This window comes from Paenibacillus sp. FSL R5-0623 (assembly GCF_037974265.1).
GTDB lineage: Bacteria > Bacillota > Bacilli > Paenibacillales > Paenibacillaceae > Paenibacillus.
In genome coordinates, this window is the sequence record NZ_CP150233.1 from 3,633,305 (window position 1) to 3,690,975 (window position 57,671).

45 protein-coding genes and 1 riboswitch (2 of these 46 running past the window's edge) are annotated in these 57,671 nt (G+C 43.3%); of the genes, 32 read left to right on the forward strand and 13 right to left on the reverse strand.

Annotation, left to right across the window (positions count from 1 at the left end; genetic code table 11):
- Window positions 1-188, reverse strand: the start of a protein-coding gene (locus MKY92_RS15865; RefSeq protein ID WP_237175237.1) for an AraC family transcriptional regulator. It extends 685 nt beyond the left edge of the window; only the first 188 of its 873 coding nucleotides appear in the window; it begins with the start codon at window positions 186-188; its stop codon lies off the left edge, out of view.
- Window positions 189-396: 208 nt separating this feature from the next.
- On the opposite strand from MKY92_RS15865, the gene MKY92_RS15870 reads away from it, so the two are divergent.
- The 8 genes from MKY92_RS15870 to MKY92_RS15905 all read left to right on the forward strand — a co-directional run bounded on the left by MKY92_RS15870 (window position 397) and on the right by MKY92_RS15905 (window position 17,414).
- Window positions 397-6,780: a GDSL-type esterase/lipase family protein gene (locus MKY92_RS15870; RefSeq protein WP_339296842.1), complete on the forward strand. Its 6,384-nt coding sequence runs from the start codon at window positions 397-399 to the stop codon at window positions 6,778-6,780.
- Window positions 6,781-7,055: 275 nt separating this feature from the next.
- Window positions 7,056-8,768 (forward strand): histidine kinase, encoded by a 1,713-nt coding sequence (locus tag MKY92_RS15875; RefSeq protein ID WP_339296843.1) that lies wholly within the window; start codon window positions 7,056-7,058, stop codon window positions 8,766-8,768.
- The gene (locus MKY92_RS15880) at window positions 8,765-10,171 is read left to right on the forward strand and encodes a response regulator (protein ID WP_339296844.1); all 1,407 of its coding nucleotides are present in this window, start codon (window positions 8,765-8,767) and stop codon (window positions 10,169-10,171) included. The genes MKY92_RS15875 and MKY92_RS15880 overlap by 4 nt, the downstream gene beginning before the upstream one ends.
- A gap of 252 nt (window positions 10,172-10,423) precedes the next feature.
- Window positions 10,424-12,160, forward strand: coding sequence for a sugar ABC transporter substrate-binding protein (locus MKY92_RS15885; RefSeq protein ID WP_339296845.1), 1,737 nt, complete (start codon window positions 10,424-10,426; stop codon window positions 12,158-12,160).
- A 61-nt stretch (window positions 12,161-12,221) separates the two neighbouring features.
- Window positions 12,222-13,136, forward strand: a complete 915-nt coding sequence (locus MKY92_RS15890) for an ABC transporter permease subunit (RefSeq protein WP_339296847.1) — start codon at window positions 12,222-12,224, stop codon at window positions 13,134-13,136.
- 13 nt (window positions 13,137-13,149) lie between these two features.
- Window positions 13,150-14,043 (forward strand): carbohydrate ABC transporter permease, encoded by an 894-nt coding sequence (locus MKY92_RS15895; RefSeq protein ID WP_339296848.1) that lies wholly within the window; start codon window positions 13,150-13,152, stop codon window positions 14,041-14,043.
- A 22-nt stretch (window positions 14,044-14,065) separates the two neighbouring features.
- Window positions 14,066-15,694 carry an alpha-glucosidase gene (locus MKY92_RS15900; RefSeq protein ID WP_339296849.1) on the forward strand — a complete coding sequence of 543 codons (1,629 nt, stop codon included), beginning with the start codon at window positions 14,066-14,068 and terminating at the stop codon, window positions 15,692-15,694.
- A gap of 52 nt (window positions 15,695-15,746) precedes the next feature.
- A complete protein-coding gene (locus MKY92_RS15905) occupies window positions 15,747-17,414 on the forward strand; it encodes an alpha-glucosidase (RefSeq protein ID WP_339296850.1) in 1,668 nt (555 codons plus the stop codon).
- Between the two features lie 104 nt (window positions 17,415-17,518).
- On the opposite strand, the gene MKY92_RS15910 is transcribed toward MKY92_RS15905, so the two are convergent.
- From MKY92_RS15910 to MKY92_RS15925, 4 genes are all read right to left on the reverse strand, one after another.
- Window positions 17,519-17,800: a GNAT family N-acetyltransferase gene (locus MKY92_RS15910; RefSeq protein WP_339296851.1), complete on the reverse strand. Its 282-nt coding sequence runs from the start codon at window positions 17,798-17,800 to the stop codon at window positions 17,519-17,521.
- The gene (locus tag MKY92_RS15915) at window positions 17,793-18,044 is read right to left on the reverse strand and encodes a (4Fe-4S)-binding protein (protein WP_339296852.1); all 252 of its coding nucleotides are present in this window, start codon (window positions 18,042-18,044) and stop codon (window positions 17,793-17,795) included. The genes MKY92_RS15910 and MKY92_RS15915 overlap by 8 nt, the downstream gene beginning before the upstream one ends.
- 268 nt (window positions 18,045-18,312) lie before the next feature.
- Entirely contained in the window at window positions 18,313-20,067 is a 1,755-nt protein-coding gene (locus MKY92_RS15920) for a methyl-accepting chemotaxis protein (RefSeq protein WP_339296853.1), read from the reverse strand.
- 468 nt (window positions 20,068-20,535) lie between these two features.
- Window positions 20,536-20,940, reverse strand: coding sequence for a VOC family protein (locus tag MKY92_RS15925; protein ID WP_339296854.1), 405 nt, complete (start codon window positions 20,938-20,940; stop codon window positions 20,536-20,538).
- Between the two features lie 171 nt (window positions 20,941-21,111).
- Here MKY92_RS15925 and MKY92_RS15930 point away from each other — a divergent pair, with 171 nt between their 5' ends.
- The 5 genes from MKY92_RS15930 to MKY92_RS15950 all read left to right on the forward strand — a co-directional run bounded on the left by MKY92_RS15930 (window position 21,112) and on the right by MKY92_RS15950 (window position 26,707).
- Window positions 21,112-21,330 carry a hypothetical protein gene (locus MKY92_RS15930; RefSeq protein ID WP_339296855.1) on the forward strand — a complete coding sequence of 73 codons (219 nt, stop codon included), beginning with the start codon at window positions 21,112-21,114 and terminating at the stop codon, window positions 21,328-21,330.
- A gap of 149 nt (window positions 21,331-21,479) precedes the next feature.
- The gene (locus tag MKY92_RS15935) at window positions 21,480-22,652 is read left to right on the forward strand and encodes a sensor histidine kinase (protein WP_339296856.1); all 1,173 of its coding nucleotides are present in this window, start codon (window positions 21,480-21,482) and stop codon (window positions 22,650-22,652) included.
- Window positions 22,639-23,283, forward strand: coding sequence for a response regulator transcription factor (locus tag MKY92_RS15940; RefSeq protein ID WP_339296857.1), 645 nt, complete (start codon window positions 22,639-22,641; stop codon window positions 23,281-23,283). Before MKY92_RS15935 ends, MKY92_RS15940 begins: the two co-directional genes overlap by 14 nt.
- A gap of 180 nt (window positions 23,284-23,463) precedes the next feature.
- The gene (locus MKY92_RS15945) at window positions 23,464-24,495 is read left to right on the forward strand and encodes an alpha/beta hydrolase (protein ID WP_339296858.1); all 1,032 of its coding nucleotides are present in this window, start codon (window positions 23,464-23,466) and stop codon (window positions 24,493-24,495) included.
- A gap of 472 nt (window positions 24,496-24,967) precedes the next feature.
- A complete protein-coding gene (locus MKY92_RS15950) occupies window positions 24,968-26,707 on the forward strand; it encodes an ATP-binding cassette domain-containing protein (RefSeq protein WP_339296859.1) in 1,740 nt (579 codons plus the stop codon).
- Between the two features lie 69 nt (window positions 26,708-26,776).
- Here MKY92_RS15950 and MKY92_RS15955 read toward each other — a convergent pair whose 3' ends face one another.
- The gene (locus MKY92_RS15955; RefSeq protein ID WP_339296860.1) at window positions 26,777-27,181 is read right to left on the reverse strand and encodes a collagen-like protein; all 405 of its coding nucleotides are present in this window, start codon (window positions 27,179-27,181) and stop codon (window positions 26,777-26,779) included.
- 240 nt (window positions 27,182-27,421) lie between these two features.
- Here MKY92_RS15955 and MKY92_RS15960 point away from each other — a divergent pair, with 240 nt between their 5' ends.
- From MKY92_RS15960 to MKY92_RS15985, 6 genes are all read left to right on the forward strand, one after another.
- Window positions 27,422-29,479, forward strand: a complete 2,058-nt coding sequence (locus MKY92_RS15960) for a beta-glucoside-specific PTS transporter subunit IIABC (RefSeq protein WP_339296861.1) — start codon at window positions 27,422-27,424, stop codon at window positions 29,477-29,479.
- Window positions 29,480-29,538: 59 nt separating this feature from the next.
- Window positions 29,539-30,981 carry a glycoside hydrolase family 1 protein gene (locus MKY92_RS15965; protein ID WP_339296862.1) on the forward strand — a complete coding sequence of 481 codons (1,443 nt, stop codon included), beginning with the start codon at window positions 29,539-29,541 and terminating at the stop codon, window positions 30,979-30,981.
- A gap of 17 nt (window positions 30,982-30,998) precedes the next feature.
- Window positions 30,999-31,850: a PRD domain-containing protein gene (locus tag MKY92_RS15970; protein WP_339296863.1), complete on the forward strand. Its 852-nt coding sequence runs from the start codon at window positions 30,999-31,001 to the stop codon at window positions 31,848-31,850.
- A 295-nt stretch (window positions 31,851-32,145) separates the two neighbouring features.
- Window positions 32,146-34,818, forward strand: coding sequence for an endo-1,4-beta-xylanase (locus MKY92_RS15975; RefSeq protein ID WP_339296864.1), 2,673 nt, complete (start codon window positions 32,146-32,148; stop codon window positions 34,816-34,818).
- A gap of 205 nt (window positions 34,819-35,023) precedes the next feature.
- Window positions 35,024-35,121, forward strand: a riboswitch (TPP riboswitch).
- A gap of 116 nt (window positions 35,122-35,237) precedes the next feature.
- Window positions 35,238-35,897: a thiaminase II gene (gene tenA / locus MKY92_RS15980; RefSeq protein ID WP_339296865.1), complete on the forward strand. Its 660-nt coding sequence runs from the start codon at window positions 35,238-35,240 to the stop codon at window positions 35,895-35,897.
- A 124-nt stretch (window positions 35,898-36,021) separates the two neighbouring features.
- Window positions 36,022-37,707 carry a CotH kinase family protein gene (locus MKY92_RS15985; protein ID WP_339296866.1) on the forward strand — a complete coding sequence of 562 codons (1,686 nt, stop codon included), beginning with the start codon at window positions 36,022-36,024 and terminating at the stop codon, window positions 37,705-37,707.
- Between the two features lie 215 nt (window positions 37,708-37,922).
- Here MKY92_RS15985 and MKY92_RS15990 read toward each other — a convergent pair whose 3' ends face one another.
- Genes MKY92_RS15990 through MKY92_RS16010 form a run of 5 tightly spaced genes read right to left on the reverse strand, consistent with a single transcriptional unit; the run spans window position 37,923 to window position 40,236 of the window.
- Window positions 37,923-38,219 carry a spore coat protein gene (locus MKY92_RS15990; RefSeq protein WP_339296867.1) on the reverse strand — a complete coding sequence of 99 codons (297 nt, stop codon included), beginning with the start codon at window positions 38,217-38,219 and terminating at the stop codon, window positions 37,923-37,925.
- Between the two features lie 11 nt (window positions 38,220-38,230).
- Window positions 38,231-38,431 (reverse strand): hypothetical protein, encoded by a 201-nt coding sequence (locus MKY92_RS15995; RefSeq protein ID WP_339296868.1) that lies wholly within the window; start codon window positions 38,429-38,431, stop codon window positions 38,231-38,233.
- A 31-nt stretch (window positions 38,432-38,462) separates the two neighbouring features.
- Window positions 38,463-39,599: a zinc-dependent alcohol dehydrogenase gene (locus tag MKY92_RS16000; protein WP_339296869.1), complete on the reverse strand. Its 1,137-nt coding sequence runs from the start codon at window positions 39,597-39,599 to the stop codon at window positions 38,463-38,465.
- Entirely contained in the window at window positions 39,596-39,982 is a 387-nt protein-coding gene (locus MKY92_RS16005) for a spore coat protein (RefSeq protein ID WP_339296870.1), read from the reverse strand. Before MKY92_RS16005 ends, MKY92_RS16000 begins: the two co-directional genes overlap by 4 nt.
- Window positions 39,983-39,993: 11 nt before the next feature.
- Entirely contained in the window at window positions 39,994-40,236 is a 243-nt protein-coding gene (locus tag MKY92_RS16010) for a spore gernimation protein GerQ (protein ID WP_339296871.1), read from the reverse strand.
- Between the two features lie 178 nt (window positions 40,237-40,414).
- On the opposite strand from MKY92_RS16010, the gene MKY92_RS16015 reads away from it, so the two are divergent.
- From MKY92_RS16015 to MKY92_RS16050, 8 genes are all read left to right on the forward strand, one after another.
- Complete coding sequence (locus tag MKY92_RS16015) at window positions 40,415-40,696, forward strand: hypothetical protein (RefSeq protein WP_339296872.1); 282 nt, start codon at window positions 40,415-40,417, stop codon at window positions 40,694-40,696.
- Window positions 40,697-40,955: 259 nt separating this feature from the next.
- The gene (locus MKY92_RS16020; RefSeq protein ID WP_339301808.1) at window positions 40,956-42,050 is read left to right on the forward strand and encodes an L-dopachrome tautomerase-related protein; all 1,095 of its coding nucleotides are present in this window, start codon (window positions 40,956-40,958) and stop codon (window positions 42,048-42,050) included.
- Window positions 42,051-42,329: 279 nt separating this feature from the next.
- Window positions 42,330-42,596, forward strand: a complete 267-nt coding sequence (locus tag MKY92_RS16025; protein WP_339296873.1) for a CD3324 family protein — start codon at window positions 42,330-42,332, stop codon at window positions 42,594-42,596.
- Window positions 42,597-42,751: 155 nt separating this feature from the next.
- Entirely contained in the window at window positions 42,752-43,834 is a 1,083-nt protein-coding gene (locus MKY92_RS16030; protein WP_339296874.1) for a nucleotidyltransferase domain-containing protein, read from the forward strand.
- A gap of 196 nt (window positions 43,835-44,030) precedes the next feature.
- Window positions 44,031-44,177, forward strand: coding sequence for a hypothetical protein (locus tag MKY92_RS16035; protein WP_339296875.1), 147 nt, complete (start codon window positions 44,031-44,033; stop codon window positions 44,175-44,177).
- 336 nt (window positions 44,178-44,513) lie between these two features.
- The gene (locus tag MKY92_RS16040; RefSeq protein ID WP_339296876.1) at window positions 44,514-45,974 is read left to right on the forward strand and encodes a spore germination protein; all 1,461 of its coding nucleotides are present in this window, start codon (window positions 44,514-44,516) and stop codon (window positions 45,972-45,974) included.
- The gene (locus tag MKY92_RS16045; protein WP_339296877.1) at window positions 45,947-47,092 is read left to right on the forward strand and encodes a GerAB/ArcD/ProY family transporter; all 1,146 of its coding nucleotides are present in this window, start codon (window positions 45,947-45,949) and stop codon (window positions 47,090-47,092) included. Before MKY92_RS16040 ends, MKY92_RS16045 begins: the two co-directional genes overlap by 28 nt.
- The gene (locus tag MKY92_RS16050) at window positions 47,089-48,177 is read left to right on the forward strand and encodes a Ger(x)C family spore germination C-terminal domain-containing protein (protein ID WP_339296878.1); all 1,089 of its coding nucleotides are present in this window, start codon (window positions 47,089-47,091) and stop codon (window positions 48,175-48,177) included. Before MKY92_RS16045 ends, MKY92_RS16050 begins: the two co-directional genes overlap by 4 nt.
- 163 nt (window positions 48,178-48,340) lie before the next feature.
- Here the strand turns inward: MKY92_RS16050 and MKY92_RS16055 are convergent, their stop codons facing one another.
- Window positions 48,341-48,682, reverse strand: a complete 342-nt coding sequence (locus tag MKY92_RS16055) for a nuclear transport factor 2 family protein (RefSeq protein ID WP_339296879.1) — start codon at window positions 48,680-48,682, stop codon at window positions 48,341-48,343.
- Between the two features lie 42 nt (window positions 48,683-48,724).
- On the reverse strand, window positions 48,725-49,519 hold the full coding sequence (locus MKY92_RS16060; RefSeq protein WP_339296880.1) for an SDR family oxidoreductase: 795 nt from the start codon (window positions 49,517-49,519) through the stop codon (window positions 48,725-48,727).
- A gap of 177 nt (window positions 49,520-49,696) precedes the next feature.
- Here MKY92_RS16060 and MKY92_RS16065 point away from each other — a divergent pair, with 177 nt between their 5' ends.
- From MKY92_RS16065 to MKY92_RS16085, 5 genes are all read left to right on the forward strand, one after another.
- Window positions 49,697-50,578, forward strand: coding sequence for a LysR family transcriptional regulator (locus MKY92_RS16065; protein WP_339296881.1), 882 nt, complete (start codon window positions 49,697-49,699; stop codon window positions 50,576-50,578).
- A 228-nt stretch (window positions 50,579-50,806) separates the two neighbouring features.
- Window positions 50,807-50,956 carry a hypothetical protein gene (locus MKY92_RS16070; RefSeq protein WP_339296882.1) on the forward strand — a complete coding sequence of 50 codons (150 nt, stop codon included), beginning with the start codon at window positions 50,807-50,809 and terminating at the stop codon, window positions 50,954-50,956.
- A gap of 396 nt (window positions 50,957-51,352) precedes the next feature.
- On the forward strand, window positions 51,353-52,945 hold the full coding sequence (locus MKY92_RS16075) for a glycoside hydrolase family 32 protein (RefSeq protein ID WP_339296883.1): 1,593 nt from the start codon (window positions 51,353-51,355) through the stop codon (window positions 52,943-52,945).
- 127 nt (window positions 52,946-53,072) lie between these two features.
- Window positions 53,073-56,876 (forward strand): GH32 C-terminal domain-containing protein, encoded by a 3,804-nt coding sequence (locus tag MKY92_RS16080; RefSeq protein ID WP_339296884.1) that lies wholly within the window; start codon window positions 53,073-53,075, stop codon window positions 56,874-56,876.
- A 666-nt stretch (window positions 56,877-57,542) separates the two neighbouring features.
- Window positions 57,543-57,671 carry the 5' portion of an MsnO8 family LLM class oxidoreductase gene (locus MKY92_RS16085; RefSeq protein ID WP_339296885.1) on the forward strand. The gene runs 831 nt beyond the window's last position, so only the first 129 of its 960 coding nucleotides appear in the window; its start codon is at window positions 57,543-57,545; the stop codon falls past the right edge of the window.

Sequence of the window (57,671 nt, forward strand, 5' to 3'; positions counted from 1 at the left end):
GTTTGATTTTCAATATCCAGATAACCCTGACCATTAAGCGTGTATTGAAAAACGACGTGTCCCGGGTCCGGTCTATCATCACTTGGACAACGATATTCCTCGCTAGAAACGATCTGCCATCCAATAGAGTCCAGTGTCATGATTGATGTATCGTCATTACGAAAAGCATAAGAGACCGTATGAACCATCGTTTCATCTCCTTCCTAAAAAAGTCAATTATCTTATATAATACGTCACATTTTTTAGATTGTCTGTCTTTTTTTAGACCTGTAAGATAAATGTAAGCGGTAACATATAAAGGAGGTGGCTATAAATTGTGTTCAAATGACAACAATCTGGGCAGGGTCGAACTGATGATTCTAAAAATGAATTTTTAGATAAGGGGGAGTTAATCGAATGATCCGAAGAACTGTTTCCATCCAGAAATCGATGTTTGTCTCTTTTTTAGCACTCCTTATGGTTATTTCACTGGCTGTTCCTCCGGCGCCGATACGTGCAGAGTCATCAAGCAGTCTGCCGGGTCGCCAAGGAGAGTATCTTAACCGGGGGTTGGTTGCGGTTCTTGTAGACAACGGCGTTTTTTTAAGCTGGAGGTATTTAAACAACGATCCAGATGATATCGCTTTCAACATATACAAAAACGGAACCAAAGTGAACGCATCGCCCATAAGTGATGTGACGAACTATGTAGACACCACTGGTTTCGACAGCTCGCAATATCAGATCTCCACCGTTATTGCAGGCAAAGAGCAGATGCAGCCGGAGGTTGTATCGGTCTGGCATAACGATTATCTCCCTATTCCGCTCGATAAACCGGCCGATGGCCGAACTAAGGACGGCGGAACATACTCCTATTATGCAGGAGATGCTTCCGTAGCTGACTTGGACGGGGATGGCGAGTATGAAATTGTCTTCCTGTGGAGTCCAAGCAATTCCAAGGACAATTCGCAGGCGGGTTATACGGGGAATGTCTATATCGATGCCATCAAACTGGATGGCACAAAGCTGTGGAGGATTGACCTGGGAGTCAACATCCGCGCCGGAGCGCACTATACGCAATTAATGGTGTATGATCTCGATGGCAATGGAAAGGCTGAGGTTGTTGTCAAGACGGCGGACGGCACAAAGGACGGCCAAGACACGGTCATTGGTGACGGCACGAAGGATTATCGCAACGACGGCGGATACATACTTTCAGGTCCAGAATATCTCACGCTGTTTAACGGTGAGACTGGCGCGGCTGTATCCACTGTGAATTATGATCCGCCAAGAGGCAACGTCAGTGACTGGGGTGACGGCTATGGCAACCGTGTAGACCGTTTCCTTGGCGGCATCGCTTATCTGGACGGTACGAAGCCAAGTGTCGTGATGAGCCGGGGTTATTATACCCGCACAGTGCTTGTTGCTTATGATTATGTTGGCGGGGAACTCGTCAAGCGCTGGACGTTCGACACGAATGAAGCAGGATCACAATATCAATCACAGGGCAACCACAATCTAAGTGTGCTGGATGTCGACAAGGACGGCAAGGACGAAATTATGTTTGGCGCCTTAGCCATTGACGATGACGGCAGCTTGATGTACAGCACCGGACTCGGCCACGGTGACGCCATGCACGCCGGCCAGCTCGATCCGAACCGGGAGGGCTATCAGGTCGTAAGTGTGCACGAGCATTCCGATGCGGCATACGGGCTGGAGATGCGCGATGCGGCAACAGGTGAAATCCTCTGGGGTGAGAAAACAGGTTTTGACACCGGTCGCGGGATGTCGGCGGACATTGATCCGAACTATCCGGGTTACGAATCATGGGCCACGACCGTTACCAATGGGCAAAGTGTACCTGTAACCAATACCTATTCAGCAGCCGGAGAGGCTATCTACACTGTGGACGAAGGGCCCAAAACCGCCAATTTCGCCATCTGGTGGGATGGAGATCTTCAGCGGGAGCTGTTGGACCATGAGTGGGATAATAGCACAGCCAAAGGAATTCCGCTCATCTATAAGTGGGATTACCAAAACAAAAAGCTGAATGAGATCTTCCGGGCAACCGGTACGTTAACGAACAACCATACCAAAGGCAATCCGGCACTCCAGGCGGACATTCTGGGCGACTGGCGTGAGGAGCTTCTGCTGCGGAGCGAAGATAGTTCGGAGTATCGTCTCTACACGACGACCATTCCTTCAGACTACCGCATCCCTACGCTGATGCAGGACCCTGTGTATCGACTTGGCGTAGCCTGGCAAAATGTATCCTACAACCAGCCGCCTCATACCGGCTTTTATCTTGGAGCGGAAGCTACATCATTCCCTAAAGCCGATCTGGCGCTGACTCGCGAAGCTGAAATGCTGGAGCCGGTCTACCGCTTTAATTTCGGTACAGAGACTGCGTCGGGAAGTACAAACATACAGGATACGCTCTACACACAAGATCCGGGATACGGCTTCAAGGATACAAGTGGTGTTACGGTAGGGGCAAACCAGGTTTCGGCCGCGGCAGGCACGACATTTGCCGTTGATCTGCCCAATGCGAACTATAAGGTGACGCTGCGATTGGGCAATGATGCGAATGACTCAAATGTTGGAGTCAAATCTGAATTCGTTCAGAAGCTCGCCGTAACCAATGTGACAGCAGGAGCACCGTTGGAGTATTCCTATGATGTTGCAATAGTGGATGGACAGCTCGATCTTCTCTTCACAGGGACAGCCATAGACATTCAAGATGTCATCATCGAGAAGTATGCAGAGAAAGCGGCTGGTGCGGCAACAACGATCTATATGGCTGGTGATTCAACCATGCAATCGTACAGTGAAATGCAGGCTCCTCAAGAGGGATGGGGCCAGCAGTTCGGACGTTATTTCTCCAATGGGGCAGTCATTGTGAACGATGCGATCGGCGGCCGAAGCAGCAAATCGTTTATGGTAGACGGTCGTCTGGATACCATCCTGCAGCGAATTAAGCCGGGGGACTTCTTCTTCATTTCCTTTGGTCATAACGACGCCAGTGCAGGGATACCGGACCGTTACGCGTCACCGGAGGACTATAAGATCTACTTAGCTCGTTATGTAAACGGTGCCAAACAGCGGGGCGCTACACCGGTATTGCTCACTCCGGTTGGGCGCAGAGATTTTAATACGGTGACTCAGGAATTCAATGTCAGCTTCCCGGCATACGTGCAGTCTGCCAAAGAAGTGGCGGAGGAGCTAGATGTGCCACTTATTGATCTCAGCAAATTAAGCATTGCGTACTACGACAAAATTGGTAATACAGCTACGGAGAAAGTGTTCCTCTATGCTAATCCGGGTGAATATCCAAAATACCCGAATGGGATCAACGATAATACGCATTTCAGCAGCTATGGTGCACAGAAAATTGCCGGACTCGTTGCTGGTGCGGTCAAAGACATGGAGCTGAGCATTTCGTCGCTGGTCATCGACCCGGATATTTCCGAACCCGAGCCAGAGCCGGAAATCCAACTATATGAGGAGGATTTTGAAGGCGACGCTGCCGGTTACCAGTATGCGATGGTCAATGCCACGGGTATTGGAGGAACCATGACGGGGACCGTTGTTGAACAGTCCGGAAATAAGGTCCTGTCCGTCGCGGGGTCAGGTTCAGGCAATCGGGCCAAAGTATTCCGTCTGTTTGATGCCGTAAACGGCGATCAGGTGAACGTGAACTTTGACTGGCAATCCGGTAATGTGAGTGCCTATCCATCAGAAGGTCATCTCACGATTCAGGATTCGAACGAAAATGCCCTGTTCACGCTGTATACCAAAACCGGAAGCACCAAAATTCATTATTTTGTCGGTGCATATAATCCGGACTATGGCACAGGGGATACAGCCATACCCGAAGGGGGAACGGCTACAGATATTACCAAGAACCAGTGGGTCAATGTGGATGCAACCGTTAATTTTGCCGAGAAAACATTGGATCTGACATTAACGAACCTGGCCGATCCGACAGTTACCCAAACGATTGCAGATATCTCGCTGAGTTCCAGCGCATATGCGGACAACGTCAGATCCATGCGATTCCTGGGAACGAGAAAAGGCGGTGGAGGTACGCTGAACTGGACTACCCAGATCGACAACGTGCGAATTGAAGGCACACAGCTCACTTCGGAGGGCGGCGATCAGACGGCCTTAATCGCTCTGTACGATGAGATCAAAGCACTGAATCTGTCGGATTATACAGATGCATCGAAGGCCGTGGTGAACCGGGCTTTGGCAGCTGCGGAAGCTATATTCAATACGGAAGCCACGCAGGCTCAAGTTGACCATGCGTTTAACATGTTAACTGTTGCGAAGGAGTCATTAACAAGTGAACCGAGCGAAGAGATAAGCGAATACAAATTTGACTTTGGTGCCGGCAGCGCAGCCGACGGATACATCAAGGTAGATGCCAAAAGAGCGTACATTGAAGGCAACGGATACGGTTTTGCCGATACTGCACTCACCAAAGATGAGAACCGGGAAACCGGAGATTTGCTCAAGGAAGATTTCACACGAGTAAACGGTACCTCTTTCCTGGCGGAGATGGAACCGGCCAATTACCGGGTAACGATGACCATCGGGGATGCGGAGGAATTGACCAGCGCAAATGTCGTTGCAGAACAGATGACAAAGCTGCCGCTTACAAGCATTGCCAAGGGCGAATTCAAAGAAATCACGTATGACATTGCCCTGATCGATGGGGTCTTTAACTTCAATTTCACCGGAAATGCACCGAAGATCAATGCGCTGAAGCTGGAGCGTCTGCCAGATCACAGTGCAAGCAATAAACCTGTTATTTATTTGGCCAGCGATTCCACTGTGGCCAATTACGCGGAGAACTACCGTCCGCAAGCGGGCTGGGGAGAAACGTTAGGTGGATTTTTTGATCCAAATGAAGTCAGTATTGATAACCGGGCAGTTGGAGGTTTGAGCAGCAAAACCTTCCTGGTCGGTGGATATCTCAACGATATTTTACTCGACATTCAAGAAGGCGATTATCTGTTCATGCAGTGGTCTCATAATGATTCCACGCCGTCCCGTCCAGAGCGTTATCTCACGCCCGAGCAGTTCAAGGTATATTTGAAAGAATACATTAACGGCGCTCTGCAGAGAGGTGCGATTCCAGTTCTGGTCACGCCAGTGAATCGTCGTGATTTTACCGGAGAAGTGCTGAACAAAAGCTTCCCGGAATACGTACAGGCGATGAAAGAAACGGCGCAGGAAACGGAAACGCTTATCATTGATCTGAACCAAGCCAGTTGGGAGCATTTCCAAGAGCTTGGCACAGAAGGAACCAAATCGATATTCATGTGGGTAGGCTCAACCGAGGACAATACACATTTGCAAATGAACGGTGCAATCAAGGTATCTGAACTCGTGGCACGCCTTGTGAAGGAATTGAATATTCCGCTATCTGATTTGGTTACGTTGGAAGGGGAAACTCCGGAGCAGGAAGCGCCGCATACTACGGCAACTGTGGAAGGAGAATTGCAGAACGGCTGGTATACTTCTCCGGCACAAGTAACCTTCACAGCAACCGATGAAGATTCCGAAATCGAAGGGACCTATTATCAAATCAATGGTGGTGAAACGGTGAGTGGCACACAGTTGACTCTAACTGAAGAAGGTACACATACCATCACCTACTGGAGTGTCGATGTTGACGGTAACAAAGAGAGTGAACAGTCTTTGTCCATATCCATTGATCTCGTACCTCCAACCATTGAAATTCATGGTCAAACCGAGTACACCATTGATCAGCATGTGGAAATTGGATATACAGCCTCCGATTCGGTATCCGGAGTGGAAGAACCGGAGGGTGTGCTTCTCGACACTCCTGCGTATACACTGGAACCCGGCCTGAACCAGGTTACGGCAACGGTCTCCGATCTGGCTGGCTGGGAACAGACGGTAGAATATCATTTTGGCGTTATTGCTACATTCGACAGCCTGATTAATCTGACCAACGCCTTTGCTGATGAATCGATCGATCCTAATGCTAGTGTTCTATCTGATCAACTCATAAACACGTTACAGCAGGCCAAACAGGCAGCAAACAATCGTGAAGGAGCAAAAGCGCGTCAATTGCTTGCATCCTACGGTAATGAAGTTCAAGCAGCTAGAGGAACCGTATTTACGGATGAGCAGGCAAGTGTGCTGATTAAGTGGGAGGAATGGCTCCATCAGGGAACGCCACTAGCAAACGGAGCCCCTGGCACTCCGGTGTTATCTGATAATAATGGTTACGACACAGGGCTCAAAGACGGAGACTTTACAATCACGATGAATCTGTGGTGGGGGAATAACGGCAATCAGTTCAAGCTGTATGAGAATGGTGTATTGATTAAAGAAATTTCTCTGGTCGATCAATCCCCGTCCGCCCAGTCTGTTCAAGTGGATATTACTGGACAGAAAAATGGTACCTATATCTATACTGGAGAATTGATCAATGCACTGGGTTCAACCATGAGTGTTCCACTGACAGTCATCGTCACAGATGCTTCCCCAGGGCAAGCGGTTCTGTCGAATGACAACTGGGACGGTGACGGCAACTATAATGTCACCATGAATCTGTGGTGGGGAATAAACGCAACCGAATATGAACTTTACGAAAATGGTGTATTGATCGACACACAATCGCTTCAATCCAATACGCCTAGTGCACAGTCTGCAGTTACCGCAATCTCTGGAAGGGCACCTGGAATCTTCGAGTATGAAGCGGTACTTCGCAATCCCTCAGGGGAAACCAGATCACACAAATTAAATGTGACGGTACGAGAGTAGACTGAAATGTTTGAGCATTCCATGAACAAGAAGTGATTACAACTGAAGTAAGGTACACATATAAAAGTGCTATTTCTCATTATTTTGAGGAGTAGCACTTTTTATATACGCACAGTATGAAAGCGTTTGACTTATTAGAATATCAATCTATAATGATGAAAGGAAATTGGACTTGGAAAGGATACAGACAGCGTGTCCGCTTGAATGTATATTCAGAGCAAGCTTCCATACGCAGGAGGCTTGCTGTTTTATTTTCAGAAGGAGAAGAGGTTCCCATGACACTTAAAAAAAGAATCTTTTTACTGTTCTTTCTCAGTGCGTTTATCCCCTTTATTAGTATATTTGCGATTTCTTATTATACAATCGACTCCATTTTCGCAAATAAGATCGATGATGGCATCCGTAGCAATTTACAGCAGGTGACATCCTCATTGGAGAACTCCATCACCAATCTGAATCACGTTACGCAGCAATTATCTTACAGGGGTACTTTAGGCAAAAGATTAGATGAATTCTTGAATCCGTCCTCCGATATCTTCGAACTGATTGAGGCCAGGGACGAATTAAAGAACGAGTTAAGTGTTGTCACCTTCACCAACCCTAATATCGGATTGACCCTGTATTACTTTCAAAAAGAAGGTACTACGCAGTTCGGAAACTTTCCAATCAAGGATCGTTTCTCTCCTGAGTCTCTGCCTGTGCTCTTCCAAACCTATGGCATTAAGTACTATGGCCCCCATATGAGTAAGAACCGATTTGATGATCAACTCGTTCTGTCTGCTATGCGAAAAGTACAACTTTCCGGGAGAAACGACGTGTTCATTTACGTAGAATCAGGTTTTCGCCTTACACAGGATATCCTGGGCTACAATCAATACAACGGCGCATTATCTCATCTCATCCTGGATGGTGAAGGCAACATTGTGTACAGCGAAATACCGGAAGCCATGAAGGTAGGGGAGAATTTCACCAGCATAACGGCCGAACCTGCCAAGGACGGAATATCCCGCGGGTATCACTGGTTCAAAGAGGATTCCTCACAGAACTGGAGTGTCGTATCGGTCATTTCGCAGTCTCAATATCAACAGGAGAAAAACCAGTGGTTGCTTCAAATTTTGCTGGTCGCTTTATTTTTCCTCGGCTTTACCGTGTTTCTCGCTTGGTTGCTGTGGAAGATGGTCTACAAACCACTCGGTCTGTTCCATTCGGAGATCAATGGGATGTCCAAAAATCCACAAACAAAAGGGAGCCGAGCTCGCACTCAGATTCCCGAATTTGATTTTCTGTTGGGTGAATTTTCGAATATGCAGCATCAGATTGGTGACCTCTTCAAGGAAGTTCAGCAGAAAGAGAAGATTCGTGCAGACCTGGAAGTGGAAAAACTGCTCTATCAGATCAATCCGCACTTTCTGATGAATACGCTGGATACGGTGCACTGGCTGGCGGTCATGAACGGACAAGGGGAGATCGACAAGCTGGTGCAGTCATTAAACAAGCTGCTCTATTACAATCTAGGCAAATTAGGGCAAGTATCCACCATGGAAGAGGAGATCGATGCGTTAAGACAGTATCTGATTTTGCAGCAAATTCGCTATGACTTTGAATTTGACGTCCGCATTACGGCAGATGAACAAGTACTTCAAATTCCTGTGCCCCGCTTTATTCTGCAACCACTGGTTGAAAATTCGTTATATCATGGATTGAGTGACGAAGGTTTTATTCAGATTGAAGTGACATGCACTGCAACGTTGAACATTATGATACAAGATAATGGTGCAGGTATGACGGAGGAAACCATTCATAATCTGCTGAACAATCGTGAGGCTGAACAACAAAAAGTAGGGATGGGCATCGGACTCAATTACGTTCACCGCATGTTGAAGGCACAGTACGGCGACCAAGCACAACTGGTGATTGAGAGTGAATTGGGAACAGGGACAAGCATACTGCTCGTATTGCCTATTAAAGGAGAAGATATCTCGGCATGATTAAGGTATTGATTGTAGATGATGATAAGTTGGTACGCAAAGGCATTAGCTCTGCGATGCCATGGAACGAGTTCAACATGGAGGTTGTAGGAGAGGCCAGCAACGGGGCGAAAGCACTGGATTTCCTAAAAACCCAACCGGTCGATCTGATGCTAACGGATCTTGCGATGCCCGTCATGTCAGGGATTGAACTGATGCGAGCTGCGAGGCAGCTCTATCCCGAACTTCATATCGTTGTGTTAACACTGCATCAGGATTTCGATTATATCCAGGAAGCGCTAAGACTCGGAGCCATTGATTATATAGCCAAAGTGCAGCTGGAGAAAGAGCAGTTCGAACATGTTCTGCAACGGATACATACCCGAATTAGCGGGTTGACAAACACGACAAGAAAGATGCCTTCGCAGGATGAAATCAATGTCCATTATCGAAATGTGTATGCACTTGTTTCACAGGATCGTAAATCAGAGCAGAAGTGGCCAAAAGAGTTAACTGCGCATGAAGATCTGATAAGGTGGGAGGTTGAGCGGAATAGCTACATGTGGGCTACACCCCCGTCCGAAGATGATCAACTATTTCAGCAATTGAAGGAATGCCTGCATCAAGTTCCCCATAGTACGTTGTTGGTTTTGTCTGATGTACAAGAGCGAACATGGTCGCAAATCAAAAACTGGATTAGGAATTATACAGAGACGACTTTATTCTATGCGTACAACCCCAATAACCAAGTCATTGCCGTTTCGATGAATGAGGAAGACACAGGTTCAAAAGAACCGCAGGATGAGGACCTTGATCGGATTAAGCAAAGTTGGTTCCAGACACCATGGACCCACCATGACAGTTACTACAATCAACTCATTGACCAGTTTATATCCTTACGATTACATAAAGGTCAGTTGATGGGATTGCTGTACTCGATCGTGATGGAATGGAACCACCTATTTGCCCAAACTACGCTTGGAAAAATCTCGATGATCCATTCTTTCGAATCTTGGTACGAGGTTGAAGAATGGATCAAACAGACTGCTGCAAGCATTCGAAAGGCAGATGAACAGACTTCGTATTCACAGGAAATTATCGATGCCGTGAAAAAAGCGGTGATGATCGTGCAGCAGGATTTGGAACAGGCATATACAGCTTCAGCTCTCTCCCAACAACTCAACATCAGCCGAAGTTATTTCAGTCAATGTTTCAAAGATCTGATGGGGAAAACCTTTAATGAGTACTCCCGCTTCAGCCGGGTAGAGAAATCCAAAGAGTACTTGCTCAATACAAATAACACGATTTTTTGGATTGCGGAGCGAGTGGGTTATACGGATGAAAAATACTTCAGCCGGATTTTCCGTGAACTGACAGGTCTTCTGCCAAGCGAATATCGGCAGCTAGGTAGAGGAAATAAATAGCCGACAGTCTCCTGTTTTAGGAGCTGCCGGCTTTTGTTTTTGATCGAGAATAGGGGGAGATAGACAAATGTTGGTCAGTAGGTAGGGTAAATGATCACAAGTTAACCATACGTCATAATACGGACTGAAAACTGTAACCATTTCTCTATCCAAACGGACGTGTTATCCCTATCTCGATTAGCCTTCACTTCATTTTATAATGAAAGCGCAAACAAATATATTGAACATCAGAAAAAAGGGGAATCGAACTAGATGAGAACAAAATGGTCTATGAAAAGCAACCGGTTGACGAAGCGTCTCGCTGTGCTGTCCATGTCTGCCTTGATGGTTGCAGCCCTAGCGGCATGTGGGAGCTCTTCCAATCCTCCTACTGCAGAGGAAGCAGGCAAATATGAGGTAACGCCGGGAGATCCGTTCAGTGCCTATAAAGACGAAATCACAGTAACCATGGGACGAGTAACCACAGCCAACCCGAAACTGCCGGCTGGAGATACCTATGAGAATAATGCGTATACCCGGCTGGTCAAAGACACGTTTAACGCCAAGATTACAGATCAATTTGAAGCCAATGGCGAAGATTATAGCCGTCAAGTTTCACTCGCCATCGCATCCGGGGAATTGCCTGACATGATGCGCGTCGATTCCAAAGATGAACTGAAAGAATTGGTGGATAATGACCTGATTGAGGATCTGACGTCCATTTACGATCAATATGCCACAGATAACATTAAGCAGATGTACGATTCCTATGATGGACGGGCATTAGACAATGCAACAATCGATGGACGTTTGATGGGCCTTCCGGCGACTTCCCTGGATTCCGCACCAACGATGGTTTGGGTCCGTCAAGATTGGCTGGATCTGCTGGGGATTCAACTTGATGCAGACGGAGATGGCGCCATTTCACTGAATGAAGTGGAGCAAACAGCGCTGGAATTCCTGAAAAGAGATCCTGGCCAATCCGGAAACCCGGTAGGCATTCCATTTGTGAACACGATGAATACAACAGATTATAATGGCTCTGCTTATACGATGCTGGGTGTGGCCTCAACCGAGGGAGCCTTCCCGCAATATTGGATGAATGGTGAAGACGGCAAAATCGTGTACGGTTCCACAACAGAAGAAACGAAGAAAATGCTGGGTACCATGGCGGATTGGTTCAAGAATGGCATCATGGATCCGCAATTTGGAACCCGCACGTTTGATGATATTACTGCACTCTACGCCAATGGGCAAAGCGGCATCGCCTTTGGACCGTGGCATATCCCTGACTGGGGACTGATCAGTGCGAAGCAGATGGATAAAAATGCGAAATTCTCAGCTTATACGTTGGAGGATGCAAACGGCAAGGTCAACGTGGCGCATGCCAACCCGTCCAATCAGTTTATTGTGGTGAGAAAAGGATATGAACACCCTGAACTGGCCGTTAAGATTGTAAACCTGTTCTACGATAAACTGGCCAATGATAAAGATGTTGCAACAACCATGCCGGAAGCTGCCAAGTATCAGGAGACTGGGGTAGACGGTTCCACGAGACCTTTTAATATCGAAGTCAATTCGGCTACATCACTGCTGGATGACTACTCTGATGTAGTTCGCGGGATTAAAGGAGAGATTACCCTGGATGAGGTTCGAACAACCGAATCGAAGAACAATATCGGAAGCATCAAAACCTATTTGAGTGACATGGATACGGATGATGTGACTGCTTGGTCAAAATATCATTCGCGGATCAACGGAGTTGGACTGATCGACAAACTAACACAAGAAAACAAATTTGTATGGATGACACCTGCTTTCTCTGGCACTACACCAAGCATGAAACAGACGTGGGCCAATCTGACGAAGTTGGAACAGGAATCGTTCATCAAAATTGTAACGGGTTCAGAACCTCTCGATTACTTCGATACATTCGTGAGTAACTGGAAGAAACAGGGTGGTGATCAAGTCATTCAGGAAATTGAAGACGAAATCGCATCGAAACAATAATATTCATGAACAGTGGCAGGGCTGCGATACGCAGCCTTTCTTCAACGAGAGGAGTTCATCCATGAAACAGGGGAATTTGAAAGCGAGAGGGCGGCTCAGCCCAGGTGCCATGTACCATATGATGATGCTTCCGGGTATTTTGTTTTTGCTTGTATTCAGCTATGTTCCAATGGTTGGTATCATTACGGCGTTTCAGGACTATATACCGGCCAAGGGCATGTTCGGCTCCGAATTTGTTGGCCTGAAGCATTTTATGTATATGTTCAAGCTGCCGGATATCGCGCAGGTCGTCAGCAATACGTTGGTGATAGCGATTGGCAAGATTTTGCTTGGAACGATGATGGCCATCATTTTTTCCGTTTTGTTAAATGAAATTCGTGTCAAATACGTTAAAAAATCGGTGCAGACGATCGTTTATCTGCCGCACTTTCTATCCTGGGTTGTACTGGCATCCGTTGTTGTCAACATGTTCAGTCTGGATGGTATTGTGAATCAAATGTTGGCGTTTTTTGGCCTCGAAAATATTAATTTCCTTGGCAGCAACACCTGGTTCCAGCCACTGATTATCGGTACAGACGTATGGAAAGAGTTTGGTTATAGTTCCATCGTCTATCTGGCTGCGATTACGTCGATTGATCCCGGTCTGTATGAAGCAGCAGGAATGGATGGAGCCAGTTGGTGGAGAAAAGTATGGCATATTACATTGCCAGGCATGCTGCCTATTATTCTGCTCATGGGCGTAATGAGTCTGACCAACATTTTGAGCGCCGGTTTCGACCAAGTCTATAATCTGTATAACCCGGTTGTCTATGAGTCAGGCGACATTCTGGATACCTATGTCTATCGGATCGGTCTCGTTGGGCGACAGTATAGCTTCGGTACAGCTGTTGGTTTGTTCAAGTCCGTAATCGGTATTGTCTTGCTCTTGTCTGCCAACCAGTTGGCCAAAAAGTATACGGACAGAAAAATATTCTAAGGAGGCCAAATCTGTGTCCTATTCTGCAAACTTCAAAGATCGAATTGGCCGGGTTGTCATCTATGCCATCGTTATCATGCTGGCATTGGTCTGCCTTCTTCCGTTATGGAATATCGTCGCCATTTCATTCAGCAGCAGCGAGGCGGTATCCGCGAATGCTGTAGGTCTCGTTCCGGTCAATTTCACAACAGCGGCTTATACCAAAATTATTGATGATGCACAGTTCTGGCGCTCCTTTGGCATATCCGTTCTACGTGTCGCACTTACCCTTGTGCTTAACATGATTCTGATTATTTTGATGGCTTATCCGCTATCCAAATCAAAAAGGGAATTTAAAGGCAGAAACATTTATATGAATATCATGATTTTTGCCATGTTGTTCAGCGGAGGCATGATTCCGAGTTACTTGCTGATCAAAAACCTGGACATGCTGAATACGATATGGGCACTGGTTCTGCCAGGCGCTGTCCCCATATTCAGTGTCATCCTTGTGATGAATTTTTTCTCTGCTGTACCTAGAGCGCTTGAAGAAGCAGCGTTCATCGATGGAGCGAATCCCATTCAGGTCTTGTTCAAAGTGTATGTGCCTGTGTCCATTCCTGCGCTGGCGACAGTCGCCTTATTCAGTATCGTGGGTACATGGAATGACTTCTTCAGCGGTTTGATCTATATGACCAAAGTCAGCAATTACCCGCTAATGACCTATATTCAGTCCCTTAATGTGAATATTGCCGATTTGCTTCAAGCCGGCACGAATTCCAGCGAACTCAGCAACCTGACTGAAATTTCGAATAAAAACCTGAACGCAGCCAAAATCGTAGTTGCTGTTATCCCGCTATTGCTGATTTATCCCTTGCTGCAAAAATACTTTGTGACTGGCATTGTTGTAGGATCGGTCAAAGAATAACCTTAGAAAGGTTGAATGGAACATGGAAAATAAAAAATGGTGGAAAGAAACCGTTGTATATCAAATATATCCACGCAGCTTTCAAGATCGTAACGGTGATGGAATCGGTGACTTGGAGGGCATTGTGTCCCGATTGGATTATTTGCAGGAACTCGGCATTGGTGCGATCTGGTTATCACCCGTTTGCAAGTCTCCTCAAGATGATTACGGATATGATATTTCAGATTATCAGGACATCGATCCGATGTTTGGGTCTTTGGAAGATATGGAAACGTTAATTTTTGAAGCCAAGAAACGTGACATTCGAATTATTATGGACTTGGTATTGAACCATACCTCGGATGAACACCCCTGGTTTCAAGAAGCCAAAAAAGGCAAAGACAATCCGTACCATGACTACTACGTCTGGAGAGATGGTGTTCAAGGCACACCCCCGAATGACTTGGGTTCCACCTTTGGTGGTTCAGCCTGGGAGTGGGTGCCTGAGATCGGGCAATATTATTTGCATCTCTTTTCCGTAAAACAGCCCGATCTCAACTGGGAAAACCCCAAAGTTCGGCAGGAGATATATAACATGATCAATTGGTGGATTGACAAGGGTGTGGGTGGTTTTCGCCTTGACGTAATCGACTTAATAGGTAAAGAACCGGATTTGAAGATTACGGGAAACGGGCCTAATCTGCATCAGTATATCAGGGAACTGAGCAAGGAGACGTTTCAAAAAGCAGAAGACCTGCTAACGGTTGGAGAAACATGGGGTGCCACTCCGGAAATCGCCAAACTGTACAGCAATCCAGACGGTAGTGAGTTTTCAATGGTCTTCCAATTTGAACACATCAGTTTGGATGAACAAGAAGGCAAAGGAAAGTGGGATCTTAAACCTTTGGATGTGATGGCATTAAAAAAAGTGCTGTCCAAGTGGCAAACGGAGCTCAAGGGTGATGCCTGGAACAGTCTGTTCTGGAACAACCATGACTTGCCTCGAATCGTGTCACGTTGGGGAAATGATGGAGAATTCAGAGTTGAATCGGCTAAAATGTTGGCGACCCTTCTTCATGGCATGCAAGGTACGCCTTACATATATCAAGGTGAAGAGTTGGGTATGACGAATGTTCAATATTCGATCGAGGATTACCGGGATATTGAATTGCTCAACTTTTATAAGGAAAGAATGGGGAAAGGTTATCCTGAACAAAGCGTGATGGAGTCGATCTACGCCAAGGGACGTGATAATGCACGCACACCTATGCAATGGGATACTTCCGATAACGCGGGTTTTACACAAGGCGAACCTTGGATTAAGGTGAATCCAAATTATAAGCAGATCCATGCCGAGGAAAGTTTGAATAATCCCGAATCCATATTCCATTATTACCGGAAGTTAATCCAATTAAGAAAAGATCATGAAGTCATCGTATATGGTGATTATGAGCTGATTTTTCCAGAGAACCCAGACGTATTTGCTTATACCCGCACGTTGAATGGTACTACAATTCTTGTGGTATGCAATTTCCAAGGATATACGACCGAACTTCCGCTTCAGGAGCAATTAACAGGGTCCTATCAGCTTTTGATAGCTAACTATACTGGTGAACTCCCGGAGAGCGAATTACGTCCATATGAAGCCAGAATGTACCTTATCCATGATTAAAGCATAATACGTTATATAATGTTCAGTTCTCAAGAAAGAAGGATTGTATTCAATGAAAAGAGTATGGTGGAAAGAAGCAGTAGCTTATCAAATCTATCCAAGAAGTTTTATGGATTCCAACGGAGATGGGGTTGGTGACATTAGGGGGATCATCTCAAAACTGGATTATATTCAAGATCTCGGTATTGATCTGATATGGATCTGCCCGATGTATAAGTCACCCAATGACGATAATGGTTATGACATCAGCGATTACTGTTCCATTATGGATGAATTCGGCACGATGGCGGACTTTGATCAATTACTGAATGAAGTGCATCACCGGGGCATGAAACTCATCATGGACTTGGTGATCAATCATACCAGTGACGAACATCCGTGGTTTATTGAATCCAGAGCTTCGCTGGATAACCCCAAACGGGATTGGTACATCTGGAGAGATGGGAAGAATGGAGATGAACCAAATAACTGGGAGAGCATCTTTGGCGGTTCTGCTTGGGAATATGATGAAGTCTCCGGACAGTACTATCTCCATCTGTTCTCCAAAAAACAACCGGATTTGAATTGGGCAAATCAGGAGGTTCGGAAATCCATATATGAAATGATGAATTGGTGGCTGGATAAAGGGATTGATGGTTTCCGTGTGGATGCAATCAGCCATATTCACAAAGAAGAGGGTCTCTTGGACATGCCAATAAGAGAAGGCGTCAAATACGTCTCTTCATTTGAAAAGCATATGAATGTCAAGGGAATCCAGAGTTATCTGCAAGAAATGAAAGAGAACACATTATCCAGATATGACGTCGTGACTGTTGGGGAAGCAAATGGAGTAAAGGTAGAGGACCAAGAAGATCTGCGGGATTGGATCTGTGAAGTCAGAGGGAAATTTAATATGGTCTTTCAATTCGAACACCTGGACCTCTGGAAAAACAGCACAGACAGGCAACTGGATGTTCCCAAATTGAAAAACGTCTTGACGAAGTGGCAAAAATCACTGGAAGGCGTCGGCTGGAATGCTTTGTTTATTGAAAATCATGATCAGCCTCGCAAAGTTTCATCTTGGGGAAATGATACGGAGTATTGGTATGAAAGTGCCACAGCACTTGGAGCCATGTACTTTTTCATGCAAGGCACACCTTTCATATATCAGGGGCAAGAGATCGGCATGACAAACGTGGCATTCCCTTCCATAGAGGACTATAACGATATCGCTGATCGAAATTTATATCAGATCAAACGTGAAGAGGGGATGTCGCATGAGGAGATCATGAACATCATCTGGGCTTCGAGTCGTGATAACTCCAGAACGCCGATGCAATGGTCCTCGGCCAAAGAGGGAGGGTTTACCAGTGGTACGCCATGGCTGAAAGTGAATGACAATTACATCCATATTAACGTAGAGAAACAACTCCAGGAACCAGGTTCCATTCTTCAATTTTATAAACAAATGATTCGGTTGCGAAAAGAGCACGATTCGTTGACCTATGGTATCTATGAGCTTCTTATGCCGGATCATCCGAGTGTATTTGCATATACCCGTACACTGGCAGACCAGCAGGTGCTGGTAGTCATCAATCTTACTGAACACATGGTGGAGCTTGCGGAAGATGAGCTTGGGCTCAACTTCTCAGAGATCTGGCTTACCAACTATGAAAATGGCTTGCTGCCACTGGTGTTGCGACCGTTTGAAACTATTGTTGGATTAAGCGATAACGTTTAAGCAGGATACGTAAAAAGGCAAAAGGCGTCTATATCATTCAGAAAATGATATAGACGCCTTTTATTGTTGTGTAACCACATGAAAATCCGCTTCAGATATTCGTTTTATTGATGGAGAACGTCCGCGTATTCGGAGATATGTTCGAAACGCCCCTTGGCAAACGGGCATAAAGGTAAAATTTTAATACCGTTTTCCCGCGCGTATTCCACCATAGCTTTGATAAGTTCATCGCCAAGCCCTTGTCCTCGGTAAGCATTTTCCACCAAAGTGTGATCAATGATGTATAGCTCTGGACTCGAGATTACATAGGTCATCACCGCAGCGGTATCATCGTTATCTTGAATAAAAAATCTCTTATTGGCAGGTTCATGTTCTACGTTATGCATGTTCATCCTCTTTCTTTGTTGAATATTCACCTTCCAAAAGCTTGTAGGTCAATGCTCCGCTTGGACATGTGTCAATATGACGGGCAATGGCATCCGAAGTGTCGCCATCAGGATCAACCCAGGGACGCTTGCTTAGATCAAAAACAGCAGGGAGGCCCTTTACGCAAATACCGGAATGAATGCAGACATCCGAATTAAACATAACCTCGATATCTTTACCGTAATATAATTTTTCATTATTCATAATGCATTCACATCTTTCACTTTTGAGTTTGAGTGTGTTTACAGATCGATATCCCAAGCATCTATGGTAAGCCATGTCTGCCAAGCCCTTGATGTCCGAATTATAAATGAGGAATCGTTAATAAGTCAACGTGACACAGAACAAGAACACGGTCATTCTATGTGCTGATTATAACCCTGAGTCCTCCGAAAAATTAACGTTCCAAGAAAGTTATGTTTCCGGCGATTCTAAGTTGTCATCTAATAATACCCTTAATGAGATTGGGAACTTATTTAGTGACTTCGATCTGAAATTGATCGGAATATGATTTGAGGTTGCCTGCAAGACCGGCGAGTTCCCCGGAGATGTTCGACAGTTCGCTCGCCGACCGTTGCTGTTCCACAGCACTAGCCGTGACTTCTTCGGCCATGGCTGAAGTTTCCTCGGTTGCGGAAGCAATATAACTGAGGTTCTGTTCCAACTCCTGACGAATAGAGTGCATATCCATCGTCCGGCTGTCTAAACTCTGAGCCAACTCATGCACTTCGGTCGATAAGCGGCTAACCTGTCTAAATGCTTGGAGACAATCAGCGATCTGTTTCTCCTGTTCCTTAACAGCTACCATATTTGCATCAAAATGACTGCCCATCCGATGTATTTCTTGAACAAATGAACCCAGGATCTCATCAATCTCCTGGATCGAACGTTCGGATTGTTGAGCGAGCTGTCCCATTTCACCTGCAACGACTGCAAAGCCTTTACCCGCTTCTCCAGCTCGGGCTGCTTCAATTGAAGCATTCAGGGATAGTATTTGAGTTTGTTTTAAAATGTTGTGAATTTGACCGCTAATAGAGGAAGCGAGTTCGGATTGAGTCGTCAGAGACCTGGAAATATCCTGTTGATGCCCAACACGCTTGGCATTCTCTCGGCCCTTCTCAAGCAGAACCTCATGTTCACGTGTTACTTGTACTTGGACAGAAGATAGCTGCTCTGAAGTATAAGTAAACTGTTTCACATATGAACCTACTTCATCCATTATTTTGCCGAGATTCTCTGAATGCTGGACGGAGTGTTCTGTCTCTTCAGCCTGTTTCATTGAACCCATGGCAATCTCCTCAATTGCTCTGGAAAGTTCTTCGCTCTGACGCTGGTTCGTCTGAGCGGTTTCCGAAATTTCTTTTGATGAATGCTGTAACGTATTTGATCCTTGCTGTATTCCCATCAGAATGTTCGTCAATTGGGCAACCATGATGTTAATCAAATCACTAATGTCACCGAGTTGATCATTGGTCATATGTGTGGATACGACTTTGAGATTCCCATCTGCAACCTGTTCGAGGCTTGACTTAATATCGCGTACTTGTCTGAGAATGCCTCTTACTACGAATAACATCATGACCAAAGAAAGAATCAGTACAACCACAAAAATCGGGATTATGGTCCGATAAGCATTATTCACGGATGTCGCGGAGACTTGATTCACTGCTCCAGCAGAAATATCAATGCCCAGATAGCCAATAACAGTACCTTGCGAATCCTTGATTGGTGTAAAGGAGGACAATAGCTGTCCCCAGGTTGGATCATCTACAATGCCTGTTGTGACGACTTCACCGCGTAACAAGCGTTCCTGAATCTGGGGATTAAATTCCATTGCAGTCCCGTAAGGGCTATATTCCGTATCGTCCCAGTTCGCTCCATCTACGGTGTAGAACCACCCGTCCGAAGTTTTGTTATACATATAAACATACAAGGCTCCCGATTGAAGCCTAACTTTAACGAGTTCGTCCCTAAGACTTTTATATTCGTTGCTCTCCTCTGAAGCAGTAGAAGATAATGTCTTAATTAATTCCGATTCCTGACCTAGTTGAGAGGCGGTATTCACAGCCAGCTGCTGATTGTTATGCTGCATGGTCAATAGTGATGCATTTTCACTGGAGTCGATGGTGGCCCATATGATTAGACCGCCCATGGCCAGTAGCGGAACCAGAATAATCAAATACAGTTTGAACCTTAAATCCATCTTTTTTTTGCGAGTCTGTCTCACGTACGGTTCCCCCTTGGATGTAATAAAGTAATTATGGTTATTCGTATAACCCCATACTATTTATCGTAATATTGAAGAGGAAAATGAAGACTAACACTAAACTTGTATATACATATACGTAGGAGAATGTGCTCATTTGTGGTACCAGTGCACTCAAACCGAATGTAGAAGTTTCTTTGCATCAAGAAACGAAACGTTATCATTGAATCTACGTTCTATAGTGGCATAGGATAGTATATTTAAAGGCAGTTAGTATGTGGACACCTTGCCATTAACCCAAAAAGGCTCCACCAGCTTTATGCCAGTGGAGCGCTTAATATTTCTCTAAGACATTCTGTTCAATATACAAACATACTCATGGATGCTCATTGCAGAAACGGTCGATATAATCTGAACATTCAAGTAGAAGCATTTATTGAGATCGTTAGAAAGCATGCCTCCCTCTGGTAAGCTCATTTCAACTGTCCCTTATAGCCTACCACTGAACCGTAGGATTGCTTCCTCGGTCACCGGCGTGAAGAGGTTAACCAGATTACCGTCAGGATCGCGTAACAGCACAGCACGATTCCCCCAAGGCATTGTGGTAGGTTCCTTTACCCACTCATCGACAAACGGCTTCAAGCGCTCGTATTCGGCATCCACATCGTGGACGTGGAACTCAATAATGACAGTACGATTGTTGGCCGCCACAGCGGAACCAGCGCCAAACAGTTGCACCGTCTGGGAGTGGCCGATCGCTAGAGTGCACGATGGCATAACAAGTTCGGCAAAGACAGGTGCAGGGCGTTCTGCTGAAACACCCGTAATTTTCTCATAGAACTCGACGAGACGATTCACGTCATCAGTAATGATGCGCACAGAAGCAAAATTCACGAGATATCATCCTTCCTATAATAAGTAATACATTTTGGACCAAAAACACTTCGCATTAACTTCTACTCCTTTACAATTGCTTACTCCAACTATACAAAAACACTACTGACAACGGTATGTCAGTAGTGTTTTATGAAGAAACCACAGAATAAGATTGATCGGATTGAACCAATGAGAAAACTCGATGGAGAAAAAAGTATTGCCGGAATAATCCTTTCTTATGTAGTCACTGCACTTGCCATTGCAGGATTAAGAACATTGCTAGGCTACTATATGAACATAGAAGAGAATCTACTTTTATTGTACGGAGTAATAGCCGCGTTTAGTGTTGTCGTATATATACTCTCGTGGATCATATGCCCAAGATGGCTAAGCCGTAAAGAATTATGACCACTTGGAAAAGAACTGTATTTTTCTTGCGAAATAATCTAAGATTTACTCTTAGGTAGTGATAAAACTTGGTGAGTAGGGAGTGGAAAAATATTTTCGTGGAATCAGAGCAGTCATCGTTCAATGATTCTCGTTATCTAGGAGCTAGAATGAAAAAAATCATTGCTTTCATGGACTGGAGTATATTCTCGCTTCGTTTTTATCATTACTTGTTGCTTGCCATTCTAATTCTGACTGTGCCCGGAGACTCGGCTCACGTTCAATTGGAGATCATCTGGCTCTTGGCGGCCTTCCTTGTCCCGATCTTATTTTGGTTTCCACAACTGCGGTTGAACAATCTGTGGTTTTGTATTACCGAGGTCATTCTTGGTGGCTCATATTATGTGAATATGACTATCCATTCTGAATTTATCTCCTCGCCTGATTACTTGCTTCCCAGCCTAACCATGGGCTACTTATTGACCAGAAAGACATTTTGGATTATCCCTACTGTTTTTTTGATACCATTCGTCTTCCTATTCAATCAAGGATACACCTTGAACCAGAGCATGAGTATGGGGTTCGACAACTTGTTATTTTGCTTTATTGGTATATGGGTAAGCTTCATAGCTAATGCTTATCGTCAGAAAAATGCCTTGGCGGTTGAAGTTGCACATCAGAACAGGTTGTTGAGCCATTATGCCGCTCAGGTTGAGAAATTAACGTTAATGGAAGAACGCAGCCGTATGTCCAAGGAACTCCATGATACACTTGGGCATTCCTTTATTTCTCTGATCATGAGTCTGGATGCGGCCATTGCTCTATTGGATCATAAGCCTGCTGAGGTGAAAGATAGACTTATTCGCTTGAGAGCGTTAGCCGAGAGGAATCTCGACGAAATGAGAGATGTTGTTCACGAAATGGGAGAAGACGATAATAGCCTCTTTAAGCAGATTAGCGTACTTGCTGATAGCTTTGCAGAGCACACTGGAACGAATGTAACATTGAATCTGCCTATGACAGAACATGCAATGCTTCTTAAAGCGCGACAAGCTATTCTTCGCATGATTCAGGAATCGTTTACGAATGCGCTAAAACACGGAAAAGCGTCTAAGCTGAATTTGGAGCTTTCCTTTGTTGAGGAAGTCTTACATATTGTTATTCGAAATAATGGTAAGCCATTGGACAAATTGGAATACGGCTTTGGCTTGACCACGATGAAGCAACGGATTCAGGAAATTGGAGGTAAGCTTACCCTCTCATCCTCATCTGGAGCCACGTCGTTCACCGAGGTGAGATGCGAAATTCCTTTAAATGGAGTGATGTTACATGCAGAAGATTAGAATATTAATTGTCGACGATCAAGAGCTTATTCTGGAAAGTCTGCATATTGTCCTGTCTCTTGAAGAAGATTTTGAAATTATCGGATTAGCCAAAAATGGGGAAGAAGCCATTGAAGGCAGTAAACAATTTCAGCCTGATATCGTGCTAATGGATATTAATATGCCCGTCATGGATGGCGTTGCTGCAACGTCACGAATTAAGCAACAGCTTCCGGCGATTAAGATCATCATGCTGACCTCATATAAGGAAGTGGATTATGTTTTGACGGCATTAAGCCATGGAGCAGAGGGGTATCTACTCAAAGCGATCCGTCCCAAGGAGCTGGCTGCAGGAATACGTGTGGTTCATACAGGAGGTACATTGATTTCTCAGGAAATGGCGGCCAAAATGATAAAAAATATACTTCCATCTGCTGCTCCAAAGAGCAATGAGTATGGATTGAGCGCACGTGAAATTGAAGTGCTTCACAAGTTGGCATCTGGCTTGCGTAATCAAGATATTGCTGAAGCTTTGTTTCTTAGTGAAGGGACCGTTAAAAACTATATTTCTTCCATCTATTCCAAATTGGATGTGAAAGGAAGGAGGGAGGCAACTCGCAAAGCCAGAGATTCTGGAATGATGGAAGAATAAACAGGTAGAATGTTTTCTGATGTTCATAAAAAATCGGCAACTCATTGGAGTTGCCGATTTTTTATGTCATAGGTCAATTCATGACTAAATCGCACTATGTCTATATGACTTTTAAAGTTTAAATTTATAACAAGCGGAACAATCACTCGAAAGATTGAAGCGCAGAGAGGGGTAATTCGGATGAAAAAAATGAAGAAATTATTTTTTGGGATCGGTATTGCTGTTTTAATACTTTCAATGGTGGTTCTTTACTTTCCAACATGGACTCCGAAAATAAAAGGGGAAAATAGTATTAATGTACTGGAACAAGTAGAGATCAATGGAACAGGTCATGAAATCATGATTCGCGGTCAAAATGTAGAGAATCCGGTCATTCTGTATGTACACGGTGGGCCGAGCGCATCTGAAATTCCGCACGCCAAGCAATATCAGGATGTATTGGAATCCAGATTTACCATCGTGAACTATGATCAAAGAGCAAGCGGCAAGTCTTATCATTTTTTTGAGGATTACTCCAATTTATCAACGGACTTGTTGGTTGATGATATACTGGCCATCACGGATTATATCTCTGAACGCCTTGGCAAGGAAAAGGTCATCCTGATCGGCCATTCCTTCGGTACTTACATTGGTTCTTTGGCTGCCCATAAAGCACCGGAGAAATATGAAGCCTACATCGGAATTGGTCAGGTAGGAGATACCAAGCAGAGTGAGATAGACGGTTGGAATTATGTAATGAAACAAGCTCAGCTTGCAGGTAATGATGATGACATAGCAAGACTTAATCAGGTTTCTGAAGCTATTAATCAAGGGCAGACATTTACACCGAGAGACATTGTTGCACGATACAATGGTGCTGCAAGATTGATGGATAACCCTGATGACAGTTTCCTTGGAATGACGTTCAGCAGTGAATACAACATGCTCGATGTCTTACGTTATCATAAAGGAATGACTTATTCACAAGGAATTCTAATTGGTGAAGTGATGAGTCGTCCATTGCCTTCCTTAATTAAGAAGCTGGATCTGCCATTTTATTTTGTTATGGGAGATTATGACTTTATGACTTCGTCCCATGCTGCCAAGCAGTTTTTTGACGGAATTAAAGCTAACAAGAAAGAATTTATTTCTTATGAAGAATCGGCTCACTACCCACACTATGAAGAAAAGGAAAGATTCTTCAATTGGATGACAGATACGTTCACTCCATAACATTTGTTAGAAATTAAAAAAGAGAAGAGTTCGTAAATAAAAAGTGATCCGCTGCTGTTTTCAACTAGCAGGCTGACAATAGGAATCGTTGCAGAAATGCTGACGATTTTTTTTGTATACATATACAGAGCGTTATAGAGCCCATATGATTAACAAAGTAGAAGATTTTAATATTCAAAAGAAGTTATGATAATAATCCATAGATATTGCCATGGATGTACACACCTCGAATTGCCAAAGCATGGGGAGTTTTAGACGAAAAGATGATACCTCGCGATCAGTATGATGGAATATTACTTATTCATAAAATCCATCCCTCTAATCACTAGGAAAGAGCGTACTCAAATTTCAAAGTGAGGGTAAGGGCTAAAAATCGATTGTACTTGGTGGTAAACAGTGTTACTCTAAAAGTCTGTGTTCGACAATATATTCAATACTAGCCACCAATTTAGTTGTAAAGAAAGGTAACACTATGATAAAAGTTGAAAACTTATCCTTCTCATTTCCACAAAAGGAACTATATAAAAACATTTCATTTACGTTTGAAGAGGCACAACATTGTGCTTTTATCGGAACAAGCGGAAGTGGAAAAAGTACATTGATCGATATCCTGATGGATCAGGAACGATATTTGTTCGAGGGCAAGTTAGAGATAGACCCCGATTGCAGAATCGGGTATGTGAGTCAGTTTTTGCAAGTAGACAAAACAAAAGAAATGACCGTTTTTGAATATATCGCAGAAGAATTCATCAAGATACAGGATGAAATTACAGCGATTTATGCGGAGATGGCCACCACATCGGATATGGATTCCCTGATGGAAAAGCTTCAATTGGCTTTGGATGCCTTCGAAGCGATGGATGGGGACAATTTCGAAAAAAACATCAATAAACAGTTAAACCTTGCCAACCTCATGAAGCTCAAAGATCTTAGTATATCCGCCATAAGTGGCGGGGAATTCAAACTTATTCAAGTGATGAAGGAAATGCTGAATCGTCCAGACTTCATGATTATGGACGAACCCGATGTATTTCTAGACTTTGAAAACCTGAACGCGCTTAAAAAATTGATTAACTCCCATAAGGGTATGTTGCTGGTCGTTACACACAACCGGTATCTGTTGAATCATTGTTTCAACAAAATCATACACCTAGAAAACACAGAGCTCCAGGAGTTTGACGGGCGATATATCGATTATAACTTCTCACTGCTTCAGTCTAAGATCGAACTGCAAGAAATTGCGGTTGCTGAAGCTGAAGAAATTGAGAGATACGATCACATCATCGACAATCTTAGAGAGATCGCCACATATAATTCGGAAGCCTCGAGAGGCAGAGCGTTAAAAGCCAGAGTCAAGTTTCAAGAGAGATTGGAAGCACGTCGAATAAAAGAACCCTTTGTCGATATCAAACAGCCGAATATCCGTTTTGGGATCGATAAGGAAATGGAAGATACGGTTGTAGTTAACGTCAACAACTATAGCGTTTCCTTTGACGAGTTGCTTTTGGAAAATGTGAACTTTGAGATCAAATCAACAGATAAAGTAGCCCTGATCGGTCCTAACGGTACCGGGAAAACGACTTTACTCCGAGAAATCTTTAAAAACAATCAGGATTCCATTGAAATCAATCCTGATGTTAAGGTAGCTTATTTATCTCAGGTTCAAGGCGAAATGTTAAAGGATTCGAATACCATCCTAAATGAATTCATAGATTCCGGGTTTCAAACGTATGATGAAATTAGATCGTATCTTCCAAACTATGGCTTTGAAGGAGAAATCCTTGATCAAAAGATTGAATCGTTATCTGGCGGTGAAAAAAACATGCTTCAATTGGCTAAAGTTTCTGCCAGTCAAGCCAACGTATTGCTCCTGGATGAACCAACAAGCCATTTGGATATCTATACACAAATCGCATTGGAGAAAGCCATTGAAGACTACAAAGGTGCGATTATCATGATTTCTCATGATTTCTATTCGGTTGTAAATGGTATGGATTATGTTTTAATTATTGAGGACAGAACGATTAGTAAAATGAGTATAGAAGAATTTAGACAGATGATTTATGCGAGTCATTTTGATGAAAACTATCTAGAAAATGAACAAAAGAAAAAGTCTGTTGAGATGAAAATTGAATTGGCTTTGAAAGATACTAATTTTGAACTTGCAAAGAGTCTGGTTGATGAGCTGGAAAAGCTGATTAAGTTGCTTTAGACAAGGTGAATATTCCATAATCTAAATCCCCCTGTATGTGGATTACTCCACATATAGGGGGATTTACTTCTAGAAACAGCTAAACGAGCTGATTCGCTGCAGATCAATGCCGGTGTATAGCCAGAAGAAGCCATTCCAACGGAAGCCAGCCACCGAATTTCTACCTACAAATACCGGGTACATCCAGAAGCCGGGACCACGATCCGGCCAAATATATGTGTAGCGAAACAGACAACCGGATATGGCTCTTGGATCTACCGCATATAACGAAGCGGGCTGCTGTGGAATGAATGATGGTGGCGGCCCTGTAGGTGCCTGCACGCCTTGTGGTCCGCCGCCTCCACCCCCGGGGAACGATGGCGGACCAGGAAATCCGCCGGGTCCGCCAGGAAATCCGCCGGGTCCGCCGGGTCCGCCGGGACCCCCAGGTCCGCCAAATCCTCCACCAGGTCCAAAAGGAGGTAAAAATGTCATATCACATCACTCCTGTTCATTAGTCTAATGTATTGTATGTAGGCAATTGAGAAGGGGAATGGGTGGAAGCCTATAGAAGGCCGCTAATGATCAAGTCGAATCAAGCAAATTAACTTGCAGAAAAATGTCGAATAAAGTGATTGCTAACTAATTTATTGTGTGATATTATGATCCAGTAAACGTTTACATCAAAAGCGAATTGAATATTAGCAGTGTTTGGCTGTTACTGGTAAAGCAGGCATGACCAAAATGATTTTGCATTTTCCTTATGTGAGTAGGGGAAGGCATATCGTTTTGGTCTTTTTTTATATCCAAATTCAGAAATGGGGCAAAGGTATGGATTATCGCAAATTGGGACAAGAGATTACGGAATTGGTTGGGAAGAAGGATAATATCGCTCGGCTTACGCACTGCGCAACCCGATTACGATTCGAACTGCACGATATCTCCAAAGCGGAGACAGAAAAACTCAAAGCACTTCCAGGTGTCATTACCGTTGTGAACAATGGTGGACAATATCAGGTCGTTGTGGGCAATGAGGTTCAGCAGGTCTACCGAGTTATCACTCAGCAGATGGGGTCGGCTACCCGAAGTGCGGAATCCAAATCGGATTCTGGCAAAAATAACGGACCAAAGCAAAAACAGAGCTGGATCTCCAGATTCATCAGCGTGATCTCAACAACATTTACTCCGGTAATTCCGGCAATCATTGGCGCGGGTATGATCAAAGCGATATTAGCCGTACTTGTGCTGACAGGCCTCGTAACGACGGAAAGCCAAAACTACTATATCCTTAATACCATTGCGGACGCGGCTTTTTATTTCATGCCTATTCTGCTGGCTTATGGAGCTTCCATTAAATTTGAAACAAGTCCCATTCTGGCGATGACAGTTGCCGGCGTGTTGTTACACCCGGGATGGAGCGCCCTGATGGCGGAAGGAAAAGACGTGTTTTTCATCGGTGTTCCAGTACGACTAACCGATTACGCGGGCTCCGTGCTGCCGATTATTATCGTTGTTTGGCTCATGTCCTATATTGAACGTTTCGCGGATCGGGTATCGCCTTCCATGATCAAATTTTTCACGAAACCAATGATTGTACTATTGATTACAGCACCACTTGCATTGGTGGCGATTGGGCCTTTCGGAACGTACTTGAATGATCTGGTTGCGATGGGTGCAGAAGCGATTAATGCCAGAGCCAGTTGGCTGATTCCTTTGTTAATGGGAACTTTGCAACCATTCCTGATCGTGACAGGTACCGCATGGGCCATGACGCCGATTGCAACCAGCCAACTGACCAAAAATGGATATGAAATGATCAACGGTCCGGGAATGCTCGCGTCCAATATTGCTCAAGGTGGGGCCACGCTTGCTGTAGCCTTAAAAACAAAAAACAAAAAACTGAAACAGCTCGCTGCTTCTTCTGGCTTCACCGCTGTATTGGGCATCACGGAACCATCCCTGTACGGCGTAACGCTGAAACTGAAGAAACCTTTAATTGCCGCAATGATTGGTGGTGGTATAGCAGGGATATATGCTGGTCTGACCGGATTAGTGCGTTATGCCTTCGTTTCTCCGGGGCTTGCCGCGTTACCTGCCTTCATTGGAAGCAATCCGATGAACATCGTTCATGCCATTGTGACTTGTCTGATCGCTTTTATCGTTACTTTTGCTCTGACATGGATCATTGGTTTTGAGGATCCAGTGGATGATGAAGAAGAAGAAGGCAATACCAACGTTAACGATGACAAGACACTTTCCGGGCAGTCTGTTAAAGACAACACCCCAGACACTAAGTCTGCTGCAACAACAAATGCAAATGGACCAACCCAAAATGAATCAAGCCCAATTACGATCGCCAGCCCGATGCAAGGGGAATTAGTCCATCTGGACCGTGTCCCAGACGATGTCTTCTCTTTGGGATTACTGGGTAAGGGCGCTGCAATCATTCCTGCCAAAGGAGAACTGTATGCTCCGATCGCAGGTGAAGTTACGGCTTTCATGGACTCCAAACATGCGGTGAAATTAAATGGTCCCGATGGAGAAGAGGTGCTCATTCATATTGGAGTGGATACCGTAAACCTGAAGGGGCGACACTTTGACTCTTCCATTAAAGTAGGGGATCGCGTAAAACGGGGGGACTTGTTGATCCGCTTTGATATCGACGCCATCAAGGCAGAAGGCTACGAAGTCATAACCCCGATCATTATCGCCAATTCGGATCGTTTCCCGGACATTAAGCTGGAGAAGCAGAGTACTGTGGAGGTTGGAGCGACGATTATCCACCTTTCGTAACAAGCTTAATATGGTCCGTCATATATCTTAATCAACATTAAAATGAAGGAGTGTTTGAGATGTTATATCAACACATCGAACCATTCCCCAATGATTTTCTGTGGGGAGGTTCTACCTCTGCCTATCAAGTGGAGGGAGCCTGGAACAAAGATGGCAAAGGCTTGTCCGTCATCGATATGTGTGATCATCCGGCTGGAACCGCCGATTTCACGGTTGCGAGCGATCACTATCACCGATTCAGAGAAGACGTGAAGCTTTTTGCAGAGCTGGGCCTCAAAGCATATCGTTTTTCAATTGCATGGACTCGAATCTTGCCTGCAGGCACAGGAGCTGTTAATGAGAAGGGACTCGATTTTTATCACCAATTAATTGACGAATTGCTGCTCCATGGTATTGAACCCATTGTAACCATGTACCATTTCGACTTACCCTACGAGCTTGAGAAAACCGGAGGATGGAACAACCGGGGGACGATCGATGCCTTCGTCGAGTATGGGCGTATCTTGTTTGAGCATTACGGGCATAAAGTGAAATATTGGTTGACCATTAATGAGCAAAATACGATGATTCTCCATCCCGGTGCTATTGGTACACCAAAAGGCGGACGTCTGCCTTCCAGTAAGGAACTGTATCAGCAAAATCATCACATATTTGTAGCTCAAGGCAGAACGATGCGACTACTTCATGATATGCTCCCGCAAGGCAAGATCGGTCCTGCATTAAACATGACTTCCATGTACCAGGCAACCTCCAGACCAGCCGATGCAATCGCTGCTCATAACTGGGAGACGATTCGTGGATGGGGTTTTCTCGACTTATCGGTGTGGGGACGGTATAATCCATTATTCTGGAGTTATTTACAGGAACGCGGCATCGAGCCGGTTATTGAGCAGGGTGACATGGAAGATATCCAGTCTGGCCGCCCCGATCTGGTAGCAATCAACTACTACTCGACGGCAACCATTGCCGCCAGTATGGGCGATGCGTCGGATGTTACAGCTCGTGCGGGTGATCAGCAAATTATGCTTGGCGAGCAGGGAGTATACCGGGCGGCGGAGAATCCTTATACGGAAAAAACGAAATATGGCTGGGTCATTGACCCGGTTGGCCTAAGGCTGACATTGCGTAAGGTATGTGAACGATATGGTCTCCCTATTCTAATTACGGAAAATGGTATTGGAGCCCCGGATGTACTTGAGGCAGATAACACCATTAACGATACGTACCGGATTGATTTTATCGAGAAACATCTGGAACAGATCAGACTGGCTCTAACGGATGGAGTAGATGTGATTGGTTATTGCCCTTGGTCCGTTATTGACGTGGTAAGCACACATCAGGGGTATGGGAAACGTTATGGAATGATCTATGTAAACCGCGGTGAACAGGATCTGAAAGACTTGAAGCGTTTGAAGAAGAAAAGCTTCTCGTGGTATCAAGAGGTCATTAAACAGAATGGCAGATGTATAGGAAATTCGGATCAGGCGGTCACGAAAGAATAAAGGATCGTGATGAATACATGAGAGTAATCAAAATATTAAATAACAGCTTGCTTCTGACCAAAGATGAACAGGGACAAGAGATGATTGTCATGGGAAAAGGGTTGGCATTCAAAGGCAAAGTAGGCGAGCGACTGGATGAAGAACACATCCAAAAACGATTCATTTTGCAAAATAATCCGTCTGCCCAGGCTTACGTACGAACCATCGAAAACATGCCGGAAAAACATGTGAATGTCATAAACAAACTGATTACCAATGCAAAAGAAAAGTTGTCTCTTGACGACCAAATCTTCTTTACGCTTATGGATCACTTGTCATTTGCCATTGAACGATGGAAAAAGGGTGTAGCACTACAGAATCGCATGTTATGGGAGATCCAGAGGTTTCATCCTGTCGAATTCGAACTAGGCCTTGAAGCCGTTCAGATGTTGAATCTAGAACTGGGGGTTGAACTGCCGGAAGAAGAAGCAGGGAATATCGCTTTTCATTTCGTGAATGCCCAAACGCATGAGCAGAATATGGAGCGCACAATGCAATCCGTTAAGATGTTAAAAGATATTTTTAACCTGATACAATACACCTTTGATATGCAATTGAACAAAAATTCCATTCATTATGTGAGACTTGTCACACATCTGCAATTCTTCATCCAGCGTTTACAAGAAGGACGTCTGGGCAATTCGGCGAAAGATTTTATATTTCAACACATGGTGAAAGAGCACCCGCTTGAATATAAGTGTGCGGAGATGATCAAAACCTACGTGCAGAATATGTTGGACATCTCCATATCGAACGAGGAATTATTATATTTGATGATTCACATTGCACGAATTGTGCAGGAGGAACAGGGTGACGAGGGACGATTATAAAACAAAGTTTACGTGCCTGTTAGTGAACAGAAAAAAGATACTTTCTAACGATGACCGTTTTCTCGTATTTTATCGGGAAACGGTCTTTTATTTTTGCGAATATATAGCGTTTTTTTGATATCCCATGCGAACGAACTCCAGCTTTCTAAACCTACATGAGATTACCAAATGATAACTTATTATTATAATTATTGGAAATTTGTTATATGTAAGCGCTATCCAGAGAACTATAATCTATTTATCTGGATGTTAATTCGTTCAGAAATACGTAGACCAAATCAAGAGGAGGAATTGTATGAAACGGTTACGTCAATGGAATATTAGAGCCTTGGTTCTTGTGCTCGTACTTGCCATGCTTCCATTTTCGAATGTCTCACATGCATCCAAGGCAGTTACAGAAGTGGAGGAAAGTCATTTGAGCACAAACTTTGAAGACGGTACACTTCAGGGATGGACTCCACGGATCGGTAGTGAAAGGCTGACAGTGACACAACAGGAAGCACACGAAGGTCAGTCCAGTATGCTAGTTTCCAACCGTGAGCGTTCCTATCATGGACCGATGTTATCCATGAAGGATCTGCTTAAGCGTAACCAAGAGTACGAAATTACGGCATATGTAAGACTTACTCAGGAGCCCACCACAGATCAAACACTACAGCTCACCACATATAAAAAAACAACTGCCGAAAACTGGAACCCGATCGGTAGCGTGAAAATTGCCAAAACAGAATGGAATACATGGCACAAGATCACCGGAAAATTTCAGTATAGCGATGATCCCACTGAATTGAATTTGTTCATCGAAACACCCTACATCTCTGAAGATAGCGTAGATATGTTATCGTTCTATGTGGATGATGTATCATTTACTCTGGCCGAGCAACTGGAGATTGAAGAAGGTATTCTGTCTCTGGAAGACCTGTATCAAGATGATTTCCCCATTGGTGCAGCGGTGTATCGCTGGCAGTTGGAAGGCGCATATGGACAACTGCTCACAAAACACTTTAACAGCTTGACCGCAACCTATGAGATGAAACCGAAGTACATGTCTCCTTCCGAAGGTGTTTATGAGTTCGAGGCAGCCGATCAATATGTTCAGTTCGCCGAGGAGCATGGTATGGGCGTACGCGCACATGCGTTGTTGTGGCATATTGATGCAGCAGAGTGGATGTTCAAGGATCCTCAGGGTAACCCTGCGAGTCGAGAATTACTACTTGCCCGGATTCAGGATTACGTTGAAACCGTCATGACCCGATACAAAGGTAAGATCTATGCCTGGGATGTGGTAAACGAGGCGATTGCGGATAGCAATGGTGATGCCAACGGTTTACGTAAAAGTCCCTTTTATGAACTAATCGGTCCGGATTACATTGAGAAAACCTATGAATTCGCTCGTGCAACAGATCCGAATGCCAAATTATATTACAACGAATACTTCACGGAAATCCCTGAGAAAAGAGAGCATATGTATCAGTTGGTCAAACGACTGAAAGAGAAAGGGCTCATCGATGGTGTGGGTTTGCAATCCCACTATAACCTGGAATCCCCGCCCATCAAGGAAATTGAAAAAACGATCAGCATGTTCGCCGAACTTGGATTGGATATTCAGATCACGGAACTGGATGTGGATAGCGGAATTCCATTTGGTGAAGAGATGTCGGATGAAGTTGCGGTAAAACAGGCGTATCGATATAAGGAACTGTTGGATTTATACCAAAAACACAAAGATCACATCTCTTCAGTTACCTTATGGGGACTCCAAGATGAGAAGTCTTACAACAACCAGGCTATGCTGTTTGATTCAGCCCTGAAGGCCAAAAAAGCATACTGGGGGCTCGTGGATGAATCCAGCTTGCCTGTGTTGACAGAGAGAGCCGTCTCACTTTCGGGTAAACCGGATATCAAAAAACATTCACAAGATCCACTCTGGAACAAAGCGGTGTCTACTCCACTGAAGGGTGACTCTTCGGGATCAGCCAGTTTCCGCACCTTATGGGATCATAGTAACCTGTATATCCTTGTGGATGTTCAGGATGCGAAGGCTGACGTGAATGACAGAGTAGATATCTTTGTTGATCTCAATAATGGCAAGACCACCTCATATGAAGCAGATGACCGACATGTAATCATTAAGCGGTCGGGCAAAGCTGAGGGCGCAGAGCAGCGTTCATATCGTGTACGCGAGACCAAAGCCGGATATCAGGTTGAATTGTCCATTCCATGGGGTGGTATCCAAGCCGGTTCAGAATATGAAGTTGGCTTGGATATCCGTGTGACTGATGGCGGTGCAAATGGGACACAACCTTATAATCCACTGTACTGGAATGATCGAACACAATCTCAGGAGCAAGATACAAGCAAATACGGCGTGATTGAGCTTGCCCCTATGCCCAAATCTGCACAAGCTATGCAAGGCATTGTTCAGATTGATGGGAAGAAAGACACATCATGGAATAAGGCTGCACCATTTGAAGTAAAACGGTTGAACCAGAGCGAAGGTGCAGAGGCAGTGGCTCGCGCAATGTGGTCAGGTGAGTATCTATACCTGCTGATCGACGTCACTGATCCAAACATCATCACAGATAACATCAACCCATGGGATCAGGATTCGGTTGAGATTTTCCTGGACGAGAATCACCAGCGCACACCGTATTTTCAATATGATGATGCCCAGTTCAGAATCAGTGCAGAGAATGTGGGAACCTTTGCAGGGGGGGCCTCATCCGGACGCCTTGTAAGTGCTGTGAAGAAAACAAATAAAGGATATCTCGTAGAAGCCAGAATTCATTTACAATCATTGACGCCCAAAACAGGAAATGTTCTCGGCTTCGAGCTTCAAATTAACGACAACCAGGGCGGAGGTAAGCAGAGCGTAGCCAAATGGAATGATACGACCAATGAAAGTTGGAGAAACACTTCCCAGTACGGAATACTCACTTTTGTCGAAAAAAACAAACTCGGTCATTAAACCATTTGCAGTAGTAGCAAGAATGAAAACCATCATAACAATGGATAAAACTCAACCAGGGTTATGTTGGTTTTCATCGTTTACATACGTCACCGAAGTTGTGGAGGGGCGATAAATCTGCCTTGACAATATTTAACAGCCATTGATATACTAAATGAACGTTATTTTTTCTTTTATGTGGATAAGAAAGTAATCAACTACATACAACCGTTTGCGAGGGAGCCTTAACTGGCTGAGAGGGTGTTAAACCGACCTTACCTGATTTGGATCATGCCAACGTAGGGATGCAACGATGAAACGCTGTACTTGGGTAGCTCATGCGAACCCCCTTGTTTTAGTGTATTTATCTGCGAAACATCCTATGGATGTTTCGTTTTTTTGTTTTTAAATACATACATTATGAATTGGAGGAACACCTGTTGACTATTTCAGAGCGGTTATATCAGGCAGCACAGCCTGTGTGGAAGGAATGTCTTGAGCATCCCTTTGTTAAAGGGATCGGAGATGGTTCCTTACCGGTCGAACAATTTCGTTATTATTTGCTGCAAGACTACTTATACCTGTTCGATTATGCCCGTGTATTTGCACTAGGTATCGTAAAGTCAAACGACCCCAAATTGATGCAGTTTTTTAGTAAAAACGTAGATAACATCCTGAATGGTGAAATGAAAATTCATCGTTCTTATATGGAACGATTAGGAATTACAGAGGATCATGTTTTTCAGGTGAAACCTGCACTGAAAAATGCAGCCTATACTAACTATATGCTCTCTGTTTCCCATGCGGGCGGCATAGCAGAAGTTCTGGTATCCATTCTGGCCTGCTCGTGGAGCTATGCAGAGATCGGTCAAGTTCTTTCCCAAAAGCCAGGTGCAGTTGATCATCCTTTTTATGGAGAGTGGATCACAGGATATGCTTCCTCTGAATACAACAGCATCAATCAATCCCTTGTGACGTTAACGGATAAGCTATTAGAAGGCTGTAGCGAAGAAACGTACCAACGGATGAAAGATATTTTCGTGATGTGCAGTCGCTTCGAGCTTGATTTTTGGGAGATGTCTTGGAGGCTAGAGCCTTAAGTTCACTGGTAGTTCATTCAATTAGAGAGTACCATATGACACCACTCATTCAGATTCATTTAAGAATTGCCATCTATGATGATTACATATCAAAAGATACAACAACAATCATGAGGTGATGGCAATGAGTATATACAAATGGCCCAAATATATCGGTGTAGCGGTGTTATGTACTGCAATGCTGACAGCATGCAGCTCGACTAATCAAGGCAATGGAGAGTCGGACAACAATTCGACTGAGAAGGAACAAACGAATACGGATAATCAGAGCAAAACGGAGAATACTGCGCAGACAGTAGGGTATGCAGATCAAATCAACAAAACTGAGGTTATGTCCATTTCGATTGATGTGGATGAAGCGGCATGGAAAGAAATGCTCGATAATGCAAATGAGGAGCAGTACATCTCATCTAATATTACGATTAACGGAACAACGATTGAAAACGTCGGAATTCGTCCAAAGGGTAACTCCAGCCTTCGGCAAGTCGCTAGCGATGATACAACGGATCGATATAGTTTCAAAATCAAGTTTGATGAATACGTTAAGGATCAAACTTGGATGGGGTTGGACAAGCTCGTTGTGAACAACATGATTAGCGACAATAGTTATATGAAGGAATACTTGAGTTATGACATCATGAGTTATATTGGCGTAGAGGCACCTTTATTCGCATTCTCCAATATTAGTGTAAATGGAGAGACTTGGGGTTTGTACCTAGCTGTTGAAGACATTGACAGCGGATATCTCGCCCGAGCCAAGAATGATGAGGGTGAACTTTACAAACCGAACAATGATGACAACATGGGGGCAGGAGGAATGGGAGGGCCCGATGGCAATCCTTTTGCACAAGGGTATGGAAATATGCAGCCTCCTACTGAAGATATAGCGCCACCGGATGGTGGAAGTCCGCCGAATATGAACAACGGGACAGAAGAAGATGGTGCCGACACATTACCAGAAGCAGGTATGAAGGGTAACCGCGGTCCAGGTGGTATGGACGGAAGCGGCAATGGTGTTTCATTGGTGTATACCGATGACAAATCATCCAGTTACTCCGCCATCTTCGACAATGCTGAGACCAAAACAACAGAGGAAGATTATCAGCGTGTCATTGAATCGCTCAAAAACTTGAGCACAGGTACCGAACTGGAGAAATATGTGGATGTGGACGAAGTTCTGAGATATTTTGCGGCCCACACGGTCGTTGTCAATATGGACAGTTACACGTCCAACATGGGACATAACTATTATCTGTATGAGAACGATGGACAGATCAGCATGTTGCCCTGGGACTACAACATGGCCTTCGGTGGATTTCAAGCTGGTTCTGCCTCCGATGTCGTGAATCTGGCGATTGATACGCCGGTATCAGGGGTCAGTCTGGACGAACGTCCAATTTTAGGAAAGCTCCTTGAGGTGCCGGAGTATAAGGCCAAGTATCATGAATATTTGCAGGAGATCGTAGATGGATACTTCGCAGACGGAAAATTTGAAGAAAAAGTGCAAAGCCTGAATAACATGATCTCCGAATATGTGAAGCAAGACCCTACAGCGTTTATTACGTATGATAAGTACGAGGACGCTGTTGCAGAATTAACCAAACTCGGCTCGCTGCGTGCAGAAAGTATACAAGGGCAACTGGACGGAGATATTCCTTCCACGACCGAGAAACAAAAAGAGGATTCGGATTCACTGATTGATGCTTCTTCGGTTGACCTGTCCAAACTGGGTGAAAATAATGCTCGAGGAGGCATGGGAGGTCGCGGTCGTGGAGCTGCAGAGGGTAATCAGTCTAAGGATGGAAAATAAGTGACTTCCGTAAAGCGAAAAGATAATTCTTAGGGGCGCATCGGAATGAACTTAAAAACAAAACAAACGAAGGAAAAGGAACGCTTGTATAAGCTTGTTTGTTTCGTGATGTTGCTGAAAAAAAGGCGGAGTATATCCGTCTTTTTTTCATTGTTGAATTTTTTAATACAGGAACATTTTGTTCTCAGAAGTCTCTGCTTAAATCAAAAACGGTGTCAGGACGGAATGTTCATTGCCGTTTGAATGTTTTTCAGGTCGAGCTGAATTTGCTCTGGAATATGGTAGGGATGGTATAAGCCATGCTGTACCATGTAATTTGATATCTTTTCATGAGAGTCAATGGCTTCATCGAGCTGTTTCATCAAAATTTGCTTGATTTCGGGAGTGGCACATTCGGTCACAGCCATGGCGTAATTTCTGACTCCGCTCTTGGCGTTTATCAACAGATCCATTGCGATCACGTCATCCGTTAGCGTATGAAGGCCTGCCATATGTTCTAATATTGGGTTCATTTGGTTATCTCCTATACAGTCGCTTTAGTCAGCACTCCACCGAGCTCCTGAAGCTGCTGTTGTGATAATGTCGCATCTTGTTGCAAAATTTGCTTGAGCTCCGGGTCGGTTACCAAAGCTTGCATGGTCTTGGATTTAGTCATGCAAACCGTCTTGAACGCAGCAATTTCATGTACCTCGAGCACCTCATGCAATGCGTATTTGGAATTCATTCGAATTGTCCTCCCATGTATCTATCCATATTTAAGGCTTTAAAATAACTTTAATACAATTGTCCGTTTTGGTATCAAACACTTCATAGCCACGCTTGGCATCACTGAGCGGAATTACGTGTGTAACAATGTCGCCAGGGTCCACTTTGCCAGACGTAACCAACTCGTACATATATGGCATGTAGTGAATGACCGGAGCTTGTCCGGAACGGATATTCACGTTTCGCTGCATGATGTCACCGAGCGGGAAGCCGTTATAACGTCCGCCGTATACCCCAGTGACCTGGATGGTGCCGCCTTTGCGGACAGCCTGAGATGCAATGATAAATGCACTCATGGTACCACCTTGCAGTTTCAAACCGCTTGCCAAATATTCAAGATCGCTCATCTTGCCGTCCATTCCTACTGCATCAATCACGACATCGGCGCCGCCTTTGGTCATTTCCTTGAGCGTGTTCCCAATATTCTTATCCTGTTCGAAGTTTACGACTTCTACATGGTTCGTTCGCTTCGCATGCTGCAAGCGGTAATCCACATAGTCGACGGCTATGACCCGCTTAGCTCCTTTCAGCCAGCAGAATTTCTGGGCCAAAAGTCCGACCGGACCGCAGCCGAGCACAATGACCGTATCTCCATTTTTTACGCCGGCGTTATCTACGCTCCAGAATGCCGTGGTCATGGCATCGGCGATCAGGCTTAGCTTTTCGTCAGGTTGTTCGCAGTTTTCAGGAATCTTAAAGTGAGTAAAATTAGCAAACGGAACCCGTAAATACTCGGCTTGCCCGCCAGGATATCCGCCAGTCGTTCCGGAGTAGCCGAAATATGCGCCCATATCCCCGTGTTCGTTGGAATTGTCACATTGGCTTTCCAGCTGATTTTTGCAAAAAAAGCATTCCCCGCATGCAATGTTAAATGGAATGATCACACGATCGCCTTTTTTTACTTTTGTCACGCCGGGACCTACTTCTTCAACGATGCCCATCGGCTCATGTCCGATGACATAGTTCTCCTGAAGGTTTGGGATCATTCCGTGAATCAGATGAAGATCAGAACCGCAAATGGCGGTACTAGTGATCTTTACGATCATATCGTCCGGTTTCACAATCTTCGCGTCCGGCACCTCTTTGACCACGACATTTTTAACCCCTTGATATGTTACCGCCTTCATGCTTGGTGTCCTCCAATATGTTCGTCTGGGGTCCGATCAAACATCCCTTTACGCGACGTATCACCCGGGAACAGATTCATCTGCCCGATCATCACCGTGTTGTTCGCCGAAAGCTGGTCGAGTTGGTACTGTTCATTTAGTTCGTAAGGATGGAACCATTTTTTGCGAATCATTAGCTCCGAGATTTCCTGGTGCATTGCAATCCCTTGTTTAAGCTGAGTGTGCAGCAGGGCTCTTACATCCGGAGAAGCCGTTTCCGTCAGAGCGATGGACAAATTACGCACACCTTCCTTGGCACGAATAAGGAAGTCCATGGCAAAAGTCATATCTGCCATTTCCGGCATATTTAATGAGTTAATCGGGTCTAAATAATCGGTATTCATTTGAGCTCCCCTTAATGTGTTATAGGTGTCGGACTACTCGGAACAGGCGCTTGGAAAGGAGCTTTTGCGTAAATGGCTTGCAGCTCGGAGATCTGTTGTATGGATTGAGTGACGTCTTTTTGCATTAAAGCTTTTAGCTCTTGGTCAAAGACCAGACCTTGCATCAGTTTGGACTTGGCGATGCAGAGCGTTTTAAAGTTTAAAGCTTCATGCAGTTCCATTGATTCGTGCGGTGCTAGTTTTGGGTTGTTCATGGAGAAACTGATCACCTCCTTCTTTTTCATCAACGTTAGATTTTCCAACAAATCGGATCTTATACTGAAATGGATTACCAGAGATAGAAACTCCGAATATTCCCATACATTTGCAGGAATATAAACAAAATCTTAACCCGATACTTATTGTTGTTTACAAAAGGGAGGAGGACTCGCTGTGCCCAATAAAAACAAAATTGATCTAGCCACCAAAAATGCAAGAAAACCGGCAGAAGGTGCACTTGAATCGAGTGGTAATACGCTGGAACAGCATGCATCTAACGCGGTTTCTGAGGTGCAGAAGGCTTTAAATCAGGCAATAAGCTCGATAAGTGAATCTGATGTGGCAACAAATTCACAAGCGTTGGAGACAGCAAGGCAGCAATTAACCCGAGCAGAGGAATTTTTAGATCAAGCGCAAACTTCAGCAAATACATTACGTCTGCCTGACCAACAATAAATGTTTTGGTACAGATGGGCTCAGCTGATCTCTTCTTTTTCGGGTCATGTGGAGTCAGACTTGCTAATGTTGAAGTAGGGTCGTCCGCATAAACACGGGAGAATCACCGTCAAAAGGCTTCGGCTTGCGCCGAAGTTTTTTTTATATGTCTGGGTCATTTTCAAAAACACGTAGAAAAAGACGATTACGGGCCAGGTATTAGAAAAAGTCTGGAACATATTATAGGTAATATCTATTCAAATATGTTAAGGAGGACATCATAAAACCTATGTTACCTATGGAAAAGTATTTCGGTAAGTTGGAACTCGTTCATTCCTTTTATGGGCCTATGCCTACAGGCGTTAGTGTATCCGAAACCGGGCGTATCTTTATTTGCTTTCCGAAATGGGGAGATGACGTTAGATTTACGGTAGCTGAAATTGTTGAGGGTCAGCTGCAGCCTTATCCTAATTTAGAATCGAATTTGTTCAATCCTTCGAATCTCACGATGTCCTTTATCAGTGTGCAAAGTGTTGTTACAGATGGAAGGGGAACCTTATGGGTACTGGATACGGCTGCACCTAATTTTTCTGAGCCTATGAAAGGTGGGGCAAAATTAGTCGCGGTAGATTTAGAAACAAATACAATAAGAAAAGTATATACATTTGCAGAAGATGTAGTCTTGCCAACAACATATCTGAATGATGTCCGATTTGACTTTCGTGTAGGTAACGCAGGTTACGCATATATTACGGATTCTTCTTCCAATGGTCCAGGCGCTATTATCGTCGTAAATTTAGAAAATGGAAATGCGTATAGACGGTTGAATGGAGCAAGCTCAACCTCACCCGATCCCTATTTTGTACCGAAAGTGGAAGGTGAAATTTTGATGAATCGGAACGCGGATGGTTCGACATCTCCCTTTCGATTGGCCTCTGATGGTATAGCCATTTCCCCGGATGGCAAAATGTTATTCTATTGTCCCTTAACCAGTCGCCAGCTATATTCGATCTCAACCGAATCGTTAAGAGACAGAGCAATACCCGATTTCAAGTTAAGTGATCTTGTGCAGTATTGGGGAGAGAAGGGTGCATCGGATGGCATGATCACGGACGCAAAAGGAAACGTTTATGCTGGAGATTATGAAAACGATAGTATTCGCAAGATATTACCGAATGGAATCATGGAAACCATCGCCCATGACCCCAGAATTTTATGGCCGGATACTTTTTCTATTGGTCCCGATCAATACTTATATGTAATTGTGAACCAATTACATAGGCAGGCCAGATTTCATTACGGAAAAGACCTGCGACAAAAACCCTATAGTTTACTACGTATGAAAATAGATGAATTACCTGCTCCTACCTTTTGATATATTGCGTAAGTCAATCTGCCCTAAGACATCATTAAACAAATGAACAACAAGCTCTGATATAATAAGCAAATAGCAGCGATCTATTTTCTATGGAGGTGAGGCTATTGAAAACAATCGGTGTAGGATTCTTACATGCACGGCTCTATGCAAAGCCAGTGAAGGATATGGCAATGCTTTGCATAGAGCCTGGCAATAATCACATTGCCAACGACGAATCGTAATATTCTACTAACTGGCTTTGCACCTTATTGATCTATTAAATAAGGAGTGAGGCCCATGAAATATTCAAAAGCCGAGTCTATTTTTCCGGAAGAATTGCTACGTATCATTCAAGAATACGTTCAAGGCGAATTGGTTTATATCCCCAAACCCAAAGAGACGCATCTAAAATGGGGCGAGAAAACAGAGAGCAAGAGTAAGGTCTTTGCTCGAAACGCTGAAATTAAATCCTTATTCCTTAATGGAGTCAGGATAGAGGAGTTGGCGGATCGGTATTTCTTGTCCTGTGAAAGTATTAAGAAAATAGTCTATACAAAGAATTAATGCTATCCGCTAACACGTCTTATCGACGGTTTAGCGGATTTTGTTCAAAGATGACTTAAATCAACTTATACATAGTAACCGCACCTCTAAATCAATAGACTCAAGCTAAGGTTGTTGTGATGAAGGACGGCCGGATCATGAAAGGGGTGTAATGAATGAAAGAAAACATAAAAAAGATGTTGCTGGACAAAAATGAATTGCTCATTAACATGGTGATCGAACGCGTAAAAAGAGATTTTCTAGACGATATCGCCATTATTGGGCTTACTGGTTCGTTTAGCACCGGGGACTTTCACGAGAAGAGTGATCTTGATTTAATTATCATTAATAATACAGAAAAGGGATGGGGCATATCCGATTGCTTTATCCTGGATGACGTTGGATATGACATCTATTGCACGCCATGGGACTCAAGAATACAAGAGCAATCCACCTTGGAGAGTCCCAACGTATCGAGTCTAACTGACCTCAAAGTACTCTACTATGCAAAACCTGAGGATCTGGAGAAATTGAACGACTTCCGGCAAAAAGCGCTTGATGCACTTGCTAACCCGATAGGAGAAGCATGTCTTAATCGCGCAAATCAATGGATCGATATGGCTAAGCAAGCATACAGCAATACGATGCTGGGTGAAGATATCGGTTCTGTGCGTTATGCATCTGGTGAAGTTTTGTATAATCTAGTTAATGCCTTGGTCAGCATGAATAACACGTGCATCAAACGAGGGATTAAGCGATATTTGGAAGAGATACGCTTGTTTCGCTATGTTCCGGATGATCTCGAACCCTTATACATGTCAATCATTGAAGCTCATACCATTGAAGATATCCGAATAGCATCTTTTAATATGTTAAGCAGTGTTACGAGGTTGCATAGAACGATGTGTGATAACTTCATTGTTAAACCGGCTCCGTCCTTTGATAATCTGAGGGGGACATACGAAGAATTGTGGTGCAACTACCGCAATAAAATATTGAACAGTGTTATATCGAACGATGCTCCCTACGTCTTTCTTTCCGCCTTTGGAGCACATGGATATCTTGATGAAATGGCTGTAGAGAAAGGAACTCAGAAATTTGATCTTATGCAGTACTTTGATGCAAGCAATTTACCAGTTATGAAAGAGAAGTTCCTTGAAGTGATGGATGACTATCTAGATGAATATAATAAGGTCGGCAGAGAAGTCAAACGTTTTACAACCTTCGAGCAACTATATGCCCATTATATGAATCACTGACCTTACATATAGTTGGTATTAAGTCCGCGGCAAAGGGAGCCTAGACAATCTATCTGATTTATTTTCCGATTCTGATAATTTATTTATTCGAACACAAGGAAAACTTCTTTTACAATCATTGTCAGTACGTTATAATACAACCACCAGGCATATTACCCAATAAAGTTAAATATTGTAACTATTAGGAGGTGTGGTTATGGTCAAGAAGACAATTTCGAAAACCATCAGCGCAGCTTTAATCGTTTCTTTGCTGGCTACTGGCGTGATAGTCGCTATTGAAGGTAAAACAACGTTAGAGGTTGCGAAGTCAGCAGGGGATAAAAAGGTTGAAGTTATTAAATGAAGAAGTTTGGTGCGACTCTAGTAGTCCCAATTAGGGGTATTCGAAGCACCTGATGTGAAAGCCAACGGAATCAAACCAACAGTGGTAGCAACTAAAAAAGCATAAATCGTTAATTTATTGACCTCAGCTCACTTAACCCGGCTGAGGTTTTTTCATATGCATTGAAAAAATATCACATGCATTCTCACCGAGTAAAAAGAATCCTGATCCAGATTTCCATCTCATTCTCGAACATGTTGAGGCTTAGTATACACATTGCCGGTCGTATGATTTTTCGATTACAGGACAAGATATTAACCTTAGACCGTTTTGATTACTTTGATAAAGGAGAAGACCATGGTTGAAAAAAACGAGCCTCAAATGAAAAATCATCAAAAATCTACATGGCTTGATGATTTAAAACAACTATTAAACCATATGGAAGACGCTGAAATCATTGAACACAAAATAGGTACGAGTGCTTCAGTCCATCTTATATTTATAAAAACGTTAATAGATCAAGAACGTTTAAACGAGGCGATTATTCAGCCACTTCATCAATCAGGCGGAAATTCGCTTTCTTCATGCATCATCAATTCCGAAGTTTCGGAAGTTAAATCGCTCGAAGATGCTGGGCAAAAAATAATGCAAGGATGTATCCTTCTCCACGATTCAGTCAACGATCAATGGCTAGGTGTACAATTGGAGAATCCTCTTGGTCGGGCAGTTGAATCTTCCCAAACGGAAACGGTCATATATGGAGCGAAAGACAGCTTCAGCGAACAAATCGATAAAAACATTACAATGCTGCGCAGACGTTTGCCTATAACGACATTAAAAACAGAAAGCTTTACTATCGGATCACTAAGCAAAACAAAGGTTGTGTTAATGTACATAGACGGAATCATTAATCCTGAATTTGTTTCCATTGCAAGAAAGAAAATTGAAAGTGTGGATTTCGATCAGTTTCTAGACTCCGCACAGCTTGCAGCTTTTATTGAAGATCATAACCATACAGTCTTTCCGCAGTTTCTACAAACGGATCGGCCGGATGCCTGTGCCTACGCCTTAGGTGAAGGTAAGCTGACTTTATTGGTCTCCAATTCACCGTTTGCTTTAATTTGTCCCATTACATTATTTCATCTCTTCCAATCGCCAGAAGACTACTTCCTGCGTTGGCCAGTCGCCAGTTTCTTGCGTTTAATGAGGTATGGAAGTTTTATTATTTCTTTGACGATGATTCCTTTTTATGTAGCGTTAACGACATTTCATTACCAAATGGTTCCACTGCCGATTCTTTTCGTATTATTGGAATCGAGAAGCAAATTGCCTTTTACTCCGTTTGTGGAAGGACTTTTCATGATCGTAACGCTGGAAATCATCAAAGAAGCCAGTTTGCGAATGCCGACCAAAACGAGTCAAACTTTAGGGGTTATCGGTGGTATTGTCATTGGACAAGCGGCTGTAGAAGCAGGCTTTGCAAGTAAAGTATTAATTGTTTTGATGGGTATATCCGCTATTGCTTTCTTTTTAGTTCCCAACTATCAAATGACAAAATCCATGGTTCTGTTGCAAGTGTTTCTTCTTATCCTTGCATCGGTTCTTGGGCTGCCAGGAATCGTGGTCGGGCTAATCGGGATTCTTGCGCATATCCATGCACTAACGTCATTAGGTCAACCTTATCTGGCACCTCTTTCTCCTTTTTACGGGAAGGATTGGATTGACCTCTTTATTCGCGGGCCTCTGATTTGGATGAAAACGCGTCCGAGTAATCTAAAAACATTACAGAAATGGCGACAGGAGAAGATGAAGAAATGAAGACTCTATCCTTATTCAAGCAAACCTCCACCCTTGGCAGTATCCATTTCCTTTTATTGGTTAATCGTACGCAAATGCATTATTTTGTTCTAATCATGCCCGTTTATTTGGTCCATTCCTATATGGTTTGGGGTATTGTCGCCTTGGGGCTGCTGTCTCAACTTAATTTGATGATGCTGTCCAGATGGTTTGCTTCCAGTTATGCAGCCAAAGGCTATCAAGGATTTGTACAGCTTTTTGGAAAACGAGCGGTTCACATTTTCGCGATACTTGGTTTTTTGATAATACTGTTGAAAATTTCAATCATCACTCTGGGTTACGTTGAAATGCTCCATAGTTTTATTTATCCATCAATGAATAAAACGTGGCTGATCCTCGTTATTCTATCGATCAGTTTATTTGTGGCTTCACATGGCATGGAGAAAACATTGCGTTTTGTCGTTATCGCCTTTCTATGCGGGGCGTGGATCTTACTCATGTTTATTCCTTTTTTCTTTTCATCGATTTCAGATTACCGCGATTTGTATCCTCTAATCCCCACCGAATGGTCAGGGCAATCATGGCAGGGTTTGTTGTTTATATGGTCGGCATTTTCCGGTCCAGTGTATTTGGCCTTTATTGTTCCATGGCTAAGCTCCAACACAAAAATAACCAAATATCTTGTCATGGGCAACATGCTGACGATTTTGGAATATTCATTATTGTTCATAGCTTCGGTATTGTTCTATGGTTCCAACTTCTTAAGCAAGATCAACTTTCCGGTAGCATACATGGGGAGCTATCTTCAAACGAGCGGTTTAGAACGAATCGAGTACATTCTTATCTCTTTCCATATGTTTAATTACGTATTTGACATTTCAATTCTGTTGTTGTGTTTTTATGGAGCTGCAAGAGTTTTTATGAAAAAAATGAATTCAAGTACAACACTGACTGGATTGTTGTCGAGTTGGTTCGTCATTTTGATAAGTATCATCATCATGGATCAATGGTTATGGCAAACGGTTCCGGGTCAAACGATGTTACTGAACCTTCAAATCTGGCTAGGAGCATTCATTTATTTGCTTGTTCCTGCGATCCTTTTCACTGTGGTTAAACGAAAGGAGAGTATGCAGGCATGATACCATACAAGTATTATGGTTTATTGGCGATTGTAAGCCTTATGTGGATAACCGGCTGCTCTGCTCCATATGCCGAAAACAATCTGATCGAAGAGATCGCTCCGGTCGTTTTCTGGTCGGTTGACAAGGGGACGGAGGGAAAGTTTAAAATCAGCACTTTAGTACCACCACTCATCGAAGAAAAAAAACGATTTCTCTCCAAGGAAGTTGATCTGATAAAGCAGGGAGGCAAGGAGTTTAATTTAATTTATTATCGGGAACTGAAACAGGGGCAGCTGCGAATATTATTAATCAATGAGAAACTGGCAAAAGAAGAAGGTATTGAAAAGCTGATCAATACGATATTGGTAGATCCCGATATTTCAATGCGTGTCTATTTAGTGGTTGTTAGAGGGGATTTTGATGAATACATAATAAATCAATTGACGAAGCAAGAAAACCAAGATTATTTTCTTTATCGGATGCTAAGGCATTACGAGAAGCATAACCAGGGTGAAATGAGCATTGTCAATATTCATCAATTTATGAAGAAGTTATATTCTCCTCTTAAGGATCCGATTCTTCCCGTTTTTCAAGCGGATAAGAACAATTTCAATTACGTTGGAACGGCCATGTTCCGAAATGACAAAGAAGCAATGGTCACTCAAGACATAAGCGATGAAATTTTTCAACTTCTGGATAACGATCATTTCTTAAAAGTCTTGGCCATTCCAAAGTTATCGATCAGTTTAGGACGTGTTCGATCCAATATTCGCATGAAACTATCGAGTGACTATTCATCCTTGTCTTTACATGTGGTACTGAAAGGAAGAATTGAGGAATATCAGGGAGATAAGAATATTCAAAACGAGGAAGAATTGGAACATTTCATTCATGAGATTGAGGTATATCTTGAGGAACAAACGTCAGTATTATTAAAAAGCATGCAACGGTTGAAAGTGGATCCCTTAGAAGTTGGCACACATTCGCTTAAGCCGTTTTCTAAACAACTAACGGAAGAGCAATGGCTAAAATATTGGGAAAATATGAAAATTAATGTTGACTTCGACATCAAAATACAGCCTTTAATTAATGTTGAACGGTAGCCGTGATTCAAAACATGCCAATATAGTGAGTGATATCCTCATATCTGAATGAAACTAATATTTAAATATGCCCCCACAGGATCAAATACATCATTGTGGGGGCATTTTGTTCAAATCATGTACAAAGAGTGCAGCTCGTTGCGGACAAGCCATTTAAATGCCTTTAAACAATGGAAAGTCTGACGATCTTATCGTCAACAATAACAAAATGATAATTCAATAATAGTGGATCGGGTAGTCCAGTCTTGTCATAAGTACCATCCAGCTTGCATGTTAACACAATTTCATCACCTATTTTTTTTGCTTTTGTTGGCTCTAAGGTTACATTCGCCGCAAAATGGTTTTGATCACTCCATTCCCGAATCGCCTGTTTGCCATTTCGCTTTTTTCCTTCATCCAACACAACGGCATTCTCTGAAAAACAATCTACAAACACTGCGGGGTCTGGCTTGTTCGATGCAGTAATGTATTTGCCAATTACAGATGGTAAATGATTGAGATCCATATTATACTCTCCCTTTATTAATTCATTTTATTAATTTCGTTATTAGACGGTAGGAATAGTTCCTCCATCTATGACATATTCACTACCTGTAATAGAAGCTGCTCGGTCCGAGACCAGAAATGCGACCAGCTCAGCGACTTCTTCAGGAAATCCTGGCCGACCAATTGGAATACCTCCGAGTGAAGTCATAAGTTGTTCAAGCGCACTTTCTCGACTTCCGGTTTCCGTTGCGATCCGATCAATTAATGCGTCAGCTGCTTCTGTCTGAATAAACCCGGGAGACAACGTATTTATGCGAATTCCTTGAGGGGAAAATTCATTCGATAATCCCTTGCTATAGTTAGTCAGCGCGGCTTTGGCAGATGCATAAGCCAGTGTAGTTTCATATAAAGGCAAACGTCTCTGGATGGAAGTGAAATGAAGAATAACACCTGATTTATTTTTTAACATAAGTGGAATTAAGCCACGATCAAGTCGAACTGCTGCGAGCAAATTCCAATTTAATGTATGAAGCCAATCCTCATCACTCAATACAAGTGCACCTCCTGGTGGTGTCGTTGATCCACCTACGCAATGGACAATAATATCGATACCTCCAAGTTGCTCTTTTACTGCTGTAATTATTTGTTCTATCCCTTCAGGTGTGGCGACATCTGCTTGCACAAATTTTACTGAATTTGGTAAGTCAGTTGATAGGGAACGGGCAGTAGTAAGGACTGTAGCTCCGCCGTTTGCAAGTCTTTTTACAACAGCTTGCCCCATTCCCTTTGTTCCTCCGGTTACAAGCACCTTTTTACCTTCAAATTCCGATACAGAAAACTCAAATTGTTTATGCATAACTATTCCTCCTAGTAATGGTAGTCAATATTTAATTTAAAATTGCTCTGTCTCTAAAGCTGGATGAGTTGTTCGAGAGGAGCTAGAACTAATATTACACTTGCCACTTTCATAACGTCCAATTTATTATAATAATAAAAATGATGAATAATATTAATATATGGAGGGATAGTTTTAATGGAACTTACACAATTAGAGTACTTTATGACCGTTGCACGGCTTGAACATATGACCTTAGCCTCCAAAAAACTTGGTATTACTCAGCCAGCGTTAAGTCATGCCATTGCCAAGCTCGAAAATGAAATAGGAGCTCCTTTATTTGAGCGAAATGGACGAAACATAAAGCTGAACCGAAACGGTACAATGTTCTCTAAATGGATTGGTCGAGCTCTACAAAATATTGAAAATGGCCTAAAGGAAATCGAAGAGTGGTCCAACCCGGATACTGGTGTGATTACGTTGTCTTATCTAAACATTCTCGGTGTTGAATTAATCCCTAGCCTAATTCGAAGTTATCAATTGAAGTATCCCAAAGTTCGGTTCGAATTGACACAAGGGAACTTAGGAGATATTGATGCACATCTGGAGCAAGGATTTTCGGATATTATGATTACATCGAGGGAATCTACTTTGGATAATCATCACTGGAAGACGATTCAAAATGTTCCTTTATACATTGTTGTTCCCGCTCAACATCGTTATGCAGATTGTAGCGCTCTTAGTTTGGCAGAGCTGTCTGGCGAGCCATTTATTGGATTGAAAAACAACTGTGGATTAAAAGCAACGATTTTATCCCGGTTCCAACATACCGGATTTTTTCTTGCTTCGGCTTATGAAGCGGAGGACCTGATCACTGTAGCCGGTTTTATAAAGTCGGGTCTAGGTGTATCAGTACTGCCTAAGACACTGGGTTTGATGTTAGATGAATTGGTCTGGATCCCTATCATTGATGAAGGATGGTACTGGGAAATAGGATTAAAGTGGAGAGATGATCATCATATTTCCCCTGCAGCGAAAAGATTTATTGAATATGTAGATACTTTACATCAAGGAGAATGACCGCCATTTTTTTTAGTTTTGAAAAGAAATTCTTCTGAGAAAACAATCATACTTTATTGTATTTGAACACAAGGAAAAAATCCTTTTACAATCATTGTCAGTACGTTATAATACAATCACCAGGTAGATTACCCAACAAATAAGTTAAATATTGTAATATCTAGTCACACTCGGCTCGTCATAATCTAGAGCCACTTATTACATCATAATAGTAACGGAGGTATGGTTATGATCAAGAAGAAAATTTCCACAGCCCTCAGAGCAGCTTTAATCGTTTCTATGCTGGCTACTGGCGTAATAGTCATTAACCAAGGTAACACAACGTTAGAAGTAGCGAAGTCAGCAGGGGATAAAAAGGTTGAAGTTGTTAAAGCATAAGCGAGCCGTTAATTTATTTAGAACATGTCAAGAGACAAGAACATATTCCTATTGAAGTCGCTATTTTAGCGGCTTTTTTTGTTTTATCGGTAAAATCGGGTTTAATACTAACGATATTTTGTTGAACAAGTAAAGAGAAGTTTAGATGTAAACCATTTTTACATTTGTAAACCATTAGGTTTAAAGCAATAAAAAAATGATTAAATCAACTTAAATAAATAATTGTTGTTTTCTATAATCAGTCATAAATTGTGCAAATGTAAACTAAAACAGATATATACATAAAAAATAGTGTTCATTTACCCAAAAATACTTTGACAAACGGAAACAGGTGGATTATTTTGTTAATAAGGAATGCATATTTCTTCTTTTAGATTCTAAGTAGCTTAAGGGAGCGTGAATAAAATTAAAAAAGTACATCTATCAGGTGAAAATAGTATCAGCAAAGATCCAGAAAACTTTATTTATAAAAATGAATACAGACCCCAAATACATTATTCGCCTAAGGGAAATTGGATGAACGATCCTAACGGAATGGTTTATTACGAAGGAGAATATCACCTTTTCTACCAATATACTCCCCATGATACGCAGCCTGACTTCGGCAGAATGCATTGGGGGCATGCAGTAAGTAATGATTTAATACATTGGGATGAACTTCCACCAGCCATCTCGCCTGGGGAAGATGGCGCGATCTTTTCGGGAAGTGCGGTAGTCGATAAGAACAATACCAGTGGATTCTTCAACGAAGCAGGATCAGGATTGGTAGCAATTTATACTAATAACGATAACAGCGCTCAACCCGGTAAACCGCAGGTTCAAAGCATCGCTTACAGCAAGGACAAAGGTAGAACCTGGACAAAATATGAAGGTAACCCTGTCTTATTCCCCACGGAGACGCTAGACTTTCGAGACCCAAAAGTATTCTGGCATGAAGAATCTTCAAACTGGGTAATGGTTCTTGCTGTAAGTGACCGTGTAGAATTTTACACATCTTCGAATCTTAAGGATTGGTCTTTTGCAAGCGGTTTCGGTTCTGATATTCCGGGCATTCATTGTGGGATTTTTGAATGTCCTGATGTTTTTAAACTCCAAGTGGATGAAGACCCTAACACCACTAAATGGATTCTGACACTAAGTGTCGGAGATAGAAATGGCGTAAATCCAAACGATTCAGAACCACCCGCAGGCGGTTCTGGCATGATGTATTTTATTGGTCACTTTGATGGTAAGGTTTTTACACTAGATGAAACATTGGAATCATTCGATGCAATCCAATGGATAGATTACGGATCTGACTTTTACGCGGCCGTGACCTGGGACGGTATCCCGAATGAGGATGGGCGAAAGATTTGGGTCGGCTGGATGAATAATTGGCGTTATGCTTCCACTCTTCCTTCTAAAGAATGGCGTGGTCATATGTCCATCCCACGTGAGATTCAGCTCAGGACGTATTCGGAAGGACTTCGCTTAATTCAAGCACCCATAACTGAGTTAAATCAACTTAGAAAATCAATTCTGTCTCTACAAGACATTACGATTAAACCAGATATGAACGTTTTGTCTGCTGTTTCTGCTGCAAAGATGGAAATTATTGCGGAATTCGAAATTGGTAATGCAATAGAATTTGGGTTCAAGGTGCGAAAGTCTTCCTCTTCCAACCAGGAGACAGTCATCGGATATAATGTCTTGGATGAGGAGTTGTTTGCCGATCGAACGAAGTCGAACGCTGTTGATTTCCATCCCGATTTTGCTGCAAAACACAAGGCCCCCATGAAGCCAGAGCATAAACGGATACAGTTGAGCATCTATGTTGATTGGTCAAGTGTAGAGATCTTTGGCAACAATGGGACAACTATCATTTCAGACACGATTTTCCCCGACTTGGGAAGTACAGGGCTGGAACTCTATGCCATTGGCGGAGAACTAAAGGTCGTGTCGCTTCAAATCAATGATCTCGTAAGCATTTGGGAAAATCAGAGGGTTTAGAATTTAGTAATGGCTTGATTCCCCTTAATGGTTACTGCGCGGTTTTGGGCAACCAAACTGAACTGGTTGTCCAAAACCAATTAAATTTGAACCAACTTCACAATATTATTAGAAAAGAGGGTATGGAATGAAAGATAAATCTAAATTCGCAATATGTCTTCTGATGGCAACGGGATTAACTCTGACTTCAAACGGGATTTTTACATCTAAATCAATTGCGGCTAGTGCTGTACTCGCTGATCAGGAAACAAAGAAACAGGCAAAGGAGGAGCTTGATATTTTTGAAAGCGCATCCAAATCAAACACCAATTTGATAGGCTGGCAAGTGAAAGGAAAAGGGGGATTAGAGGATACTTCAGAAGGAATCTTGCTGACTTCACAGCCTAAAGAAAATGTAATGGCCATCTCAGAGACAGTTTCCGATGATTTTATCTATGAAGCTGATGTCATGATCAGGGATACGAAGGCAGACGCAACATTGTTATTTCGTTCTAATGAGGATGGCTTTAGCTCGTATATGCTGCAAATCGTTCCGGACGCAGGCCTGATTCGGTTAAGAGATGCAAGAAATGGAGATGGGAGATTAAAGGAGGAGCGTAAAGTTTCTGTTGAAATGGGGCAAATCTATCATCTTAAAGTGAAGGCAGTGGGTTCCTCGCTAAAAGTATATTGGGGCAATCAATATAAACCATTAATTGATGTTCAAGACATTTCGTATCAAAGCGGAAAGCTTGGACTCCATGTATGGGATGGATCCGCCTTGTTTTCAAACATCGTGGTAAGCGATCTGAAAGGTAATTTGGGGACGGTGCTTTCTAACAAGGGAAAATGGCAGCCTGATATTAACGGCAAAAGAGGGACGGTAGAACAGGAGAGCAAAGCACAGCAAATCTATAATAAAAATGCGACTGATATGGTCTATGAAGGGAGTATTACCCTTCGTCCTGATTCTATTGCAGCTCTCGCATTTCGATCTTCAAGCGATGGAGCTGAAGGATATGAAGCTACTCTTACGAAGGAAGGAGATCGGGTCCGTGTAAGTTTGACGAATACAAAAGGAACCGTAATTGCAAGTTCGCAACGTACTTATCCGAGTCAGATGGGAGCCAAACATCATGTGGAAATCAAGGCAAAGGGAGATCGAATTCAGGTCTTCCTGGACGGGTACACTACGGCTGCAATTGACGTGAAAGATACAACCTACAGGAGTGGAAGTACTGGAATCGCCGTAAAAAAGGGGACGGCTTACTTCCAGGATACTTATGTGACGGAACAGAGCCAATATTACAATGAGATATATCGTCCACAATATCACTACACGCCTATACGTGGTTCAGCGAGTGATCCGAATGGACTTGTCTACTTCGAAGGAGAATATCATCTCTTCCATCAGGATGGAGGAACATGGGCACATGCGGTAAGTAAAGATATGCTGAACTGGAAACGGCTTCCGATTGCACTTCCCTGGAATGATCACGGACATGTCTGGTCTGGGTCAGCTGTTGCGGATATGACAAATGCATCTGGTTTATTCGGAGATTCAGGAGGCAAAGGCCTTATTGCATACTACACTTCCTTTAATCCGGATAGCCCGAATGGGAACCAGCGTATAGGTCTGGCTTACAGTAAAGACCAAGGTCGTACTTGGGCGTATTCGAAGGAGCGCCCGATTGTGATTGAGAACCCAGGTAAGAGCGGAAATGAAGCTGGGAATTGGGATTTCCGCGATCCGAAAGTGATCCGTGATGATGAAAATAACCGCTGGGTTATGGTTGTGTCCGGAGGAGATCATATTCGTTTCTACACGTCAACGAATTTACTTGACTGGACATTGACAGATAATTGGGGATATGGGGATTACGTCCGCGGAGGAGTATGGGAATGTCCTGATTTGTTCCAGCTTCCGGTAGACGGAACGTCACAGAAGAAGTGGGTTATGATGATCAGTACAGGAGCGAATCCCAAAACAGGTGGATCAGATGCCGAGTATTTTATCGGTCATTTAACAGCTGATGGTAAATTCGTGAACGATAATCCGGCGGGTAAGGTGCTAAGAACAGATTTTGGTAAAGAATTTTACGCTTCCATGTCTTTCGCTAACATGCCTGATCATCGCACAGTGATGATGGCGTGGATGACGAATTGGGATTATCCGTTCGCTTTCCCAACGTCCAATTGGAAAGGTGAACTAACCATTCCGAGAGAAGTATCATTGGTAACGACCAAAGATGGAATTCGGATGGTGCAAAGTCCAATTAAAGAATTGGAATCACTGCGTAAACCTTTGTATTCTGCTTCCAACAAGTCGGTGAGTCCTTCTTCCGGGAATCTGCTAAAAGGTATTATTTCAGGTGCTTACGAAATTGAAGCTGAAATTGAAATCCCCGAAGCCAGCACAGTGACCGAGTTTGGCTTTAACATTCGTGAGGGTGCAAATCAGAAGACGGTCGTGGGGTATAGGGCAAGCGATAGTCGTATGTTTGTGGACCGAACTGCATCCGGTGAAACGGATTTTTCTAACCTATTTAGTAAGAAACATGAAGCGCCTACGCAAATGGAGAATAATCGGATCAAGATGCGTATTCTTGTGGATGAGTCTTCTGTTGAAGCCTTTGGTAACGACGGCAAAGTCGTCTTTTCAGATGTTATATTTCCGGATCCTGCTAGTAGAACGATGAGTTTTTACGTGAAAGATGGGAATGTAAACGTTGTTTCCTTGAAAGTGCATCAACTCCAATCTGTCTGGAACGAGGACATTCCTTCAAAAGCTCAAATAAAGATGGATACGAGCGCTCGGGAACTGGGGGTAGGCGAGTCGGATACACTGCAGGCGATGGTCGAGTATGGTCCGGGTTTAGGCGTTCAACCGCTGAAGTGGAATTCCAGTAATAACGACGTAATAGCCATAGACTTGGTAGACAATTCACACGCAGTTATTAAGGCAAAAAAAGAAGGGGAGTCCACAGTCACCGTATCTACTCCGAATGGCAAAACTTCCACTAGTGTACTCGTTAAAGTCTCAGGTGGCGAGTTCCGGTCAAACCTGAGTGGATGGACTAAAGATCTGTCTGCTGCTTCATGGTTAGTTAGTGAACATGGGATTCGGGGTAAATATTTGAGCGATGCGAATTATATTGCCAAAGAGAAGGCTGGGAATTTTACGTATGAAGCAGACATGATGCTCGGTGAAACAGGAGGGGCAGGTTCTATTTTGTTCAGAGCCAGCGAAGATGGTCGCAGTGGATACTATCTGAATCTAGACCCTAACATGAAGGCGATCCGTCTGTTCTATAAAATCAACGGAGGATTTGAAGAACGACAGGTTCTTGCAAAAGTACCAACTTTCATTCAACCAGGTCAAACGTATAAGGTGAAAATAGAAGCGAATGGTCCGCATATTATAGTTCACGTGGACAGTCAAAAAGTCTTAGATATTATGGATGGTACTTTTGCAGAAGGTCACTTTGGACTCCATGTATTTGGCGGCTCCGCATCTTATCAGAACGTCAATTTGAGTAACGGTGAACATGCAAACCTCACCAAGTCCAGCCTTGTAAATGCCGCAACGCAGAAATCCATTTTCACAGCTAACCTTGTCAACGGGGAGCCGGTTGCCTTGCAGGATGCAAGTGCGGCTTCCGTCCAGAAGTGGGTATTTGTTCCGACAGGCGACAAAGCAGGTTCATATTCAATTCGTACTACGGCCGGTCAGACGCTTGATCTGGATATAGGGCAAAACAAACTTCAGCTATATCATTACTTAGGATATAACAACCAGCGTTGGGTCCTTCACCAAAACAAAGACGGATCCGTTCATATTACTTCAGCTCATCATCAAAAGGCATTAGAAGTATCGGAAGATGGGACCGAACTCTTCCTGAGTGAACTGAATCCATCACTTGATCGACAAAAATGGATATTAGCGAAATAATCAAGATATATTCCATGAAACATGCTGTAGCCTGTATTTGCAGGATGTGGACCCAATGTAGAAAAATGACGAATAAAGTGATTGTTAACTGACTTATTGTGAGATATTATGGGTCGAGTAAACGTTTACATCAATAATGAATTGAATATTAGCAGTGTTTGGCTGTTACTGGTAAAGCAGGCATGACCAAAATGATTTTGCATTTTCCTTATGTGAGTAGAGGAAAGCGTATCGTTTTGGTCTTTTTTATATCCAATTCAGAAATGGGGCAAAGGTATGGATTAGCGTAAGTTGGGACAAGAGATTACGGAATTGGTTGGAAAGAAGGATAATATCGCGGGGCTTACACACGATGCAATCCGTTAAGAGGAAGCCATTCTCGGCGTGGGAACTGCTATGACAATGCATGTATTGAGTCGTTCTTCTCCCACTTAAAGACGGAGAAGTTGTATTTGGAGAAGCCTCAAAATCTGGAGCAAGCAAGGAAACCCTCATTCAAATCACTCCTAATCTATAGGTACAAAAAGATGTACTATGTTCATATAAATTGCCCTCTTTGCAAACGAAACGATTACACTTAAGATTGGCTCAACAACCAAAACAAACAAAACCATTCAAATTTATTTAGCAAGCTAACTAATCTTAAGATGGCAAGGAGCAATTAATATGAGTACAGCAAATGAGCTAAGGCTTTCGATTTTGGAATTTGTTCATATCTATAACGGAACCACAGCTACGGAAAGTCTTCAGAATATGACGGAAATGGTTCAACTAGCAGAACAGTGGGGGTTCAAC

What these genes read in the sequence shown, in the direction of transcription:
- MKY92_RS15960 (WP_339296861.1), top strand. Translation starts at nt 27,422, where the DNA reads ATGACCAAAATGATTTTGCATTTTCCTTATGTGAGTAGGGGAAGGCAT.
- MKY92_RS16060 (WP_339296880.1), bottom strand. Translation starts at nt 49,519, where the DNA reads ATGCATAAACAATTTGAGTTTTCTGTATCGGAATTTGAAGGTAAAAAG.
- MKY92_RS15940 (WP_339296857.1), top strand. Translation starts at nt 22,639, where the DNA reads ATGCAGAAGATTAGAATATTAATTGTCGACGATCAAGAGCTTATTCTG.
- MKY92_RS15985 (WP_339296866.1), top strand. Translation starts at nt 36,022, where the DNA reads ATGAGTATATACAAATGGCCCAAATATATCGGTGTAGCGGTGTTATGT.
- MKY92_RS16080 (WP_339296884.1), top strand. Translation starts at nt 53,073, where the DNA reads ATGAAAGATAAATCTAAATTCGCAATATGTCTTCTGATGGCAACGGGA.
- MKY92_RS15870 (WP_339296842.1), top strand. Translation starts at nt 397, where the DNA reads ATGATCCGAAGAACTGTTTCCATCCAGAAATCGATGTTTGTCTCTTTT.
- MKY92_RS15970 (WP_339296863.1), top strand. Translation starts at nt 30,999, where the DNA reads ATGAGAGTAATCAAAATATTAAATAACAGCTTGCTTCTGACCAAAGAT.
- MKY92_RS15880 (WP_339296844.1), top strand. Translation starts at nt 8,765, where the DNA reads ATGATTAAGGTATTGATTGTAGATGATGATAAGTTGGTACGCAAAGGC.
- MKY92_RS16030 (WP_339296874.1), top strand. Translation starts at nt 42,752, where the DNA reads ATGAAAGAAAACATAAAAAAGATGTTGCTGGACAAAAATGAATTGCTC.
- MKY92_RS16070 (WP_339296882.1), top strand. Translation starts at nt 50,807, where the DNA reads ATGATCAAGAAGAAAATTTCCACAGCCCTCAGAGCAGCTTTAATCGTT.
- MKY92_RS15965 (WP_339296862.1), top strand. Translation starts at nt 29,539, where the DNA reads ATGTTATATCAACACATCGAACCATTCCCCAATGATTTTCTGTGGGGA.
- MKY92_RS16045 (WP_339296877.1), top strand. Translation starts at nt 45,947, where the DNA reads ATGGCGACAGGAGAAGATGAAGAAATGAAGACTCTATCCTTATTCAAG.
- MKY92_RS16040 (WP_339296876.1), top strand. Translation starts at nt 44,514, where the DNA reads ATGGTTGAAAAAAACGAGCCTCAAATGAAAAATCATCAAAAATCTACA.
- MKY92_RS16005 (WP_339296870.1), bottom strand. Translation starts at nt 39,982, where the DNA reads ATGAATACCGATTATTTAGACCCGATTAACTCATTAAATATGCCGGAA.
- MKY92_RS15910 (WP_339296851.1), bottom strand. Translation starts at nt 17,800, where the DNA reads ATGCATAACGTAGAACATGAACCTGCCAATAAGAGATTTTTTATTCAA.
- MKY92_RS15915 (WP_339296852.1), bottom strand. Translation starts at nt 18,044, where the DNA reads ATGAATAATGAAAAATTATATTACGGTAAAGATATCGAGGTTATGTTT.
- MKY92_RS16050 (WP_339296878.1), top strand. Translation starts at nt 47,089, where the DNA reads ATGATACCATACAAGTATTATGGTTTATTGGCGATTGTAAGCCTTATG.
- MKY92_RS15905 (WP_339296850.1), top strand. Translation starts at nt 15,747, where the DNA reads ATGAAAAGAGTATGGTGGAAAGAAGCAGTAGCTTATCAAATCTATCCA.
- MKY92_RS15955 (WP_339296860.1), bottom strand. Translation starts at nt 27,181, where the DNA reads ATGACATTTTTACCTCCTTTTGGACCTGGTGGAGGATTTGGCGGACCT.
- MKY92_RS16000 (WP_339296869.1), bottom strand. Translation starts at nt 39,599, where the DNA reads ATGAAGGCGGTAACATATCAAGGGGTTAAAAATGTCGTGGTCAAAGAG.
- MKY92_RS15885 (WP_339296845.1), top strand. Translation starts at nt 10,424, where the DNA reads ATGAGAACAAAATGGTCTATGAAAAGCAACCGGTTGACGAAGCGTCTC.
- MKY92_RS15890 (WP_339296847.1), top strand. Translation starts at nt 12,222, where the DNA reads ATGAAACAGGGGAATTTGAAAGCGAGAGGGCGGCTCAGCCCAGGTGCC.
- MKY92_RS15930 (WP_339296855.1), top strand. Translation starts at nt 21,112, where the DNA reads ATGAGAAAACTCGATGGAGAAAAAAGTATTGCCGGAATAATCCTTTCT.
- MKY92_RS15995 (WP_339296868.1), bottom strand. Translation starts at nt 38,431, where the DNA reads ATGAATTCCAAATACGCATTGCATGAGGTGCTCGAGGTACATGAAATT.
- MKY92_RS15935 (WP_339296856.1), top strand. Translation starts at nt 21,480, where the DNA reads ATGAAAAAAATCATTGCTTTCATGGACTGGAGTATATTCTCGCTTCGT.
- MKY92_RS15990 (WP_339296867.1), bottom strand. Translation starts at nt 38,219, where the DNA reads ATGAACCCAATATTAGAACATATGGCAGGCCTTCATACGCTAACGGAT.
- MKY92_RS16035 (WP_339296875.1), top strand. Translation starts at nt 44,031, where the DNA reads ATGGTCAAGAAGACAATTTCGAAAACCATCAGCGCAGCTTTAATCGTT.
- MKY92_RS16025 (WP_339296873.1), top strand. Translation starts at nt 42,330, where the DNA reads ATGAAATATTCAAAAGCCGAGTCTATTTTTCCGGAAGAATTGCTACGT.
- MKY92_RS16055 (WP_339296879.1), bottom strand. Translation starts at nt 48,682, where the DNA reads ATGGATCTCAATCATTTACCATCTGTAATTGGCAAATACATTACTGCA.
- MKY92_RS15945 (WP_339296858.1), top strand. Translation starts at nt 23,464, where the DNA reads ATGAAAAAAATGAAGAAATTATTTTTTGGGATCGGTATTGCTGTTTTA.
- MKY92_RS16010 (WP_339296871.1), bottom strand. Translation starts at nt 40,236, where the DNA reads ATGAACAACCCAAAACTAGCACCGCACGAATCAATGGAACTGCATGAA.
- MKY92_RS15875 (WP_339296843.1), top strand. Translation starts at nt 7,056, where the DNA reads ATGACACTTAAAAAAAGAATCTTTTTACTGTTCTTTCTCAGTGCGTTT.
- MKY92_RS16065 (WP_339296881.1), top strand. Translation starts at nt 49,697, where the DNA reads ATGGAACTTACACAATTAGAGTACTTTATGACCGTTGCACGGCTTGAA.
- MKY92_RS15975 (WP_339296864.1), top strand. Translation starts at nt 32,146, where the DNA reads ATGAAACGGTTACGTCAATGGAATATTAGAGCCTTGGTTCTTGTGCTC.
- MKY92_RS15900 (WP_339296849.1), top strand. Translation starts at nt 14,066, where the DNA reads ATGGAAAATAAAAAATGGTGGAAAGAAACCGTTGTATATCAAATATAT.
- MKY92_RS15950 (WP_339296859.1), top strand. Translation starts at nt 24,968, where the DNA reads ATGATAAAAGTTGAAAACTTATCCTTCTCATTTCCACAAAAGGAACTA.